The 56,173-nt window shown below is 45.0% G+C and carries 63 protein-coding genes; 37 read left to right on the forward strand and 26 right to left on the reverse strand.

The features are described 5' to 3' along the window. Positions 1-367: 367 nt before the first annotated feature. Complete coding sequence (gene bla, locus JOC54_RS01770; protein ID WP_204464006.1) at positions 368-1,258, reverse strand: class A beta-lactamase; 891 nt, start codon at positions 1,256-1,258, stop codon at positions 368-370. Between the two features lie 130 nt (positions 1,259-1,388). Here bla and JOC54_RS01775 point away from each other — a divergent pair, with 130 nt between their 5' ends. The 9 genes from JOC54_RS01775 (at position 1,389) to JOC54_RS01815 (ending at position 10,483) form a co-directional block, all read left to right on the forward strand. Further along, complete coding sequence (locus tag JOC54_RS01775) at positions 1,389-3,146, forward strand: BlaR1 family beta-lactam sensor/signal transducer (RefSeq protein WP_204464008.1); 1,758 nt, start codon at positions 1,389-1,391, stop codon at positions 3,144-3,146. After that, positions 3,139-3,516: a penicillinase repressor BlaI gene (gene blaI, locus JOC54_RS01780; RefSeq protein WP_204464009.1), complete on the forward strand. Its 378-nt coding sequence runs from the start codon at positions 3,139-3,141 to the stop codon at positions 3,514-3,516. The genes JOC54_RS01775 and blaI overlap by 8 nt, the downstream gene beginning before the upstream one ends. Before the next feature lie 444 nt (positions 3,517-3,960). Further along, on the forward strand, positions 3,961-6,027 hold the full coding sequence (locus JOC54_RS01785) for a BglG family transcription antiterminator (protein WP_204464011.1): 2,067 nt from the start codon (positions 3,961-3,963) through the stop codon (positions 6,025-6,027). Between the two features lie 19 nt (positions 6,028-6,046). Beyond that, a complete protein-coding gene (locus JOC54_RS01790; protein ID WP_204464012.1) occupies positions 6,047-6,505 on the forward strand; it encodes a PTS sugar transporter subunit IIA in 459 nt (152 codons plus the stop codon). A 19-nt stretch (positions 6,506-6,524) separates the two neighbouring features. Beyond that, positions 6,525-6,809, forward strand: coding sequence for a PTS sugar transporter subunit IIB (locus JOC54_RS01795; protein ID WP_204464013.1), 285 nt, complete (start codon positions 6,525-6,527; stop codon positions 6,807-6,809). A 66-nt stretch (positions 6,810-6,875) separates the two neighbouring features. Continuing rightward, a complete protein-coding gene (locus JOC54_RS01800; protein WP_204464015.1) occupies positions 6,876-8,135 on the forward strand; it encodes a galactitol-specific PTS transporter subunit IIC in 1,260 nt (419 codons plus the stop codon). Between the two features lie 26 nt (positions 8,136-8,161). Next, complete coding sequence (locus JOC54_RS01805) at positions 8,162-9,199, forward strand: zinc-binding dehydrogenase (protein ID WP_204464016.1); 1,038 nt, start codon at positions 8,162-8,164, stop codon at positions 9,197-9,199. A gap of 64 nt (positions 9,200-9,263) precedes the next feature. Continuing rightward, complete coding sequence (locus tag JOC54_RS01810; protein WP_204464017.1) at positions 9,264-9,422, forward strand: hypothetical protein; 159 nt, start codon at positions 9,264-9,266, stop codon at positions 9,420-9,422. Positions 9,423-9,433: 11 nt separating this feature from the next. Beyond that, complete coding sequence (locus JOC54_RS01815) at positions 9,434-10,483, forward strand: galactitol-1-phosphate 5-dehydrogenase (protein WP_204464018.1); 1,050 nt, start codon at positions 9,434-9,436, stop codon at positions 10,481-10,483. Between the two features lie 569 nt (positions 10,484-11,052). Here the strand turns inward: JOC54_RS01815 and JOC54_RS01820 are convergent. After that, positions 11,053-11,925, reverse strand: a complete 873-nt coding sequence (locus JOC54_RS01820; RefSeq protein WP_496197756.1) for a glycoside hydrolase family 16 protein — start codon at positions 11,923-11,925, stop codon at positions 11,053-11,055. Between the two features lie 231 nt (positions 11,926-12,156). Here JOC54_RS01820 and JOC54_RS01825 point away from each other — a divergent pair, with 231 nt between their 5' ends. After that, the gene (locus JOC54_RS01825) at positions 12,157-12,510 is read left to right on the forward strand and encodes a DUF3291 domain-containing protein (protein WP_035417538.1); all 354 of its coding nucleotides are present in this window, start codon (positions 12,157-12,159) and stop codon (positions 12,508-12,510) included. A 15-nt stretch (positions 12,511-12,525) separates the two neighbouring features. On the opposite strand, the gene JOC54_RS01830 is transcribed toward JOC54_RS01825, so the two are convergent. Then, positions 12,526-13,080 (reverse strand): hypothetical protein, encoded by a 555-nt coding sequence (locus tag JOC54_RS01830; protein WP_204464020.1) that lies wholly within the window; start codon positions 13,078-13,080, stop codon positions 12,526-12,528. A gap of 153 nt (positions 13,081-13,233) precedes the next feature. Between JOC54_RS01830 and JOC54_RS01835 the strand changes: the two genes are divergently transcribed. Both JOC54_RS01835 and JOC54_RS01840 read left to right on the forward strand, forming a co-directional pair. Further along, positions 13,234-14,646 carry a YcdB/YcdC domain-containing protein gene (locus tag JOC54_RS01835; protein ID WP_204464021.1) on the forward strand — a complete coding sequence of 471 codons (1,413 nt, stop codon included), beginning with the start codon at positions 13,234-13,236 and terminating at the stop codon, positions 14,644-14,646. A 127-nt stretch (positions 14,647-14,773) separates the two neighbouring features. Beyond that, a complete protein-coding gene (locus JOC54_RS01840; protein ID WP_204464022.1) occupies positions 14,774-15,553 on the forward strand; it encodes a sugar phosphate isomerase/epimerase family protein in 780 nt (259 codons plus the stop codon). 20 nt (positions 15,554-15,573) lie between these two features. Here the strand turns inward: JOC54_RS01840 and JOC54_RS01845 are convergent, their stop codons facing one another. The 4 genes from JOC54_RS01845 to JOC54_RS01860 all read right to left on the reverse strand — a co-directional run bounded on the left by JOC54_RS01845 (position 15,574) and on the right by JOC54_RS01860 (position 19,640). Next, positions 15,574-16,410 carry an AraC family transcriptional regulator gene (locus JOC54_RS01845; RefSeq protein ID WP_204464024.1) on the reverse strand — a complete coding sequence of 279 codons (837 nt, stop codon included), beginning with the start codon at positions 16,408-16,410 and terminating at the stop codon, positions 15,574-15,576. Then, positions 16,407-17,498, reverse strand: coding sequence for a Gfo/Idh/MocA family protein (locus tag JOC54_RS01850; RefSeq protein ID WP_204464025.1), 1,092 nt, complete (start codon positions 17,496-17,498; stop codon positions 16,407-16,409). Before JOC54_RS01850 ends, JOC54_RS01845 begins: the two co-directional genes overlap by 4 nt. A gap of 12 nt (positions 17,499-17,510) precedes the next feature. After that, positions 17,511-18,671 (reverse strand): Gfo/Idh/MocA family protein, encoded by a 1,161-nt coding sequence (locus tag JOC54_RS01855; protein ID WP_204464026.1) that lies wholly within the window; start codon positions 18,669-18,671, stop codon positions 17,511-17,513. 102 nt (positions 18,672-18,773) lie between these two features. Further along, entirely contained in the window at positions 18,774-19,640 is an 867-nt protein-coding gene (locus JOC54_RS01860) for an AraC family transcriptional regulator (RefSeq protein WP_204464027.1), read from the reverse strand. 120 nt (positions 19,641-19,760) lie between these two features. On the opposite strand from JOC54_RS01860, the gene JOC54_RS01865 reads away from it, so the two are divergent. The 8 genes from JOC54_RS01865 (at position 19,761) to JOC54_RS01895 (ending at position 26,988) form a co-directional block, all read left to right on the forward strand. After that, positions 19,761-20,870, forward strand: coding sequence for a glycoside hydrolase family 88 protein (locus JOC54_RS01865; protein ID WP_204464028.1), 1,110 nt, complete (start codon positions 19,761-19,763; stop codon positions 20,868-20,870). Between the two features lie 21 nt (positions 20,871-20,891). Further along, positions 20,892-21,803, forward strand: coding sequence for a carbohydrate ABC transporter permease (locus JOC54_RS01870; protein WP_204464029.1), 912 nt, complete (start codon positions 20,892-20,894; stop codon positions 21,801-21,803). 12 nt (positions 21,804-21,815) lie between these two features. Further along, positions 21,816-22,649 (forward strand): carbohydrate ABC transporter permease, encoded by an 834-nt coding sequence (locus JOC54_RS01875; protein ID WP_204464030.1) that lies wholly within the window; start codon positions 21,816-21,818, stop codon positions 22,647-22,649. 16 nt (positions 22,650-22,665) lie between these two features. Then, complete coding sequence (locus JOC54_RS01880) at positions 22,666-23,997, forward strand: ABC transporter substrate-binding protein (RefSeq protein WP_239586528.1); 1,332 nt, start codon at positions 22,666-22,668, stop codon at positions 23,995-23,997. A 461-nt stretch (positions 23,998-24,458) separates the two neighbouring features. Continuing rightward, positions 24,459-25,430, forward strand: coding sequence for a tRNA dihydrouridine synthase (locus JOC54_RS01885; protein WP_204464032.1), 972 nt, complete (start codon positions 24,459-24,461; stop codon positions 25,428-25,430). A gap of 125 nt (positions 25,431-25,555) precedes the next feature. Next, positions 25,556-25,687, forward strand: a complete 132-nt coding sequence (locus JOC54_RS23085) for a hypothetical protein (RefSeq protein ID WP_275582662.1) — start codon at positions 25,556-25,558, stop codon at positions 25,685-25,687. Further along, positions 25,684-25,938: a hypothetical protein gene (locus JOC54_RS01890; RefSeq protein ID WP_204464034.1), complete on the forward strand. Its 255-nt coding sequence runs from the start codon at positions 25,684-25,686 to the stop codon at positions 25,936-25,938. Before JOC54_RS23085 ends, JOC54_RS01890 begins: the two co-directional genes overlap by 4 nt. Before the next feature lie 129 nt (positions 25,939-26,067). Then, on the forward strand, positions 26,068-26,988 hold the full coding sequence (locus tag JOC54_RS01895) for a DMT family transporter (RefSeq protein ID WP_204464035.1): 921 nt from the start codon (positions 26,068-26,070) through the stop codon (positions 26,986-26,988). A 45-nt stretch (positions 26,989-27,033) separates the two neighbouring features. On the opposite strand, the gene JOC54_RS01900 is transcribed toward JOC54_RS01895, so the two are convergent. From JOC54_RS01900 to JOC54_RS01920, 5 genes are all read right to left on the reverse strand, one after another. Beyond that, positions 27,034-27,492 carry a FixH family protein gene (locus JOC54_RS01900; RefSeq protein WP_204464036.1) on the reverse strand — a complete coding sequence of 153 codons (459 nt, stop codon included), beginning with the start codon at positions 27,490-27,492 and terminating at the stop codon, positions 27,034-27,036. 11 nt (positions 27,493-27,503) lie between these two features. Further along, complete coding sequence (locus JOC54_RS01905) at positions 27,504-28,862, reverse strand: PepSY-associated TM helix domain-containing protein (protein WP_239586529.1); 1,359 nt, start codon at positions 28,860-28,862, stop codon at positions 27,504-27,506. 151 nt (positions 28,863-29,013) lie between these two features. After that, on the reverse strand, positions 29,014-29,217 hold the full coding sequence (locus tag JOC54_RS01910) for a hypothetical protein (protein ID WP_204464037.1): 204 nt from the start codon (positions 29,215-29,217) through the stop codon (positions 29,014-29,016). 23 nt (positions 29,218-29,240) lie between these two features. Beyond that, positions 29,241-29,432, reverse strand: coding sequence for a hypothetical protein (locus tag JOC54_RS01915; protein WP_204464038.1), 192 nt, complete (start codon positions 29,430-29,432; stop codon positions 29,241-29,243). A gap of 182 nt (positions 29,433-29,614) precedes the next feature. Then, positions 29,615-30,946 (reverse strand): DUF3221 domain-containing protein, encoded by a 1,332-nt coding sequence (locus JOC54_RS01920; protein WP_204464039.1) that lies wholly within the window; start codon positions 30,944-30,946, stop codon positions 29,615-29,617. A 143-nt stretch (positions 30,947-31,089) separates the two neighbouring features. Between JOC54_RS01920 and JOC54_RS01925 the strand changes: the two genes are divergently transcribed. Then, positions 31,090-31,512, forward strand: coding sequence for a MerR family transcriptional regulator (locus JOC54_RS01925; RefSeq protein ID WP_204464041.1), 423 nt, complete (start codon positions 31,090-31,092; stop codon positions 31,510-31,512). Between the two features lie 244 nt (positions 31,513-31,756). On the opposite strand, the gene JOC54_RS01930 is transcribed toward JOC54_RS01925, so the two are convergent. From JOC54_RS01930 to JOC54_RS01955, 7 genes are all read right to left on the reverse strand, one after another. Next, on the reverse strand, positions 31,757-32,716 hold the full coding sequence (locus JOC54_RS01930; protein WP_204464042.1) for a TraB/GumN family protein: 960 nt from the start codon (positions 32,714-32,716) through the stop codon (positions 31,757-31,759). Positions 32,717-32,732: 16 nt separating this feature from the next. Continuing rightward, positions 32,733-33,449, reverse strand: a complete 717-nt coding sequence (locus JOC54_RS01935; protein WP_204464043.1) for a DUF2812 domain-containing protein — start codon at positions 33,447-33,449, stop codon at positions 32,733-32,735. After that, positions 33,446-33,763 carry a PadR family transcriptional regulator gene (locus JOC54_RS01940; protein WP_204464046.1) on the reverse strand — a complete coding sequence of 106 codons (318 nt, stop codon included), beginning with the start codon at positions 33,761-33,763 and terminating at the stop codon, positions 33,446-33,448. Before JOC54_RS01940 ends, JOC54_RS01935 begins: the two co-directional genes overlap by 4 nt. A 136-nt stretch (positions 33,764-33,899) precedes the next feature. Then, entirely contained in the window at positions 33,900-34,067 is a 168-nt protein-coding gene (locus JOC54_RS01945) for a hypothetical protein (protein WP_204464048.1), read from the reverse strand. Between the two features lie 16 nt (positions 34,068-34,083). Beyond that, on the reverse strand, positions 34,084-34,893 hold the full coding sequence (locus JOC54_RS01950) for a hypothetical protein (protein ID WP_204464050.1): 810 nt from the start codon (positions 34,891-34,893) through the stop codon (positions 34,084-34,086). Between the two features lie 62 nt (positions 34,894-34,955). Continuing rightward, positions 34,956-35,081, reverse strand: coding sequence for a hypothetical protein (locus JOC54_RS23090; protein WP_275582663.1), 126 nt, complete (start codon positions 35,079-35,081; stop codon positions 34,956-34,958). Positions 35,082-35,170: 89 nt separating this feature from the next. Continuing rightward, positions 35,171-36,088: a phosphotransferase family protein gene (locus tag JOC54_RS01955; RefSeq protein WP_204464052.1), complete on the reverse strand. Its 918-nt coding sequence runs from the start codon at positions 36,086-36,088 to the stop codon at positions 35,171-35,173. A 65-nt stretch (positions 36,089-36,153) separates the two neighbouring features. Here JOC54_RS01955 and JOC54_RS01960 point away from each other — a divergent pair, with 65 nt between their 5' ends. Next, positions 36,154-37,023, forward strand: coding sequence for a GNAT family N-acetyltransferase (locus JOC54_RS01960; RefSeq protein WP_204464053.1), 870 nt, complete (start codon positions 36,154-36,156; stop codon positions 37,021-37,023). Positions 37,024-37,042: 19 nt separating this feature from the next. Then, complete coding sequence (locus JOC54_RS01965; protein WP_204464056.1) at positions 37,043-37,579, forward strand: GrpB family protein; 537 nt, start codon at positions 37,043-37,045, stop codon at positions 37,577-37,579. Positions 37,580-37,601: 22 nt separating this feature from the next. Here JOC54_RS01965 and JOC54_RS01970 read toward each other — a convergent pair whose 3' ends face one another. Next, entirely contained in the window at positions 37,602-37,829 is a 228-nt protein-coding gene (locus tag JOC54_RS01970) for a DUF2651 family protein (RefSeq protein ID WP_204464057.1), read from the reverse strand. Between the two features lie 282 nt (positions 37,830-38,111). On the opposite strand from JOC54_RS01970, the gene JOC54_RS01975 reads away from it, so the two are divergent. From JOC54_RS01975 to JOC54_RS01995, 5 genes are all read left to right on the forward strand, one after another. Further along, positions 38,112-38,750 carry a DUF2268 domain-containing putative Zn-dependent protease gene (locus JOC54_RS01975; protein WP_204464059.1) on the forward strand — a complete coding sequence of 213 codons (639 nt, stop codon included), beginning with the start codon at positions 38,112-38,114 and terminating at the stop codon, positions 38,748-38,750. Between the two features lie 16 nt (positions 38,751-38,766). Continuing rightward, the gene (locus JOC54_RS01980) at positions 38,767-39,666 is read left to right on the forward strand and encodes an aminoglycoside phosphotransferase family protein (RefSeq protein ID WP_204464060.1); all 900 of its coding nucleotides are present in this window, start codon (positions 38,767-38,769) and stop codon (positions 39,664-39,666) included. Positions 39,667-39,951: 285 nt separating this feature from the next. Next, on the forward strand, positions 39,952-40,866 hold the full coding sequence (locus JOC54_RS01985) for an oxidoreductase (protein ID WP_275582664.1): 915 nt from the start codon (positions 39,952-39,954) through the stop codon (positions 40,864-40,866). A 77-nt stretch (positions 40,867-40,943) separates the two neighbouring features. Next, positions 40,944-42,068 (forward strand): YibE/F family protein, encoded by a 1,125-nt coding sequence (locus tag JOC54_RS01990; RefSeq protein WP_204464063.1) that lies wholly within the window; start codon positions 40,944-40,946, stop codon positions 42,066-42,068. Further along, on the forward strand, positions 42,065-42,844 hold the full coding sequence (locus JOC54_RS01995; protein ID WP_204464064.1) for a YibE/F family protein: 780 nt from the start codon (positions 42,065-42,067) through the stop codon (positions 42,842-42,844). Before JOC54_RS01990 ends, JOC54_RS01995 begins: the two co-directional genes overlap by 4 nt. Positions 42,845-43,231: 387 nt before the next feature. On the opposite strand, the gene JOC54_RS02000 is transcribed toward JOC54_RS01995, so the two are convergent. Together JOC54_RS02000 and JOC54_RS02005 are read right to left on the reverse strand one after the other, a co-directional pair. Continuing rightward, positions 43,232-43,507: a GNAT family N-acetyltransferase gene (locus JOC54_RS02000; RefSeq protein WP_054792477.1), complete on the reverse strand. Its 276-nt coding sequence runs from the start codon at positions 43,505-43,507 to the stop codon at positions 43,232-43,234. A gap of 14 nt (positions 43,508-43,521) precedes the next feature. Continuing rightward, positions 43,522-44,082: an NADPH-dependent FMN reductase gene (locus tag JOC54_RS02005; protein WP_204464065.1), complete on the reverse strand. Its 561-nt coding sequence runs from the start codon at positions 44,080-44,082 to the stop codon at positions 43,522-43,524. Positions 44,083-44,189: 107 nt separating this feature from the next. Between JOC54_RS02005 and JOC54_RS02010 the strand changes: the two genes are divergently transcribed. Then, positions 44,190-44,423, forward strand: a complete 234-nt coding sequence (locus tag JOC54_RS02010) for a (4Fe-4S)-binding protein (RefSeq protein ID WP_204464066.1) — start codon at positions 44,190-44,192, stop codon at positions 44,421-44,423. A gap of 33 nt (positions 44,424-44,456) precedes the next feature. Here JOC54_RS02010 and JOC54_RS02015 read toward each other — a convergent pair whose 3' ends face one another. Then, positions 44,457-45,050: an alpha/beta hydrolase gene (locus JOC54_RS02015; protein ID WP_204464067.1), complete on the reverse strand. Its 594-nt coding sequence runs from the start codon at positions 45,048-45,050 to the stop codon at positions 44,457-44,459. 80 nt (positions 45,051-45,130) lie between these two features. Between JOC54_RS02015 and JOC54_RS02020 the strand changes: the two genes are divergently transcribed. The 8 genes from JOC54_RS02020 (at position 45,131) to JOC54_RS02055 (ending at position 54,833) form a co-directional block, all read left to right on the forward strand. Continuing rightward, positions 45,131-46,075: a ring-cleaving dioxygenase gene (locus JOC54_RS02020; RefSeq protein WP_204464068.1), complete on the forward strand. Its 945-nt coding sequence runs from the start codon at positions 45,131-45,133 to the stop codon at positions 46,073-46,075. Between the two features lie 44 nt (positions 46,076-46,119). Then, positions 46,120-47,103 (forward strand): LacI family DNA-binding transcriptional regulator, encoded by a 984-nt coding sequence (locus JOC54_RS02025; RefSeq protein ID WP_054792480.1) that lies wholly within the window; start codon positions 46,120-46,122, stop codon positions 47,101-47,103. A gap of 146 nt (positions 47,104-47,249) precedes the next feature. Then, positions 47,250-48,206: an ABC transporter permease gene (locus JOC54_RS02030; RefSeq protein ID WP_204464442.1), complete on the forward strand. Its 957-nt coding sequence runs from the start codon at positions 47,250-47,252 to the stop codon at positions 48,204-48,206. Positions 48,207-48,222: 16 nt separating this feature from the next. Continuing rightward, positions 48,223-49,113, forward strand: a complete 891-nt coding sequence (locus tag JOC54_RS02035) for a carbohydrate ABC transporter permease (protein ID WP_204464069.1) — start codon at positions 48,223-48,225, stop codon at positions 49,111-49,113. 19 nt (positions 49,114-49,132) lie between these two features. Next, positions 49,133-50,743 (forward strand): ABC transporter substrate-binding protein, encoded by a 1,611-nt coding sequence (locus JOC54_RS02040; protein ID WP_204464070.1) that lies wholly within the window; start codon positions 49,133-49,135, stop codon positions 50,741-50,743. Between the two features lie 14 nt (positions 50,744-50,757). Beyond that, complete coding sequence (locus JOC54_RS02045; RefSeq protein WP_239586532.1) at positions 50,758-52,584, forward strand: glycoside hydrolase family 32 protein; 1,827 nt, start codon at positions 50,758-50,760, stop codon at positions 52,582-52,584. A 13-nt stretch (positions 52,585-52,597) separates the two neighbouring features. Then, positions 52,598-54,091 carry a glycoside hydrolase family 32 protein gene (locus tag JOC54_RS02050; RefSeq protein WP_367617748.1) on the forward strand — a complete coding sequence of 498 codons (1,494 nt, stop codon included), beginning with the start codon at positions 52,598-52,600 and terminating at the stop codon, positions 54,089-54,091. A 73-nt stretch (positions 54,092-54,164) separates the two neighbouring features. Further along, positions 54,165-54,833, forward strand: coding sequence for a hypothetical protein (locus tag JOC54_RS02055; RefSeq protein WP_204464072.1), 669 nt, complete (start codon positions 54,165-54,167; stop codon positions 54,831-54,833). A gap of 10 nt (positions 54,834-54,843) precedes the next feature. Here the strand turns inward: JOC54_RS02055 and JOC54_RS23320 are convergent, their stop codons facing one another. The 3 genes from JOC54_RS23320 to JOC54_RS02070 all read right to left on the reverse strand — a co-directional run bounded on the left by JOC54_RS23320 (position 54,844) and on the right by JOC54_RS02070 (position 56,132). Beyond that, complete coding sequence (locus JOC54_RS23320; protein ID WP_367617760.1) at positions 54,844-55,071, reverse strand: GNAT family N-acetyltransferase; 228 nt, start codon at positions 55,069-55,071, stop codon at positions 54,844-54,846. Positions 55,072-55,464: 393 nt separating this feature from the next. Continuing rightward, positions 55,465-55,629 carry a hypothetical protein gene (locus JOC54_RS02065; protein WP_204464074.1) on the reverse strand — a complete coding sequence of 55 codons (165 nt, stop codon included), beginning with the start codon at positions 55,627-55,629 and terminating at the stop codon, positions 55,465-55,467. An 89-nt stretch (positions 55,630-55,718) separates the two neighbouring features. Then, complete coding sequence (locus tag JOC54_RS02070; RefSeq protein ID WP_204464078.1) at positions 55,719-56,132, reverse strand: VOC family protein; 414 nt, start codon at positions 56,130-56,132, stop codon at positions 55,719-55,721. Positions 56,133-56,173 lie beyond the last annotated feature (41 nt).

Raw genomic sequence — 56,173 nt, forward strand, 5'->3', positions numbered from 1 at the left:
GTTGTATCTTATGTATGTCTTGATTTTCCAAAAAAAGGACCATTTTAATAAACAATTACATCTATTATAACAAAAAAAGATGGAGGATAGAGTTTGGAAAGAAAAACAAACAGAGCCTGAAAGAAATTGTAGAATTTTAGTTTAAAAGGATACTTGAAATAGATTTGCTTCGAGGAACGTTTTGCTTTCCGCAGGCATGGCCTCAGCGCGATCAGCGAAAATCGGCTTTCGAGAGTGTTTAGACATATCCTGTAGCTCAGGAGCAATCCTGTGTGTTCTACTTACGCTAATTTAGAATAAAAACGAACAATCGAATTTGACTGTTCGTTTTTACTCTATTCCTCTCTATTGAACCAGCAATTGGTCCTTATTCAAAATCATCCATTAGCAAGCGCACTGCAGCTTCAGTCGCTTCGGCAATCAGTGCGTCATCGGACTCAGCGTCTGCTAGATCCTTGCTTGATAGCACGGCAATCACAATCGGGTCTTCATCTGGTGGCCAAAGAATGCCGATGTCGTTTCTTGTTCCGTGAGAGGCGGAGCCCGTTTTATCGCCAACAATCCAATTATCAGGAACACCGGCGCGGATGAGGGCGTCACCTGTAGTGTTATGGATTAACCAGTCGTTTAACAGCGTTTGTCGTTCTTCATCAAGGGCATCCCCAAGTGAAAACGCATAGAGGCTTTCGGCAAGAGCTTTTGCCGAACTTGTGTCGCGCGTTTCTCCAGGATTAACATCGTTTAGTTCCGTCTCCATTCGTTCTGGTTCCGTTATATCATCTCCAATTGCTCGGAGCGCCTCTTTAAATCCTGCTGGACCGCCAATTTCGTTAAAAACAAGGTTAGCGGCTGTATTGTCGCTATAGCGAATCGAGGCATCGCTTATTTCTCGTAAAGTCATGCCCGTATCCAGGTGCTGCTCGGTAATTGGGCTATATGTAACAAGGTCTGCTTCGGTAAACCGTATTTGACTATCTAACTCTTCAAGCGAGAGCTGTTGCAACATCACGCCAACCGCCAACGTCTTATGCGTTGAAGCGTAAGCAAAGCGATCGTCTTCATTGTACGCTACAGTCGTGCCATCACCAGTATCAAGTGCATACACGCCTAAGCGAGCACCGTATTTGTCTTCAAGCTCGGAAAAGGGCGCTGCGGTTTCCTCTTGTTCTGGTTGCTGTTTCTCGCCTTGTTCAGTTGGCTCAGGTGTTCCGCATGCTGCTAATACGATTATTGTAAAAATGGCTCCATATCTCTTCATCTTCCATCAACCTTTCATTGTTTGGATTACAACTGTAGTCAATATTACAATTGTAATCTAAATCTGTCAAACAGGATGTATTCGTGGTATGATGAACGAAAATCGAAGCAAATGGAGGAGCGAATAACGAATGCTTGTGTCACTGCTAGTGCTGACGCTGCTCATTAGCGTTCTCTTTCTTGTCCGTAAAGGCATGCAATTAGTACGGTTACCAGCCAAATGGCTCGATCGGTTCTGGTATCTTCTTTTCGTTGTGCTTATGCTCCCATTTCTACCGCTACAAGCCGTTTCTTATTTTGATGGAGAGACGGGGGGAGCTGAGCGCCTGCCTCCTGTTCCGGGAGAAGCGCAACGAACAGAAGCAACAAGCAATTTGATTTCAGACTTGAGCGTTTCTGTTACTAGGCTTGATTTGGGCTGGCTTGAGTCTGGTCTTTTTGGCGTTTGGCTTGGAGGAATGGTGATCTTTTCCTTTGTTGTTTTGTGGTCCCTTAGTGAACTACGAGCGATGGTTGCGAAGGCCGGTGCTGTTAAAAATGCTCGTTTACGAAAAGAATATCACGCCTGTGTCGAGGAGCTTGGGCTTAAAAAGCAGCCGCTGCTACTGGAGTCAGATTCAATCGTCTCACCTGTAACATGCGGAATTATTCGTCCCTATCTCCTTGTTCCGAAAGGATTGGATGATCGCTTTTCGACTGAGGAGATACGTTACATGTTCCTGCATGAACTTAAGCATCATCAGCTGCATCATCCGCGGATGAATGCGGCCGCGCTGCTGTTCCAGATCGTTTACTGGTTTCACCCGCTCGTCTGGCTCGCGCGTAAAAAGATGGTGATAGACAGAGAGCTTGCCTGTGATGCGGCTGTTATTGAAACAATCGGTCTAAGCAATCGTAAAGCCTATGGCATGACACTGCTGCAGTTCGTCGAGAAAAGACAAGCCCATTCGTCGCTTCAACTCGGAGTTGGCGGAACAAAAAAACAGATTGAGACACGCCTTAATTCTCTTATTCATTACCGTGAAAACGCTAAGATAGATGCGATAAAAGGCTGGATTATCTTTTTGCTAGTTGGGATGGTCATCTTCATGCAAGCACCGCTGCTCGCTTTAGGGACATCGGCAGAGGAAAGGAAGGTGTTTGAAGGGTCAAATGCCAATTATGAAGAGCTTGCTTCTTTCTTTGCTGAGCATGATGGAAGCTTTGTGCTATACAGCGCGAAAGAGGATCAGTATTTTATTCATAATCGAGCCGGGAGTGAACAGCGCTATTCCCCGAACTCAACGTTTAAAATTTACAGTGCGCTGATTGGGCTTGAAGAAGGTATTGTACAACCAGATACAGTCCTCGCTTGGGACGGGACGGCGTCCGACTATCCTGAATGGAACAAGCCGCACTCGCTTAATAGCGCGATGCAGCATTCGGTTAACTGGTACTTTGAAAAAATAGAAGCAGACATGTCACTAAACAAGATGCAGACCTATGTCAGTGAGTTGCATTATGGCAACGAATCAATCGAAGGGGCAACGCCATTTTGGCTTGAATCCTCGCTAACCATTTCACCGGTTGAGCAAGTTGATTTGCTTCATCAGTTGTATACAAACAAACTTCCTTTTCAAGCGGACTCAGTCGCAGCTGTTAAAGACGCGCTCCTGCTAGAGCAAACGGAAGAAACCGCATTATATGGCAAAACAGGGACTGGTGTTGTGAATGAACAGGCTGTTAACGGCTGGTTTGTTGGTTTTGTGGAAACGGTTGACGATACGCTGTTTTTTGCCACGCATCTAGCTGGTGATGAGGAGGCAACGGGACAAAGCGCGTCTGAAATAACCCGAGCCATTTTAGCAGATAAAGGAATTCTAACAGGAGGATTAGGAGTAAATGAGTAAAACCATGCCGAGCATTTCAGATGCAGAGTGGGAAGTAATGAAGATTCTCTGGAAAAATCCGCCAAAGAGTGCAAGTCAAGTCGTGACGGAACTTGAGGCGATTGTCGACTGGAAGCCTAAAACAATCCGCACCCATCTTGACCGTTTAACAAAAAAAGCGATTATTAAAGTGAATCGAGATGAGCGGATTTACACGTTCACGCCACTCTTTTCAGAAGATGAGTGCAAGCGGGCAGAGACCAATTCGTTTATTAAACGTGTTCATGACGGCACAACCAAGTCAATGATGGTACAATTCATTGAAGACGAAACGCTCACAAAAGAAGACCTGCAGGAGCTACGATCCTTGCTTGATGAAAAGCTAGATTAATTAAAGAGTTGAGGCTGGGACAAAAGTAGATAGACAGACCAAAATGACGAACATTCCTGAAAAATAGGAGCGTTCGTCATTTGTTTTAAATTAAAATTAGCGGAAGGAGAATCCGAGACTTCTGGAGTCCAGCACATGTCTGAAGACTCTGGAGTGGCGGTTTTCCACGGAAGAGGCTGAGGCCGTGCCCCCGGAAAGCGAGGAATTCTCCCGTAGCGGTGCTAATCAGCATATTTTAAATTATTTCTCTTCAAATACTACTTTTAGTTATGTCCCAGCCTCTTGTGTTTCACTAATAAAGGAGGAAGATTGAATGATGGATATAAATGGAATCGAACATGTAAAACATAATGATGTACATCTATAGTCCGAAAAGTTGGAATGAAAGCGCATACTTTTTGTGTGGCATCGATGCTACACTAAAACCAGAAAGGAGGGATTGCATTGGCATTGAATGATCGCAGCCAAAAAATACTCAATGAAATAGCAAGCAACCGTCAAATTACGAGCGGAACACTTGAACAGAAGTACAAGTTGACCCGCAGGCAGCTCGGCTACACAATCGAGAAGATAAATGACTGGCTCCAGGCGGAAGGACTTGCAGAAATTGAGCGAACGAGGCAAGGTCGATTCATTGTTGATCAGTCTGTTTTTTCAAAACTCGTACGAGAAGATGTTCCAGTGCAAAAAACGGAACAAGGATTTTTGACAGAAGAACAACGGGTTCACCTTATTTTGTTCATGCTGTTGACGAGCGAGGAAGAGCTATCGCTTTTGCATTTTCATTCCGAGTTAGGCTATAGCAAAAATACAGTTTTAAATGATTTAAAGCAGGTGCAGGTTTTTGTTGACGCATTTGAGTTAACGGTTAGGTATTCACGGCGTTCTGGTTATCTGCTCGAAGGAAAGGAATTACAGATCCGTAAACTACTAATTTATTTAGTTGAATCAGCTTTACAAATGCAGGATGGGCAAGCGCATATTGAGAAAATAGCTACTGTTGTTGCAAGTGAAGTACAGGATTTTCAGAAGCGGATTGAGCGTGTCGAGGAGAAACTAGGCATTCAGTTTACCGATGAAAAGCTTGCGGCAATGCCCTACATCTTCATGCTCATTCTCAAACGGATTGAACGCAGCCATGTACTTGACCCGTTTCCAATTGAATACGAGGAACTGTCTGATACAAAAGAGTATCAGGCGACAGAGTACATTTTTCATCACATTGTCGATGTTCCAAAACAGGAGCGCTTTTTCATTGCGCTACATTTACTGGCAGCAAATGTTCATTGGTCGCTTTTCATGTCAGAGGATGAGGCGCTACCTGATTTAATGCCAACCTTGTCAACGATGGTCCAATTATTTGAGCGCAGTGCCTGCATCTATTTTCAGGAACGAGAGCTCTTATTAAAAAAGCTTGTCCAGCATATTAAACCTGCCTATTACCGGATTAAGTATCAACTGACGGCGATTGAACCGGTGGAGACACCGTTCAGCATGGAGTACCGAGAACTACACCACTTAGTCAAACGAAGCTTAGGTCCGCTGGAGACTTTGTTTGGAAAAACGATCCCAGAAGCGGAAGCAATGTATGTAACGATGTTGATTGGCTCATGGATGACGAGACAGGGGGAAAGCATCGATAAGAAAGTCAAAGCGATTGTCGTCTGCCCCCAAGGCGTATCTGTCTCTCGCTTAATGTTAAAAGAGCTAACCGAGCTCTTCCCGGAATTCATCTTTCTTGATTCGTTATCGGTGCGTCAATTCCAAACATACGATCTGTCTTACGACCTAGTGTTTTCTCAGACGCCGTTAGAAACATCGAAATCGCTTTACATTACGAAAGCGATTCTTGGAAAGGAAGAGAAGTACCGTTTAAAACAGCAGGTGATGCAAGATGTCCATGGCTACAAACCGAAGGATATAAACCTTGATCATCTCATTGACATGGTCAAGCGACATGCCACACTTGCTAATGAAAGCGGACTGCGTGATGAGCTGTATCACTACTTTTTCCCAGATTCCGATCACAATCGCCATTCGCATCATTCCGCTGAGGGGCACAGCTTACACAGTTTTCTTTATCCGGAAATGATCACAAGGGTGTCATCAACGCCAACATGGGAAACGGCACTTGAGCACGCGGCCGAGCCGCTAGTTGCTCAGGGAATGATTGAACAACGGTATGTCGATGCGTTGAAACGGGATAAGGAACGTGATCCATATATCATTATTGGACCACATCTCGCGATTCCTCATGCGGCCCCGGAAGAAGGGGTGCTGAAGACTGGCATGAGCCTGCTTCAGCTCGAGGAACCAGTCCAATTTTCCGATGATGAATGGATTCATTTAATTATTGTCATTGCTGCAAAAGACAAGCATCAACATATTCGTGCCTTGAGACAGTTAATTAAGCTGGCTGGATCAGGGAATGACCGAGTGAAACTGCAGCGTGCACAATCAAAAACAGAGATGATGGAAATCATTGATTTCTATTCAATGGATGAGGAGTAAGAAGGAGACGAGGTGGACCATGCACATAAATGAAGCAACGATTTTATTAAACGTAGAAGCAAACAGCAAAGAAGATGTGCTCGAGCAAATGGGGCAAAACCTCGTTGAGCTAGGGCGCGTGAAAGAAAGCTTTATCTCAGCAATCACCGCTCGGGAGGATGAATATCCGACGGGCTTGCCAACAGCTGGAGTCGCAGTCGCGATTCCTCATACGGACGTCGAGCATGTGCGTGAAAAAACGATTAGCATTGCCACCTTAAAAAAGCCCGTTTCGTTTGGCGTAATGGGCGGCGACAGCTCCGAACAGGTTGATGTAAAAGTGGTGTTTATGCTGGCAATGGAAGAGGCGCACTCGCAGCTTACCCTACTGCAGCAGTTAATGCAGCTGTTTCAAGACGAATCAAAACTGATGAGGCTTGCACATGCAACAGAAAAAAAAGCAGTGATGGAGCTCGTTTCGACAAATCTAGATTTATAAACCCAAGGAGGAAATGATTATGAAAAAGAAAAAAGTATTAGTTGCCTGTGGAGCTGGAATTGCAACCTCAACGGTTGTAAATAATGCAATTGAAGAAATGGCAAAAGAAAACGGCTTAAAAGTAGATTTGGTTCAAATTAAGATTTCTGAGGTCGGTGCTCACCGTGATACAGCTGACCTGCTCGTCACAACGGCCATGACAAAAACAGAGTACCCATTCCCGGTCATTAATGCTCGCTCGTTCTTAACGGGCATTGGCACCGATCAAACAAAGAAAGAAATTCTTGCAGCGCTTCAAGCGTAAAAAAGCAAATACCGGTGCCAATGAATAGCTGGCACCGGTATTTATTAAAACAGAGGAGGATCAGAGATGGATGGATTTGTGAATTTCATTCAAGGATTCTTAGACTTAGGTGCAACGGTTATCTTACCAGTTGCCATCTTCTTACTAGGATTATTATTCGGTCAAAAACCCGGAAAAGCGTTTCGCTCCGGTTTAACAATAGGAATTGCCTTCGTAGGGATTTTCTTAGTCGTTGACCTGCTCGTCAATAACTTAGGCCCGGCGGCACAAGGCATGGTTGATCGCCTTGGGGTTGAATTAAACGTCATTGATGTTGGTTGGCCCGCTTCCTCTTCGATTGCTTGGGCATCGATCGTGGCAGCCTTTATTATCCCGCTTGGACTAGCGGTTAACGTCATCATGCTTTTGACAAAAACAACGAAAACCATGAACGTCGATATTTGGAACTTCTGGCATTATACCTTTACAGCAGCAATGGTTTACGTCATTACAAACAACATTGCTCTTTCATTACTAGCGGCAGTTATTTTCCAAGTTGTATGTTTGAAAATTGCTGACTGGACGGCACCAATGGTTAGTGAATTTTATGATTTACCAGGCGTATCAATTGCCACAGGAAGCACGATCTCCTATGCACCCGGAATTTTTCTTGTAAAAGGTTTGCAAAAAATCCCTGGCGTGAAAAACTGGAACGCTGATCCAGAAACGATCGAAAAGCGCTTCGGCATCCTCGGAGAATCGATGTTTATCGGACTTGTTCTCGGCGCAACAATTGGTTTCTTAGCAGGCTACAGCGTCGGCGACGTCATTGAAATTGGAATTGCGATGGCCGCTGTTATGGTCTTGATGCCACGTATGGTAAAGATCTTAATGGAAGGACTATTACCCGTCTCAGAATCAGCACGTGAGTGGCTCAACAAACGTTTCGGTGATCGCGAAATTTACATCGGACTTGATGCGGCAGTTGCGCTCGGTCATCCATCCGTTATCTCAACAGCATTAATTTTAGTACCGATTACGGTTTTACTTGCCGTTGTGCTACCAGGAAATGCCTTGCTCCCATTTGGAGACTTAGCAACGATTCCCTTTATCGTCGCCTTTATCGTTGGTGCGGCGCGTGGAAACATCGTTCATTCCGTCATTGTTGGTACGGTGATGATTGCCATTTCGCTTTATGTGGCAACCGATATGGCTCCTATTTTCACACAAATGGCGCAAGAAGCAAACTTTAATATGCCACAGGATTCAGCGATGATCTCAAGTATTGACCAAGGAGGAAACATCATCAACTGGATCATAGTCCGATTCTTCGGTATATTCAGTTAAAAAAGGAAGGAAATGGAGGAACAGACATGAAGGCACTCGTTAAAACAGCGCATGGTTTTGGCAATCTAGAAATACAACAAAAGCCAGAACCTGTTCCAGCAGCGAATCAAGTAAAAATTAAAGTCCGCTACGCAGGCGTTTGCGGTTCAGATATTCATACGTATGAGGGGCATTACAAGGTCGGCGTTCCAGTAACGCTTGGACACGAATTCGCGGGTGACGTCGTCGAAGTAGGTCCAGACGTGCGCACGGTAAAAGTGGGCGACCGAGTCACTTCTGAGACAACGTTTTATGTCTGTGGGGAATGCCAATACTGCCAGTCGAAAGATTACAATCTTTGCAATCATCGCAAAGGGCTAGGTACCCAGCAGGACGGCGGCTTTACAAACTATTTAATAGCCCGTGAAGAAAGCGTCCACGTCTTACCCGAGCATGTCGATTACCGCTCGGCGGCGATGACCGAACCACTCGCCTGTACGCACCATGCGGTAGACAAAACAACGGTGAATAAAGGAGATTTGGCGATTGTCATTGGTCCAGGGCCAATCGGATTGTTAACGGCTCAAGTCGCCAAAAGTCGAGGCGCAACCGTTTTAATTACCGGATTGACGAACGATCAAGTTCGACTTGATAAAGCAAAAGAGCTCGGTATTGACTACGTCGTTAATTCTCAAGTTGAAGATTTGAAGCAAATTGTTAGTGAGTTGACGGACGGCTACGGAGCCGACATTGTCTACGAATGTTCAGGTGCGGTACCAGCGGCAAAACAAGCGCTTGATTTACTGAAGAAAAAAGGCCAGTACAGTCAAGTTGGTTTATTTGCCACAGCGGACATTCCGTTTGATCTCGAAAAAATTATCCAAAAAGAAATTCGAGTTGTTGGCAGCAGAAGCCAAAAGCCAGCTGATTGGGAACCCTCGCTTGCTTTAATGAATGAAGGAAAAGTGAATGCACAAGCTCTCGTCACTCATGAATTTGATGTAACGGAGTGGGAGAAAGCGTATCAGGCAATCAAAAGCGGGGAAGCGATCAAGGTGCTTTTAACCCCGGTTGCAGAAAACTAGCAGCGCCAGCAAGGGAGTCATGCTCCTTTGTTGGGCATGGCTCTACTAAATGGAGGTGCAAGGAATGACCGATGTATTTTTAGACTTTATGCTCGGACCGATGCGTGGAATAGGAACGTTTTATTACGAACATCAGATGATTTTTAACTCCATTGTTGTTGGAGTCGCGGCTGTCGCACTCTTTTTAAAGAGGAAAGCCAAACAACAGAAAGAGCAAGCATAGGAGGCGTTTACGTGGAAGCACTGAAGCTATACGACATCCAGGATCTTCGCCACGAACAGGTGCCTGTCCCTGAGCTGAAAAACGCGGGTGATGTCCTAATTACGGTCAAGGCGGCAGGCATATGCGGCTCTGATCTATCCCGCTTTAAGAAACTCGGACCGTACGAAAGCGGAATGACATTCGGGCATGAATTTTCCGGTGTTGTCGCAGCCGTCGGTTCAGACGTGAAGGATCTAAAGCCAGGGATGCGCGTGGCTGCCTGCCCGACCTTTCATTGTGGAACTTGCTCCTACTGTGAAACGGGTGAGCCATCTCGCTGCACCTCACTTCATGTGATCGGAGCAAGGCGGGACGGCGCTTTTGCCACGCAAGTTCTATTACCTGCAAAACAAGTCATGGCACTTCCAGACGCCGTCGATTTTGACACAGCTGCTTTAATTGAGCCCTCTGCTGTCGTTGCCCATGGCTTTTACCGTACATCGATTCAGCCCGGCGCCACAGTTGCAATTATGGGCTGCGGCAGTATTGGCTTGCTAGCAATCCAGTGGGCGCGAATTTTCGGCGCAAAAACCATTTATGCCATTGATATTGATGACGGCAAGCTAGGAATTGCACAGAAGATGGGCGCAGACCATGTAATCAATCCACTCACAGCACCCGCGCATGAACAGCTCTCCCTACTGACAGATGGAGTTGGCGTCGATTTGGCCATAGAATCTGCAGGCTCACCGATAACGTCAGCACAAGTTCTCGCACTGCCTAAAAAAGGCGGCGAAGTTGTTTATATGGGCATCCCTTACGGTGACGTGCCAATTGAGCGGTTTTACTTTGAAAAGATCGTCCGCAATGAGCTAACGGTCTACGGATCGTGGAATGCCCTGTCCGCTCCTTTTCCCGGTAAAGAATGGGAGGCGACCATTTTTTATATGGAAAAAGGCTTAATCAATGTCAAACCGATGATTAGCCATCACCTGCCCTTAAAGGAAGGACCGCAAGCATTTCAGAAAATGATCAGTGGTCAGCCTGGCTACGTGAAGGTGCTGTTGTATCCAGAGGAGTAGGAGCAGGTGAGCCCAAGACAATTCGTTAAGTACTACTTAAAACACGAAAACTGATACAAATCCGCTCCAGGAGAATCCCTCGCTTTCCATGGGCACGGCCTCAGCCTTTGTCGTGGAAATACCACCACGACAAAGGCTTCAGAATCGTGCTGTCCCATAGGAGTCTCGGGTTCTCCATACGCTAATTAAGATGAGAAACGAAAAGACGAACAATCCCAAATTGGATCTTTCGTCTTTTCATTATGTTCATATACCTTGTTCGCTTCCTCTTCTTTATTGCTGGTGGACCAAAACTAGTTTGAACAATGTGCAGTTTGGAAAACCGATTCGTTTAAAGCACTCGTTTCTCCGATTGAAACGGGTTTTCACAAAGACGTAAGGAAAAAATGAAAAGAGAGACTCGCACAGTAAATAGACGACTAATTTATTGAAATCAGTCGTCTATTTTATGTTTATCCCCGTAATGAGCGAAGGGTTCTCCTGTAGCGAAATTGTATAAAAATTTGTGTTCTAGCAGAAGCTTAACGTTTGCTCCCAGTCTCTCTCATTGTGGAACTGAGCTTACTAGATTACCGCTCGTACACGCGAACATAGTCAACGGCCATTGTTGAAGGAAATGGCGTTGATCCGTCTGGATTGCCGCCGTACCAGCCACCAACCGCTAGATTAAGAATTAAGTGGAAATCTTGATCAAAAGGTGCTGGGTACGCCCCGCCAGTTGAATACCAGTCGTTAATTGTTTGATAGAGGTTTCCGTCTACATACCAACGTATTTCTCCTGGCTCCCACTCAACCGCATATTCGTGGTAGTCCGTCGCATCTGTCCCAGCAGGGAAGTAATAATCTCCCGCCTGGAATTGGTTTTCCGGCCAAGGTCCACCATAATGAATGGCTCCACCAATTTTGTTTGGCGTAGCGCCAGCATTTTCCATGATGTCAATCTCGCCCGATGCTGCCCAGCCCCCGTATTGATCGTCTTCAGGCATCATCCAAAATGCTGGCCAAAACCCTTGTCCGGCTGGCAGCCGCATTCTTGCTTCGAATCGTCCATATGTCTGGCTGAATCGACCTTCTGTTAACACTTTTCCAGACGTGTAGCCATACGTACCAAACTCATCAGAAACGGACTCTTGATGAGCTTCAATAATCAGCTCGCCATTCTCGACGCGCACATTCTTCGGATCATCGCTATAATATTGAAGTTCTTCATTGCCCCAGCCAGGCAAATTCGGCTGGCCATTTCCAATATCATGGCGCCACTTCGACGAATCAAGGGAATTCCCATCAAATTCGTCTTGCCAAACAAGGTTCCAATCATTTTGCTTTACAACACTGTTTTCTTCTGTCTCCACAGCATGAGTAGATGATGCTCCAATTAACGTGGCACATGCAGCGAGAGAGAGTGCTCCAATAATTTTCTTCATCTCGATCTCCTCCTTAATTTTTTGCTGTCTGTTTTTGTTAGAAGGGGTCTGTTCTTAGTATAAAATGCCAGAGCTACACATACAGTTGGGAAAATAAGAACAAGGTTGGGAAAGTTTGACGAAGCAGAGCTGTTCTTGTAAAAAAAATGCTCTCCATCAATCTTCTACAGACATTATGACTGAGGTCACTAAACGGAAGATGCTTTTTGTGCTAGTGTTACCTTAACTTGGAAGGAGAGGAGCAGAAGAATGATTGTATCAATTACTAGACTTCACCTGCGGAGCGTTCGCAGTCTACCTGCTTTTACAAGGCTAACGCTGCAATCGCATCGACAAATTCATAAAACATCGGGTTTACTCCGCACCTCTTATCGCAAGGAAGGCTTGCTGACGTACTGGACGATGTCTATTTGGGAGAGTGAGGAACAGCTAAGAACGTTTCGTAATAATGGAGCGCATTTAGAAGCGATGAAGCGCTCGAGACAGTTAGCCGATGAGCTGCAATACATCCGCTTTTCCACAGAGACGGTCAAGCTGGACTGGCGTATGTGCAAGGAGAAGCTGCATCAAAAATATAGGGTCACAAATAACAAATGCTCGTAAAGCTTTTGGTGAACATTAGAAATCCTCACCAATCACCTCAAAAGAATGCATCTCAGGAATCTCTGCACTTTCATCCGTTCGATAAAAATCAAAGCGGTAATCTGAGTTTAGTTGATAATCCATCTCACTAAAATTTCTCATACTTTCATTGGCAATGTCCAAATGATAGGTGAAGTTTTCAACGCTTTCGTAGACGAATTCAACACCTGGCATATCATAATAGGCACCGAGAATGTCTAAGCGAAGCCCTTCTGACGTTTCAGTCACTTCGATTGGACGAATGCCCGTATGACTGAACTGAGCTCCGACCTTCTTTTCCTCATTCTCAGTCACTATCAGCAGGGTAAAGTCATAGTTCTCCATTAAGTGTTCTTTTAGCTGTTCCGCGCTTTCTAGCATGAGACTAGGTATCTCATCGTCTTCCTCCGCACAGCCAGCTAGCAGGAATGAACTGAGGACAACGAATAGGAGGGGGCTTTTCGCAGACTTGCTAATCGAGCTCGCTCTCTGGCTTCTTTGGTTCAAAAAAACTTCGATAGGGCCTGCTTTCTGGATACATGTGCCATTCATAGAATTCTCCTTTATTTAATTGAATTTACTGATTTATTTCCTAGTTCACAGTTTCTGAAACTTATTTTCAGCATTTGCCGGACCATTCTTTCTAGGCAAGTGTGCCCTTTAGCAGTATGATAAGCATATTGACACAGCTGTAATAGAAGGGGGATGCGGACAATCGAACCGATCGTAACAAAGCTGCAGCCATTTTTTGCAGTCCCAATTAAAGCATCGCGTGGTGAAGAGGAAGAAGAGACATATGAAATACGAAATGGCCAAACTGGTGTTGGTTATGTTTTAGTGAATCGCGATGGAGACCTAGAATCGTTTCATAGTTCGGTAGAGAAGCAAACGGAGCCTCGGTTAAAAAGAGCAGATATTGAGCAGCAAGCAGAAGCTTTCTTAGATGCATTTTATCCAAACAGACAGGGAATTGAACTCTACGCTTTCACAGAATTAAACAATGCTTATTTGCTTTCGTATAAATTGAGAGAAGCAAAGCACGGTCTTTTTCTTCCTAACTCTGGGTATTCACTTGAGCTATCTCTTGAAGGAGAGATACGTTCTTTTAACCGAAATGCTCATACATACAAAATCAATTATACGGATCAGCTAATTGATTCAGAAACTGCACTCCAGCAGTTTTTGGATGCTCTTTCTTTTGAATTAACAGTCTTAAAAGTTGATCAAACCGCGTTTCAACTAGTCTACCAAGTAAACGAGCAGCTGCTTGACATTCCAATTGATGGAACGTTTTCTGCTAGTTTACATGAGTCTTCTTTAATAGAAGAGAGAGTGCTAGATGTCCCCAAAAGCGAGTTAACGCTCTATGAACAAATCGGCATCACATCTGCTTACCAACTCCTCGACAAGCAAGTCATGGATGGTAGAAGGGTTGAATTATGGTCCAGATTGGAGATTCAATCAGGAGGCTATTCATTTGAGCTGGAAGCGGTCGATGCTGGAATCATTAAGCTCGCTTTTGATCAAGAAACAGGCACACTGCTGCAGGTATCGAATTGGGAAACGAGCCCGATGAATCGCAGAAAAATTGGGCTTGATCAAGCTAGGGAAAAGGCGATTGCCTTGTTGCAGCACGTCTATCCGCAAACAAAAGAATCGATGCGGATTGAGGCAGTAGACAAATCCATATTTGAAGACGATGATGAACAGCTGACTGAGCCAACCGTGACGTTCTACTTTCATTATTTCCATAACGGTGTACGAGTCGATCAAGCTGTATCCTATTGTGAAGTCAGTCTCAGCACAGGCAACATCATTTATTTTCTGTTTGATAACCCTCCTATCGATCAGCTTAATAAGGTTCAAGCGATACCATCTATGAATGAAGAAGAAGCGAAGGCTATTTACACCCAACAGCTAGAGATGGAACTCCGCTTTGTTGGAGAATGGAATCAAGATGGCGTCTACACCTATTCACTGTCTTATATTCCTGCCTACTCAGAACAAGCTCAGAATGCTGATGGGGTTGATGCTCATTCGGGCAGATTTGTCTATGTGGAAAACGAGATGAGTGATGGAGACGTGCTGTTCGTAAGTGATGTAAGTGATATGGAGTAACGCTAGGTAAAAAAACGGCCCTTTTCAGCAACCCCGTGCTAATCAACTCCACGCTATGCCAACCAGAAAAAAGCGCTCATCAAGCCGTTTCTTTATAGTAAAAGGAAAGAGGAGAGGGGCTTAGAGTATGAAAAACAAGTTCGCAGCAACGTTATACACCGTTCGAGATGAGTTAAAAACAGCGGGTATTGGACCTGTGTTCAAGGAAGTAGCGGAAATGGGGTATGCGGGGCTTCAGTTATCGGGACTGCCAGCCGGCTATGATCCGGATGAAGTGGCGTTTCATTTACAGAAGAATAACGTCGCCTGCGCGGGCATGCACATTCCATTTGATCGGTTGGCAAATGAGCTAGACCTTGTTCGACAAGAGGCACAGCGATACGGGACAACTGATTTGTTTTGTCCGTATTTACCAGAATCGCTGCAAACTGAAGCGGGTTACCGCGAAGTGAAGCGCGTGTTAAACGACGCTGCCCGCTTTGCTCCGGATATGCGAATTGGCTACCACAATCATGCGTTTGAGTTTGAGACAGAGGTTGATGGGCAGGATGCGTTGGCGTTTTTACTGGAACCTAGTAAAGACAATCGTATTCTAGCGGAAATTGATGTGTACTGGGTCGCAAAGGGTGGGCAAGATCCGCTTACTTATCTTCAGCCGTATTCAGGCAGAATGCCGATCATTCATCTGAAAGATATGACAACGGATGAGGAGCAGACGTTTGCGGAGGTCGGGGAAGGTTCGCTTGATTTTCTCCCTATTTTAAGATGGGGCGAACAGCACGGGATTGAGTGGTATGTGGTTGAGCAAGATGTTTGTAAAGGACCACCAATGCAAAGCCTTCAGCTCAGCCTTACAAATCTTCAGCGCTATGCAGATGAGCTAGCGCAAGAAAAAGCAAATAAGTAAGCCGGTTTTCGTTCGCCAGCTTACTCCGCTGCGGCTTGGCGCCTGTATTGTTCAGGCGTCAAGCCTGTTAGTTGTTTAAAGACCTTGGTGAAATGAGACGGGTAATTAAACCCAACTTGGTAACAAATATCCGTTACGCTTGCTTGGCTTACGAGAAATGCGATTTTTGCTTGATTGATTCGGCGCTGGTACAAATACTTAAAAATCGTAACGCCGGTCATCTCTTTAAAGACTTTGGCAAGATGGTACTTGCTCATATGAAGCGCTTCTTCAATCGCTTCAAGGCGAAGGTCTTCGTGATAATGAGCCTCAATGAATGAAACGATTGCCTGCACCGTTTTTTCCTTCTGGCTCGTTAATTCAGGTGCTTCTTCTCGCTCGTCGCCCCAATAGGAGGAGAGCAGCGCTAGTAAATCCATAAATGCCAATTGAAACCGAGCGGAATCACCGTCCCGGCTCTCATGGAGCTGAGCCAACTTCTGTTCCACTTCCTCTTTCGCTGAGCCACGGAAGGAGAGGCGCAGTGGTTTTACTTGGGCAAATGGGCTGAGCATATGGGGGTGGCCCATGGTGGTGAAAATTCGTTGAAATGATGCCTGATCAAAATGCAGTGTTGAGCGAACGTAAGGATGAGCTTGAAACAGCTTCGGGCAGTGGAGCGTCAGTCCGTTCATTAAAATCAAATCGCCGGGCGCAAGTTGGAGAATTTGATCTCCGATTAAATACGTACACTTACCGTGGTGAAAATAATAAATTTCCGCTTGTTCATGCGAATGAAACGTGAGGCTCTGCTCGTCTTTATGATCCTCCATATAGTTAAAGTTAAACATAGGTGTAAGAGAGAGGGGTCCGCTCATCGGACCCGCTCCTGTGGAAAGATGTGCTCAGCTTGTAGCTGGGCGAGTAGGCACAGTTCTGCCGCTTTAAAGGCATGGTCCTGCGTCATCGCCTGTTCCGTGCGGTTTAGGCAATCCAAGATTAGTTCGCCGAAGAACGGAAAGCCGACCTTGCCAGCAAGTGAGAAATGTTGTTCACCATCCTCGTTTACTAGATAAAGATGATCTCCGCTCTTTTCCCGCGCTAGGTCAACGTATTTTCGCAGCTCGATCGTTCCTTTTGTACCGGTAATAAATGTCCGCCCATCGCCCCATGTACTTAATCCGTCCGGCGTATGCCAGTCTACGCGAAAATACTGAGTCGCACCGGTATTGCCGAGCAGCGTAGCGTCCCCATAATCTTCAAGCTCAGGGTAGTCAGGGTTCGTATAGTTCGCCACTTTGCTGTGGAGAACGCGGGCATCGGTGCAGCCGCTAAAGAACAAAAACTGTTCAATTTGATGGCTGCCGATATCGCAAAGAATGCCGCCGTATTGCTCTTTCTTAAAAAACCAAGCCGGTCTGTTTGGCGCATTCAGGCGGTGCGGTCCAAAGCCAGTTACTTGCAGCACATCACCAATCGCGCCCTGCTGGATCAATTGCCCTGCATAAACGGCGGACTCAACGTGAAGCCGTTCGCTGTAATAAACCATGTATTTCTTTCCTGTACGTTCGACAGTGATTTTTGCTTGCTCAAGCTGTTCAAGACTGGTAAAGGGCGTTTTATCCGTGAAATAGTCTTTGCCTGCTTCCATTACGCGGATGCCAAGAGCGGCGCGCTCCGACGGAATGGCTGCCCCAGCAATGAGCTGCACGTCAGGGTCAGACAGGATTTCCTGCTCAGACGATGAAACCTGTACATGAGGGTACGTCTCTTTAAACTGCTTCAATTTCACTGGATCAGGATCGTAGACGGATTTCAGCACGGCCCCCGCTTCCATTAAGCCGTTACACATTCCATAAATATGCCCGTGATCCAGAGCAATAGCGGCAAACGTAAAGTCGCCTTCTTCGACCACTCGACTTGGTTTGCCTTTTGGCGCATAGGTCATTCCATCCTGGTTTGTCATTTCATTTCCTCCTTAATGGCTGTCAGACACATCGAGCGTTGTCTCGGCGGCAATTTTCTTTCCAGTTGACGCATGAATGCGTTTTTTTAGCTGTTGTTCATACGCTTGCTCATCGATCGGAAGATGAACCCACGAATCGGTCCACGTCGACAGCTGCATCGCGTTTGATAAGGTTAAGCCGTAAATGCCTTCTTGACCTGGAGCAATCAAAGGCGCACCATGTAAAATCGCATCAACAAAATTTTGCGTAATGCCTTTATGATCGTTTCCGTCTTGGTCGATCGATACATCGATTTGAGTATGCTTTGGCGCTCCAAACCCGCCTGTATACGTCTGGTTAAATTCTGGTTCGGACGTTTCTAGCTGCCAATAGGAGAGTTCTTCGTGCTCAATCACAACTTTTCCTTTCGTGCCTGTTACTTCTAGCCTGTTCGTCCCTGGTGCTTCTCCAGTTGTGGTAATAAATACACCTGTTGCACCATCGTCATACTCCAAGTAAGCCGTAACCTCATCCTCAACCTCGATGTCACGGTATTTGCCGAAGGAGCAAAACGAACGGATGCGTGCAGGTTCCTTGCCGATCAGCCAGCCCCATAAGTCGAGCTGGTGAGGGCATTGATTAATGAGAACGCCACCGCCTTCTCCTGCCCAGGTTGCCCGCCAGCTGCTGGAGTCGTAGTAGCTTTGTGAGCGGTACCAGTCTGTAATAATCCAGTTCATTCGTCTAATTTTGCCGAGCTTATCGGCTTGAATCAGTTCCCGTAGCTTTTGATAAATCGGCTTCGTTCGCTGGTTATACATAAGTGAAAAAACGAGACCGCTCTCAGCCGCCGCCTCATTCATCTCCCGCACTTCGCTCGTAAAGACGCCAGCCGGTTTTTCGCACAGTACATGGAGGCCTGCAGCGAACGCTTTTTTTGCTAAGCGGGGATGGCTGTAGTGGGGAGTCGCTATTAAAACAGCGTCAATTAACCCAGATTGAAAGAAAGCGTCTTCATTTTCAAAAATAGGAACCGTATCGCCATAATGTTGCTTTAATTCTGCCACGCGGGCTGGGCGTTCTTCAAGCAAAGCACCAATTCGAGCACCTGTAATGTCACCTTTATGAATATAAGATGCATGGGACGTGCCCATATTTCCTAGTCCAATCACACCAATCCGAACGAAGTCCATTGTATCGTCTCCTTTTATCTGTGGTACCCATAGTGTAGAGGGGATCGCTCTTAGCGGCTGTTTCTTTATTGGGGAATTCCACCGTCCATTTATACGTGGTTGTCATTGGTAACGGTGTTCAAGCCGGTACTGATGCGGCGTAATATTCGTCTCCCGTTTAAACATTTGGATGAAATAAGACACGTTCGACAGGCCAATTCGGGTGCAGATGGCATCAAGCGCTAAATCACTTGTCTGTAAAAGGTGACAGGCTTCCTTCACTCGTCTAGCCGTCAAATAATCGGTAATGCTGCTGCCTGTTTCTTTACGGAACAGTTTCGAAATGTAGGATTTAGATAAATACAGATCATCAGCCAATTCGTCAAGTTGAAACGTTTCCGAAAGATGCGCTTCAATCCAACGCATAATTCGCTCCGCATAATGGACCGTTCGCGTCGAGAGGTTTGGTGAATGCTGCTTGAATCGATGCTGCACATAGCTTAATAGCTGAATAAGCAGAAGGTTTTCGCGGTCGTTTTGTTCTTTGACGGAACAATGTTTTATCGCTTTGTCGTATGTATTGCAAAGATGCTTGATGTAGGTGGAGTCATCTGCGAAGTCAATGAACTGATGCAGGAATGTGTCATGTTGGATGTGATGAAAGAAAGGAACCATTGAGGGATACATCTGCAAAATCTTCTCCGTGTGAATCGGGTCGAAATGCAGGGTTGCACGCTCGTAGGTCGTGTCGATTAATGGTGCAACGTGGTGCAATTGAAACGGTTGAAAAAAGAACAAGCGGTTGCTCGTAATCGGGGTCATGCGCTGATTTAACACAACATTTCCGGTACCTTTAAAGATGATTAACAGTTCAAATCCTTGATGCCAATGATAGTAGCCGTTGTAATCCTCCGGAAAAAATAACTTATTATTATGCCAGTCGATTGTTTGTTTATGCTCGGGAATTAGTTGGAATAACGGTTTTTTCATGCAACGTCGCACTCCTTCACTTGAACAACAAAACAACATTTTTCATCATTGTATCATTACTTTTCTCTTTCTGAAAGCGCTATCATAAAAGAAATTCAGATCTGCTTAAGGAGGAAGAATATGATATCAACAAAAACAAGCATGACGTTGGAACAACTGAACGAGAGAACGATGAAGATGATGCAGCAAATTGGTGGGAAATCTCCTCACGCAACAGGAACGGATGGGCGCTATGATGATCTTGAGGTTGACTGGTGGACGTCTGGTTTTTACCCGGGCTTGCTTTGGCTCATGCATGACATGACAGGTGAAGTTGCTTACCGTGAAGAAGCAGAAGGCTGGGGCAGAAGAATTGAGGCGGCTTTTGAAGCCCATCCAATTGTACTGCATCATGATGTGGGTTTTCAATTTCTGCTTACGGCTGTAATGGATTACGAACAGACGGGGAGCGAGGACGGGCTGAGAATTGGACTAAAGGCTGCCAATTATTTAGCGGGACGCTTTAATCCAGCAGGCAGCTTTATTAAAGCTTGGAACGGTTCCGAGAAAAAAGGCTGGGCGATTATTGACTGCATGATGAACATCTCGTTGCTTTACTGGGCGAGTAAGGTCACTGGTGATCCAAGCTATGGCCAGATTGCCAGCCTCCATGCCGATACAACGCTGAAATACGGTGTGAGGGAAGACGGGAGCACGAGCCATATCCTTTCCTTTGATCCATATGACGGCTCGTTTATTGAATCAATTGGTGGACAGGGCGAAGCAAGCGACTCAGCCTGGAGCAGAGGAAACGCGTGGGCCTTGTATGGTTTTGCCAATGCGTATCGCCATACTGGCACGGAAGCGTACTTATCAGCCGCAAAAAAGATTGCGCACCACTTCATTGCTGCTTTGCCAGCTGATTTCATTCCTCTATGGGATTTTCGCTGCGTCGATCGGAAAAACCCACCGAAAGACAGCTCTGCCGCGGCGATTGCAGCCTCTGGCTTACTTGAGTTAGAAGACCATGTTTCGGTTCATGAAAAACATCTGTACGGCGAGGCAGCAAGATCGATTTTAAAAGGCTTAACGACGCATGCACTTACTCCGGCAGGCTCGGAAGCGATTTTGACAGATGCGACGGGCAACTTTCCAATCGGTCGTGATGTGAATGTTTCACTCATCTACGGCGATTACTATTTTGCGGAAGCACTCGCCAAAGTAAATGGCTGGAAGCGAAGAATCTTTTAATCTGAGAAACGGGGGTAAAAGATGAAAACAGAAATGCAGGTCCCTGCCAATGTTCAAACGAGACGAAACAAATCGATTAAATCAACGCTAACCTGGTATCTCTTTTTGTTACCGACGTTCCTTGGAATTGCTTGTTTTATTTTGTACCCGGTATTTGAATCGTTCCGTTTGAGTTTTTATAACTCAAACGGAACGATTGAAACTTGGGTCGGTCTCAGTAATTATGAACGAGTTCTCAGCCAGAACGCTTTTTGGAATGCGGTCTACAATACGTTTTATATTGCCTTTTTCCAATTGTTATTAGCAATACCAATTGGTTTTGTACTGGCAAGCATGATTAACCGAATTAACCGCTTTAAAAGCTTATTCAAAGTGCTGTTTTTCCTGCCGAACGTCACATCGATTGTCGCGGCGGCTATGATCTTTATGTTTGTGCTCCAGCCTGAAGTTGGCTTGATAAATCATGTGCTCCAATCAATTGGCTTGCCTCCATCACCATGGTTATCAGACCCAGCAACGTCAAAATGGGGCGTCATTTTACTTACGATTTGGCACTGGATAGGCTTTGTCATTATCATCTGTCTAGCAAACTTGCAGGCAATATCGCCAGAATTATATGAAGCGTCTGAGATCGACGGAGCAACACCATTACAGCAGTGGCTTTTTATCACGATTCCAAATATGAAGGGTACATTTGCCTTTCTATTAATTATGGGCTGGATTTCTGGTTTGCAGCGGTTTCAAGAGATTTTTGTTCTTGGCGGAGCGGGAGGTAGCCCAAGCCGTTCACTGCAAACGATGGTTGCCCTTATTTATGAACGAGGCTTTGGCGGCTTTGAGTTTGGGATTGCATCGGCGATTACGGTGCTGCTGTTCCTTATTATTTTGCTGTTTACGATGCTCAATTTAAAATTAACGCGGTTAAAACTATAGGAGGTGGACTGGATGAAAAAACAGCAAAAGCTTGCGCAGGTCGTTTTGTTTGTCGTTTTACTCTTTATTGCGATTATTGTCGTTGCGCCATTTGTGTGGATGGTCAGCATTAGCTTTGACCGTATGGCTAATATCCAAGTACCCTTTCCGCCGACGTTTATTCCTGATCTTTTTTCCGTATTTAATTATGAGCTTGTGTTTGAGAACGGACGAATTATTCGTGCATACCTTAACTCCGGATTCGTCACATTTTGTTCGGTTGCCCTGCAAGTATCAGCGGCACTTCTTGGCGGTTATGCCTTTTCGAAAGGGCGGTTTAAAGGAAAGAAGCTATTGTTTATCCTCGTTCTAGCAACAATGATGATTCCAATAGAAGCTCGCCTGATCCCGCTTTACTCGATGTTCAATGCGGCGGGGCTACTGAACACGTTTTGGCCGGTAATTTTACCATCAATCTTGTATGGCTTTGGTGTTTTTCTAGCAAAGCAGTTTTTTGATCAAATCCCTGATAGTTTACGAGAGGCGGCGCAAATCGATGGAGCGAGTGAATTCAGAACATTCTTTCAGGTGTACGCCCCCCTCGCTGGTCCCATTACAGCAACGCTAGTCATTTTATCGTTTATGGGCAACTGGAATGAGTTTGTCTGGCCGCTTGTTGTTTTAAATGCTGAACGACTGCATACGATTCCGCTCTTTTTAGCGAGCTTTTCCTTAGAAAACGGAACATCGCTTGCTGGAATGACGATGGCGCTTGCCACAATGAGCGTATTGCCAATCATTATCGTGTTTGTCTTTTTGCAGCGTTACATCATTCAAAGCATTGCTTTAAGCGGATTAAAAGAATAGGAGGGAGGACCGTCCGATGAAAAAAATCCGTAGACCTGCTTTTTTAGCTGCTGTAAGTTCACTCATACTGGTGTCTGGTTGTCTGCCTGAAGAAGAAACAGATGCTGAATTAACGGAAGAGAGCGATCTGACGATTGCGTTGATTGGCGAGTTTAAAAACCAAGATACAACCGACCCGATTACCGCCGAGAAATCAACTGGTTTACATGCTGCTAAAGCAGAGTTCGAGCGGTTGCATCCCGGCGTGACGATTAATTTTGTCATTATGCCATGGAGCAATTATGTTCCTAATACGCAAGCGATGATTGCCGGAAGTCAAGCGGATGTCTACCAAATGCCGGGGGTTAATGACTTTGCCGCCCAAGGGCTGCTCGAACCACTGCAGCCGTTTATTGAAGAAGATGACTTTGATCTAAGCGTCTATCACGACAATCTTGTGGAAGGCTGGATGACGTTCGGACCAGATGACGAGGAACTAGAGATCTACTCCTTGCCGGTACTCGGAGATGGGCGTTTTATTCAATACGACAATGAACTGTTTGAACAGTGGGGCGTTGAACCCCTATCTGACTATCCAACCGTTGAAGAGGTGCTGGAAAAAGCTAAGCAAATGACGGGCGAAAACCCGGTTACTGGCGAACAAAACTACGGCATTTACTTCACGGGAACGCATGATACTGCGCTGACCCTGTCCAACTTTATGGAGGGGTTTGGCGGCGAATGGGGCAGCGGGCAACGCTGGGAAGAGATTGAACTGAACTTTAATTCAACTGAAATGAACCAGGCGCTTGAAGCGATGATTGAGCTGTCCGAATACATGCCAAAAAGCTTTATAAATGGTCAAGGAAACGAACGCTGGTTAACTCCAAGTAACAACATCGCCATCGGCGTTAACCAAGGAAACGGCAATATGAAAACCGTCTATGCCCAAGGACTTGAAGACCGCTTCCCCGTTGTGCAAAGCTTTAAAAACAATGACGGCGTCGGCAGCATGTTTTCCGGCAGCCCGTTAGCAATCGGAGAAACAAGTCAAAACAAAGAGCTCGCTTGGGAGTTTATTAAGTTCAGCTCCAGCGAATACTTTCAGCGTTTTCTGTGGGAAGAGTGGGGCAGTACCCCTGTCATAAAAGAAGCGACCGAATGGGACAGCATTCAAGAGATGGAGCTAATGATTCCCGTGCTTGAAGCAATGACAAATGCCGTCACGCCGCGCTATCCGTGGGCATCTTCGCAGCCACGCTACATCCTTCAAGCGAAGGCGGAAGGAGCCCTAACCGGAACGATGACCGTTGAGCAAGCACTACGAGAAGCGCAAGAGGAGAGTACGGAGTGGATTGAGTCGAGGTAGGAGAAGGGTAGACCGCCGCGGTTTTAAATTCTTAATTGATCTCTTCTCTCTATGATAAACCTACTCATCACTCTTTTCCCTTTTAGAACTCGCTTTAGATACTAAGAAAAAAAGCGAAGCAAACAGGAGTAACTGTGACACTTTATATACGATGGATAAGACCTCATTCGCGTGAGCAAACCCTGTAAAGATATGAACCAAAGCCATGATTAAACCGATCGCTAAAAGGATTACCGCCAGCAAGTACATCGTCATCCATCCTGTCTCAACATTTGTTTTATTATACCATTTGGAGCTTTTTCACAATATAGAAAGAAAATAAACTTGCGGTAATGCCCCTGGTTTCGGTAAAATCGAATTCGGGGTCTTTTTTTGTCTCCGGAAGAAGCTTGAAAAGCAGAGTAGTAGTTATTGCTATCTATTAATAGAAGCACTAAATGAAAAAAGGTAGGAATGTAGCAATGAGTGAAAATTTCTGGCGTGATTTGCCACGACCATTTTTTATATTAGCACCAATGGAAGACGTAACCGACGTTGTGTTCCGACATGTCGTTAGCTCGGCTGCGAGCCCTGACGTGTTTTTCACGGAGTTCACAAACTCGGAAAGCTACTGTCATCCTGATGGGAAGCAGAGCGTTCGCGGACGCTTAACGTTTACCGAGGATGAGCAGCCGATTGTTGCCCATATATGGGGGGATAAGCCCGACCTATACAGACAGATGAGTATCGGCATGGCAGAAGAAGGTTTTAAAGGGATTGACTTGAATATGGGATGCCCGGTGCAAAACGTCGCGGGTAATGGAAAAGGCAGTGGCTTGATTCGCCGTCCGGAAGTTGCAGCTGAACTGATTCAGGCGGCAAAAGCGGGTGGCCTACCGGTTAGCGTTAAGACTAGGCTTGGCTATACGTACGTAGAAGAGTGGCGCGATTGGTTAACGCATATTTTAAAGCAGGATATTGCCAACCTATCGATTCACTTACGGACGAAAAAAGAGATGAGCAAGGTTGACGCTCATTGGGAATTGATTCCAGAAATTAAGAAGCTCCGTGACGAGATTGCCCCTGAGACGCTTTTAACGATTAATGGCGATATTCCCAACCGTCAAGTCGGTCTCGAGCTTGTGGAGAAGTACGGTGTGGACGGCGTGATGATTGGCCGCGGCATCTTTACGAATCCATTTGCGTTTGAAAAAGAAGCAAGAGAGCATAGCAGCGAAGAGTTGCTAAATCTGTTGCGTCTACAGCTTGACCTTCACGACAAATACCACCAGATTGAATCGCGCGCCTTTAAGCCGCTGCATCGCTTCTTTAAAATTTATGTTCGGGATTTCCGTGGTGCCAGTGATTTACGCAACCAGTTGATGAATGCCAAATCAACAGACGAAGTTCGCGCGCTGCTTGATGCTTTTCAAGTTGAGGAGCAAACCGTCTAAAAATTGTAAAACAGCTTCCAGTTGGAAGCTGTTTTTTTCAGCGTATATGGTATACTAAACACAACATAATTGTGCGGGTACGTATATCTATACCTAGGTCTATTCGTAAATAAGGGGGCGATGAAGTGGACAAAGAGTTAAGGGACATCTTGATGGGCATCAGCGATGATATTAAGAGTTTGCGTAGCGAGTTTAAAGCGGGTATCGCGGAGTTGAAAGGTGAGATTAGAGAGTTAAAGCGGATATTGCGGAGTTGAAAGAAGATGTTGCAGAATTGAAGCTCGAGGTTAGCATGTTAAAACGTGAAATAATTAGTATCAACAATCGACTGGACAAGCTTGAGCAACGATTTGGTGTTCACGAACAGGAACTCAAAGCTATCCGACAAGAGATTGCCGGGGTTGAAAAAATCAAAAGTGGTCAAGTTGTCATCAATTTGAGGCTTGGAAAGTGGAGATTGAACAGCGACTTGATAAGCTTGAGGCGCAAAATAGCTAATGATTTGTAAAAAAGCAGAGTTGCTACAACCTGCTTTTTTACACTGTTTTACTCCAAGCTAGAAGTCGTGCCGGTTTCATACATATGGAATGTAATGATTAAGGGTGTGGGAATGTCTAAATAGAAAGAGGACAGGTCAATGGAGAAACGATTTGCTTATCTGATGATTGTGATTGCCGCCGTGCTCTGGGGAATCATCGGCGTTTTCGTTACTTACTTATATGAGGTTGGGTTTACGCCCGTTCAGGTCGTTACGTTGCGCGCGGGATCAGCATTGCTTTTTTTATTTGTGTATTTGACGTTGATTAAAACCAATCGGTCATTTCTGAAAATTAATTGGCGAGACAGCTACTTATTTGTCGGGACAGGCATCGTTAGCTTCGTCTTTTTTAATTTATGTTTGTTTTATGCGATGCAGCAAACGTCTATATCAATCGCGACAATTCTGCTCTACACGGCGCCAGCGTTTGTGACGGTCTTTTCACGAATTTTATTTAAAGAAGCGTTAACGCAGAGAAAAGCGATAGCCCTGTTTATGACGCTGCTCGGCTGTGCATTTGTCGTTGGTGTCTTACCTAGTCTGGACGGGTCAGTCTCACTCTTAGGCATCATTCTTGGACTGGGATCAGGCTTGTTTTATGCGGTGTACAGCATTTTTGGCAAGTTTGCCTTGGCAAAGTACAAGCCATTTACGGTTACGTTTTACACATTTGTGTTCGCGACCCTTGCGATCACCCCGTTCAGTGGTATTTGGACGATGGCTGAGCATTTTGTTGAGTGGCGCATATTGCTTCTCGTGATTGGGCTTGGCTTTTTCTCAACGATGCTGGCCTTTATCTTTTATACGACAGGGTTACAGTATGTCGAGTCGAGCCGGGCATCCATTATCGCGACGGTCGAGCCGGTTGTGGCGGCGATCATGGGGTTTTTATTGTTTTCCGATCAGCTTGGCATCTGGCAGTATCTTGGAATGGTCTTCGTGCTGTTGGCCGTCGTTATCGTGCAGGAATCAAGGAAGAAGCGCTCATTTGGTTCGGAAAAGGAGCAACGAATAAGCTAAAAAGAGCGAGCTCGACAGCGGCTCGCTCTTTTTTTATGCGTTTTGTTAATGATGGGAGTGATCGTTTGCATAGGGCTGCTGGTTGCCGTTAATTAACTGATCGGCTTCTTCAGGCGTGAGTTTGCCGACAGCAAATCGTTTTGTTGGCATTGCGTATAAATCACCGACTTGAGTGAGCGCTTTGGCAAAATAAAGGCCTTCTTCGGTGAAATCGACCTCGGTAGCATACATGCCGTTTCCTTCATTTGTCGTCCCCAGCCATTCATGCTGCTCGTGGGTTGAAGACCAGACTTCAAACCGAACAAGTTCAGCGTCAATAATGTCCTCCCCGTCTTGGGAAACATGGGCGTAAATCGTCTGGATTCCACCATCGGTTACTGTGTCTGGCAAATAGACGCGGACTTCAATTGGCTTAAAATCCGAGTACGCCTCGGGGGTGCTGCTCGTGAAGGAACAAGCAGAAGTAAAGAGTGTAAAAAATAAGATGGTGGCTAGTAACCGCATGAACCTTCCTCCTATGCGCGAAAAAAAGCTTTAAAGCGCTTATTTTTACGAACAACCAACCAATCAAGCAAAAACACGACAATAAGAGAAAGCGCCACAAGTGGAAAGAGAAGCGCAAACCCAGCAAGCAGTACAATTAGAACACGGCTCTTGCGAACAGATAATGCTTTTGGCGCTCCTATATGACTGTTTGGTTTGCGGCGAAGCCAGAGAATAAACCCAGAAACGATAATGCAAATTAGTCCAAGACAGATTAGAAGGCCTAGCAATTGATTGAGTAGCCCAAATTCAAGCCCTTTATGAATCGTTATACCCGTTGCCATCCATTTTCCGAGCGTTCCATAATCATCGTAACGGTAATCAGCGAGTACAGCTCCGGTATATTGATCAATATACATGGTGGCTTCATCTTTCGCTTGCTCAGGAAAGGCGGAGAGCGTAAACGAACCTGATGCACTAGTTGGAAAATAAACGGTGTAGCTTGGATGAAGTTCGCGGTGAAGTCCGGTTGTGACAACGTCATCAATCGAAATCTGCTCGTAGCCCTGAGCATCCATTGAAAGGGGAACAGGCAGTTTCTGCGCCGCCCACGATGATTCCGCAACGTCTTCGGTCAGTGAGCCCGGCGCATCGCCAATCCAAATCGACGGCGGATACCCATGGCCGGTGCTTGTCGCCAGATGCTGAACGCCATTGCCCCAAAACCCAGTCCAGAGCATGCCCGTTAGTACAAAAAAAGCAATCCCAAGTGAGAGCCATGCTGCAGGGACGGCATGGAGATCGCGCACAAGCACTTTTTTTCCTTTACGAAAACGCGGCAGCCAGACACCATGCAGCTTTGGTTTCGGGCGTCTCGGCCACCATAAATAGAGCCCACTCGCAAGTAGAATAATCGTCCAGGAAGCGGCAAGTTCAACAACCCGATCTCCAAATGTGCCAAGCATCAGCTCACTGTGAAGCTCGATTAACCGTTCCATTACGCGGTCTTGATCGAGCAAAACACCTAAGCCCTCACCGCTATAGGGGTTCATAAAAATCGTGCCGGTGCTGCCGTCAACAAAGGTTGCGCCAAGTTCAACCGATTTTGTCGGCTCCTCGCTAGGAGAGTAAGAGCGAATGGTCTCGACCTCTTCGTATGTAAGCAACGCGCTCCCAATTAACTCGCTCGGCGCAAGCGTAATGCCGCTAGCATCAGGTGTAACGTCGCGATACTCGCTGTACATGGACGCCTCGATATTTCCTTTAAACAAATAAAGCCCACCGGTTATAGCTAATAGTAGCAAGATCGGGGCAATCAAAAGTCCAGCATAAAAATGCCAGCGCCAAACCATCTGATAGCGCAGTAATGAACGAGGCTTGTTCGTTGTCAAAGGCCACTCCTCATTTCGCTTAGAATACGTGCATCTATTGATCTCACTATATACTAAACGAGTGAGGTAGATGTGAAGTGATTCGGTTTTTTGAGTTGGGAAAATTTCGCTGAAAATGAGGGACAGAGGTCGTAGGAGGTTTATTAGTGAATTATCGCTTCTTTTTTCTCCATTTAATAAAAGCGGGTATAATAATGAATCCAATTGTTAAACCAGTAGCCATGGCGAGATGATTACCCCATTTGTCGGAGAAAGGGTAGTCTCCACCAGCTATCAAGAAACGTAAGAAGTAGGTAAAGAAAAAACAAAAAGTAAAGACGAGTAGTCCATCCAACCACCGATTTTTAACAAGCATAAAGTAACCTCCCAAACTAGTGATCATTTCTTTTTTCGTTCATTCGGAATGGTGATAAAGGTAAACATCAAAGCAACAATAATTGAAAAAACGAGATGAACAGGCCAGATGGCTTTAGCGTTCAAATCATCTTGCAGGATCATGCGTGTAAGTAAACCAAAGACAAAGGTTGCTAGAAAAAAAGCCAAGAACAGAAACCAATCTTTGCGATTCATAAAGACCCCTACAATAAAAACGTGCCGATTAGCGTACCGATTAAACTGCCTAAAAACCATAACATCACCGTTTTCCTATCACGAAAAGCGGTTTTTTGCCTTGCTTGCTCATAGCGAAACCTCCAAGATATGGGATCTAAATCCATAACCTTTGGAGGCCCAATTCAAACGTCTATCTTGAATTACTCTATTTCATATCGCTCATCTTCAATCGTAATTTCCCAGACATCATCACTCTCTCGATAGGACGTAAAGGTAATGATAGGTGGAAAATCGGTTTTTGGATCGTGCTCACGGTACCGAGCAATCGCAGTTTGTATCGCTTCTTTTTCTGAAAGAGACGCACCTTCTGGTTTTGGTGGTGTTATGATCTTTGAGAAATGGGCATCTGAACTGGCTGGATAGCTTTCACGAACAAGGAAATAAACGACATCAATTCGATCGCCAATTTCAATTGAATGATTTAATCCACTAAAGCTAATCAAGCCGTTTATGCCGTCGCTGATAAGCTGGTTTTCAGTAACAAAGCCAGTAAAGCATGTTGGCGCAAAGTCCGTCAGTGGATGCGTTTCGCAGTCACGATTTGCTCGTTTGTCCTGTCCTTCACTGTTAATCAGTAAGTAATGGGCCTCATCTGTGTAGAAGTCGGATAAAGAGATTCCCCAGCTATCTTCCCAATCGAGATAATTCGCAGCGGTTATGTAGAGGAGTGGGTTTTCAGAGCCTGATTGATTTTGGGCTATTTCTAGTGCCGCTTGAATCGCTTCTTTTTCTGAAAGAGACGCACCATCCACCGTTTCTGCGGGTACAAGCTTTGCGTTGCTGCCGTTTGCTTGTGGCGGAAGAGATCTTGTCGTTGCATCATAATCGACGTGAATGCGATCGCCAATAGCTGCTTCAATCGTTAGGTTTGTAAATTGGACTAAGCCGTCTCTTTCTGTAAAAATGGAGGCAAAATGCTCATCTTTCGCTGAAAGGTAGCCCCAGTCTGTCTCCATCTCTTCATCTCCTCCAATTTGAAAGACCCGTTCATCCTCTTCTCCAAATATGTGCAAGCTAATTTCCCACACATCATTTTCTGCCAAATAGTTTGTAAATGTAGTGTAGCGATAATCGAGAAATTCGTCTCCAGGTGGGAATTCTTCCGCTTGTTTCAACGCCTGTTGAATCGCTTCTTTCTCCGAATAGCTCGCTCCTTCAGGTGCTGGTGGAGAGACAATTTCACTGCGCGTGCCGTCTGCTTGAGCGGGGAAGGATTCAGCAATATCGCCATTAAAGGAAATACGGACTCGGTCGCCGACTTCAATCTCGCTAGGCATATTGGAAAAATCAATCAAGCCATGATCAATGTTTATGAGCGCAGATGATTCATACACATCGCTGACAAACCCACTAAACGGCTCGTATTCATACGTCGTAAAGGCATCGCCACCGGTGTTTTCATTTAGCCCAAAGGGGACAGACTGACAGCTTCCGAGAAACAGGAGGGACATGAGGAAGAGCCATTTTTTCATTGAAATCACTCCTTTTTGACCTTATTCGACATAGGCGAAAAAAATCCTTGTGAAACTGTTTGTAAAAGCATCTTGATGTAGAATGCCCGTTGACTTAGAGCGAACTCGAACAATTATAATGAGAGTAGAATGGAGTTGAGACAATGACCTATGGGATCAGTGAAGTGGCAGAAAAAGTAGACTTATCTCCTTATATATTACGTTTCTATGAAAAAGAAGGCTTATTGCCTTTTCTGGAGCGTGACTCGAACGGACGGCGCATGTTTACGGAGAGAGATTTGGAGTGGATCGTGCTGATCGGCTGCTTAAAGGCGACCGGGATGCCATTAAAAGAAATTAAGCTGTTTATCGATTGGTATGTGGAAGGAGACGAAACGTTGACATTGCGTCAGAATATGTTTTATGAACGAAAACGAGCTGTGGAAGAAAAAATGGCGATGCTGCAAAAAACAATGGACATGGTTACCTACAAATGTTGGTTTTACGATGTCGCGGTGGAGGCAGGCACAGCAGATGCGCCGAAAGCAATCGCAACAGAAGATCTTCCAGACGAGATAAGAGCCTAAAGGAGAATATCGGGATTTGAAAAACTGTGCTTCTCTGCCCTGTTAAAGAACTAGATCTACCCGTGACTAGAATAAAGATCGACTACCCATGGCCCATGCAGTTAAAGATCAATTTGTAGCGATTTCCCGGTTCTGTAATGACGGCTCAATAAAGCAGTTCCTGGTTTAAACAAGTGATTGACGAAAATGGATTGAAGTAAAGCAAGAAGACCAATGGGCGCATCACGCTCATTGGTCTTTATTCTTAGTAGATAAAATCAACCGTGTAGCCTTTTTCCTCTAAAATAGAGACAATGCTTGGTTCAGCAACTAAGTGCATCGAGCCGACAAAAACGAAATACGTTTGTCCGCTGTTCTCCTGTAGAATCTCGTCAATCGTTTCGGACATGTCAAGGTTGCGAGCATCGTTTAATTCGTAAGTATATTCTTCATCCACATCTGAATCAAGCAGCTCTTGCCATATCGCTTCCATTGCCTCAATGTCACCTTCAAGCCATGATTCACCCATTGCGTCAAGTTCGTCAGCTGCCTCTTCAAACGTATCAATGGCGCTTTCAAGCAGCTGCACCTGCGTATCAATCGAAAACCCTGACATCATCTCAAACTGCCCTTCAATTGTCTCTAGCTCGCGAATTTCTTTCCCATCTTCCACAGCGCGGGATAGGAAGTATTCTTCAACGCCATGTGTGTCTTGAAGATCGCTAGATTGTATGCCAATGGCGAGCAATAAGTTCTCTAGAAACCACGGCTCAAACGATTCAAACATTTCCATTGGAATGCCATTGGCGCTAAGTATCTCTTCCAGTTCCGCATAGTGATCAGCAGAAATATAGTCAGCAATCGTTTCGTCATCAGGTAAGGTAGAAGGAGTCATCATTTCTGCTAGCTCTGTTTCATCGGCATTCACAATATCAACTTCTGGCAAAACAACATCCGCTTGCTCGTAAGCCGCTTCAGTCTGAGGGTTTAATGGATAGAAATCCTCACGTCCAACGTGAATTGTTCCTTGTAAATAAGCGATTGTATCTTCATGCTCTATTTTCCAAAGAAACCCACCGTTTCCTTCTTCAACCTCGTCTGTTCCTGTAGTGGTTTCGTTATCGGGCTCTGCGTCACCGTCAGTCTCGTCTTCTGCGTTGTTACAGGCTGCTAGACCTGCTAGTAGTACGAGAGATAATCCTGCATAATGCCATTTTTTTGTCATAGTTCTGTACTCCAATCTAACCGTTTTTTTGTTTATACTTGTCAAAAAGCGATAGAGAAAAAGAAAATATAAGGGCGAAGGCGGCTCCACAAACCAGCATCGAAGCTCCCATGCGTATAGCGCTTGCCATGTTGTCCGTTAAAAGGACGATAAGTGCTAAGAAAAGGGCGAAGGGCAGCATCAATGTCGTAAACTGATACAGCGATTTTCCTTTTGCCTTTGCTGTGTTTCCCGCTAAAGTTAGAACGGTCCAAGCTAGTGGAAGAGCGAGCGGTGTTAGCGCTAAAGCTCCATAGAACAAACCAGTTTGTAACGCTCCTTCAGCAAAAAGCCAACCAAGCCAAAGTGCTATTGTTAAAAGGATAACTGGATAAGCTAACGCACGCATAAACCGGCTAATTGACTCGTGTTTTTCGACCGTTGATTCTTGGTCACTGTGAATCGGTTTTGTCCCCGGGAGCGCTTGGAATAAATGGATGCCTGCTTCTGACGCAATAGGAGTCCAGCCAGAGCTAGTAAACAGCTCAAGATACTCATCTTGTTCATTCGTAGCTAGGAGCCGATAGTCATAGGCATATATGTAATCTGTGCTTTCTCCTTTCTGGAGAGAATAGCCGCCTGGACGAAAACCCTGAACATGCCAACCTTTTAATGAGTGTTGCCGCAGCTTTTTCAAGTCTTTTTCCTCCGAAAATGCGAGACCACTTGACATCATATACTTTGTTTGGCTCATATAAGCCCCTCCTGTAATCCCTTTTCCGCTAAGGCAAGAAGTTGTTTTCGGAGTGTCACTTCGCTACGCAAAACGTCTTTTCCTTTTCCTGTTAATCTATACGTTTTACGTCTTGAATTCGTTTCATCTGATGGACAAATCCAGTCTTGCTTTAGCAGTTTTTTTATAATCGTGTACATGGAAGCTGGTCCGATGCTGACGGCACCGCTTGTTGTTTCTTCAATAATTTGCATGATGGCATAGCCGTGCCGAGGTTCGGTTAGCGCTGCCATTATGTAAAACATCGAGTCTGTTACATGCTCCGATTGCTTCACCGATATCCCTTCCATCTGTTTAAACTTATATCATAAAGTGATATATCATTAAATGAACTATATCACTTTGTGATATAAGTGTCTAGTCCTTTAAAACAAAAAAAAAGCGCCGCAAAGGGCGCTTGTGTCTGATGTGTTAGTTACTTGCTGGAATGCCTTTTTCGGAGTCGCTTTCAATCACTATGTTTGAAGGCTTGTCCAATAAAGAAACGCGCGCAAATCCTTTTGTGTTGCTGGCAGACACGGCTTTTTTAACTTGAAAGCTCTTCTCAGCTTGATGTTCTTTTTTGCTAAAACCAAACATGTGGATGACCTCCTTTTTAAGACTCGACTTTAATTTGTATTTCCCCGAATAGTTCATCATTTAAACCGAGTAAAGCAATATCAGATGTTAAGTTAATCATATTCTCTTCAACCGAGCTCGTCAATAGATTTGGTTTATATAAACAGATGGCTAAACCTAGCTTCACGTTTCCATAGTTTCGAATAAGGAGGAAATCATGAATGGCTGATTCAGGTTTTTTGATCTGAATCGAATCCTGCACACGATTTTGCTTAAAGCGGATGGAGGAGGCAATTAGTTCGTCAACAAGGTCTTTTTCTTTCTGCACATTCCTGAGCACTTTTAAGTAGCCGCCAGTATCTGTATAAAACCAGTGAGTGGAAAAATCTTTGGGCTTCACATTAAGAACTTTCGCAAGCTCGACTGACAGCCCATCAAAGTAATGCTGTAAGTTTTGTTGGATGACGCTAATATGCTTGTTTTCTTCAATCGAATGAATCAGTTCCGACAGCCGTTCTTCAATCACAACCCGACTTGAATAGCCGAAGTCCGGTGCTGCTGCCTGTCGTCTTATGAAGAAGCGAACAAGTGTATAGATGCCTACAGCGAGGCTGGCGTAGAGCACAGAAAGCAGGATAAACTGTAGCATCTGAACCAAATCGTGCTGTGAGTCTGAATAGCGCAAAAAAGAAACGTGGAACGGTTGTCCCATTAATCGGTGGAGCTGAGCAAGCAGTCTATCTGCATTGTCAGATACAGAGCGCAATACGAGCGCGAGTAAAAGAAAGGCGACAAAAGCGACAAACCCATATTTTTTTCCATTTTCAATAATTGAATTGAGATTCATGCGTCACATCCTTAGAACGAACTCGTTCTTCAATTATAACAAGAACAGCAGAGGCTGTGGAATTATTTGTTAGCATTTGTTTTAAACGATGAGGTAAACAGCTTCTTGCCGTTTTTGGTTTTTGTGACGGTCGTCGTTTTATTCGTAATCGATACATTTTTGCTGAAAAGATCAACCTTTTTAAACATGAATGTGCAGCTCCTAGCTTTTTTTACAAGTCTTTCTTATTTGTGAGCGGCTCATACATGAAACTAGCATTCCGCACAGCGCGGAATGCTTAGAGATTGAGAAGCAGCTCGTTTAGCTTCGTTTTCATCAGTTCGTAACCACCGGGATGGTCTTGTCTTGCGTAAAAGCGGAGTCCATCGGTTGCTTTAAAGAGTAGACCTGCATAAAGTCGTTCTTTAAAGTAGGGGATCGTCTTATCTTGCTCCTGCCAAATGACCTTCATTTTATCAGGAAACTGCAAATGAGGCGACCAGAAATGGAGCCCGGCTAGATCAAACATAAAGTCGCCCTGCATCGCCATCTCCCAATCAACAATTGCCGTGATGCGGTCGCCAGCCGCGATGAAATTACCTGTATGGAAATCGCCGTGTACCAAATAGGGTTGTTTTGGCGCATAAGCGGCAAGCTCCATCATTTTCTTATAGCCTTGCTCAAAAACGTCTTTTTCTAACATACTGTTTGTGAATAACGTTTTCCAGCGTCCGTAAAAACTGTCTTCTTCTTCGATAAAGAAACGCTCTAGCGTAGCCAGCCAAGATGAGTCGCTTGGCTGCTTGCCTGGCTCAATGATTCCGAATGCTGCGCTCGTTTTCGTTTCATTAATTTGGGAATAAACGTCAGCTAAATGAGTTGATATTTGAGACTGTTTTTCTTCTGTTAAAGCACTAACGGGAGCGCCGTCTGCTTTTTGACTGATTAAATAATGCACCCCGTTTTTTGTCCCGCGCTGAAGCGTACGGGGGATAGGCAACAATGAACCGAACTGCTCATAGATTGCTTCTGCTTTTAGCAAGCTTTCCTCCTTTAGTCGAAAATGGACAACATAGGCGTTATCATCTGTTCGAAACTGATAGACTTTGCTTAACTCGCCCATATCGATTGAAGAGATTTGCTCGGCTTCCTTATAATGAGTGCGAATTAACTCGGTAGCGTCACTGTCTGAAAGGCTTAATTTAAACGATTTCATCGGTTCACCTCTAGTTCTGACGTGTTAAAATGAAACTACCATAACAGATTATGGAGGAACGAGCAATGAATGACTACCAATTGGTGTCTAACTATCGCAAGAATGAAAGATTGAGAGAAAGCTTTAATAAACTGGCTATTGCGACGTTTGGACTTGATTTTAAAGCGTGGTACAAACGAGGCTATTGGGACGAGCGCTACATTCCTTATTCGTTCTTGTACGAAGGGGAAGTCGTGGCAAACGCCTCTATCTTTAAAATGACGCTTATTCTAAATGGGAAACTATACAACGCCATTCAAGTTGGCACCGTCATGACCGCCGCAGCTCATCAAAAGCGTGGACTGGCGGGGCGATTGATGAAGCATCTATTACGCGTTTACGCTGGTGAAATGATTTACTTGTATGCGAACAAAGCGGTGCTCGACTTTTATCCCCGCTATGGCTTTAAGAGGGTGCATGAATCGCTTTATACGATTGATGTGAAGGAGGCGGACCTAAGCGTAGAGCAGGGACACGCCGTTCAACAGGTATCACTGGACCACGATCGTGAATTGCTAGAATTCTACGCGAAACACCGCGTCAGTCAATCAAATCAAGTGGATGTGGCTAACAATGATGCGCTCTTACTCTTTTATTTTGCAATTCCGTTTGCTGAAATGATCTATTATATAGCAGAGCTGGACGTAATCGTGTTAATGGAACATGAGGAAGACACGCTGCAGCTGTATGATGTGATTTCTCTACAAGAGCCGAAAATAGACAAAGTGTTAGCATCATGCATGAAGCCAACAACAGAAAAGATCGTTTGTCATTTCACGCCTGGTTTTGAGCTGAAAGGAATGCAGGTTGAAACGGTCTCAGATGATGACGATGCTTTGTTTGTATTAGGGGAGTTGGTCTCTCCAATAAAATTTCCAGTAACATCCCATTGTTAAAAATGAGAGGAGAAGATCAATGAAGCAAGTTGTCACGATCGAGCCTTACAAGGAGGAATGGAGGCAGATTTTCCTTCGATTGAGCAAGACGATCCAACAAGAAGTGGGTGATTACCTCGAAGCAGTTGAGCACGTGGGTAGTACATCAATTGTCGGCCTGAGCGCCAAGCCAATCATTGACCTCGATCTCATATTAAAGGAAGAAGCCCAATTCCCACTGGTGGCAGAGCGGTTAACCAAGCTTGGCTATATTCATGAAGGGAATAAAGGGATTGAGGGCAGAGAAGCGTTTGCTAGAGAGAATCAATTTGTTCCATTCAGTCAGGGATCAACCGTTTGGATGACACATCACCTCTATGTTTGCCCGAAAAATAGCCCAGCTTTAAGCGAGCATCTAGCTTTTCGCGACTATTTACGCAAGCATCCTGAGGAAGTGAAAATCTATGAGCAAATCAAGCGTGAGTTAGCTAAAACGGCCGGCAGTCGTGAAGAATATACAGACGGGAAGACGGAATTCGTGCAGGGGATTTTGCGAAAAGCGTGGCATTCAAGCTAAGAGAGGTTGGGCGTAAATGCCGCTACCTCTCCTTTAACAAGCTGAACAGCCAGCCGCTAAGTAAAGCAAGAATGGAATAAACAAATACATAGACTAGAAAAGAAGAATTAAAAAGGGTGAAGCTTGCAATCGTTGTCCCAATCGCAACAATGAGCGGGGCAATGAATAACGTTTTTGTCAGTAAGTAACCAGTGATCCCGAGTATAACCGCAAGTGTTGGTCCAACGAGAAGCGCAACAACAAACTCCATTTTAATAGCCTCCGTTTATGAAATTTTCTTACTTCTAACTACTATTCTAGTAAATGCTGTTCGTGAACACAATCTGAATGTCGATGAAAGTTAGAAAAGAGGGGACGAGCAATTGATCATCAATGGTTACAATGATTTTATGCAGGAACTTGAGCGGTCAGCTTCCTATTTAAACGCTTGGGAGTCGCTGTATAAGCAGCACAAAAAGTTTATCAATCCCTGTTTCATACGTTGTATCACTTACCGAAAGAGACGGTTTTAGCCTCTATAAGAAACGACGAAATGAACGAATACATTAGTCAGCTTCAGCAAATCGACCAAGATGATACGTTACAGCTTATAAGGGAAACGTTACAAACGTGCGACCAATTCTATTGCCAAGAGCAGTTGTATGATACCTATCTACTCGTTGGTTTCGGTCATATTGACGGTACCGCACAATGGAGCGATCAAATGGTCCGACCTTTTCTCTTTTTCGGCTGGGAGAGGATTAACAAGAATTCGTTCGCAGAGCTCGTTATGCATGAGTACAATCATCTCATCCGCTTCCATGCTTTAAACCTGACGCAAACGGAAATGACCGTCGGTGATCTTGTTATTGCTGAAGGCTTAGCGACTTTAGCTCCTTTACTAATGAAGAATAGACCACTTACTGAAGAACAGATTCAACAGGTGCTAGCGATCTCTGAAGATGACTACTTGAAGCTGAAGGAAAATGAGGCCGAGATTGAAGCAGATATTCGCGCCGATTTTTGCGAGAAGCTAAGTAGAGAGCGGATGAAAGCCTATTTTATGGCGAATGAGGATGGAAAGTATAAGAAGAGCGGTTACTACTTCGGAGTAAATTTGATCGTAGAAAAAATGAAGCAAGGCTATTCACTCAAGACATTAACAAGAGCAGAGGTAAATTTGTTTCTTTAAGAATAAAGGAGAATCCATGGAAAATAAAATGAACCAGATTCAAGCATTACAACAGCAGCTTTCGCACTGTTTAAAAAGCGAATATGACATTGGCGGCGAACTGCGTTTCTTCAGCGAAGGCGTCGATAATGCCGTATTCCGACTAAAGGATGCCCGCTTAGGACAGCTTGTCATCCGCACACCGTGGCGAGCAGATGAAGAATTAGAGACACGGTCATTAGAAAAAGAAGCGCAGCTTACTGCTTATTGCAGTGTTCACGGCATTCCGGTCCCAACCGTGCATCACCTCTATTTAGGAGCAGAGATTCGCTTTTTAGTATCTGAATTAATTGAAAGTGATCAAGCTCTAATTGATGCAGAGAAAATGGGACGAATGATTGGAGCGGTTCATCAAATGCCAGTCAATAATCTGAAGCTGGTTGACCAAGAAGACGATCCGTTTGAAGCAATTGTCGCCAAACGCATTGCTTCACGCATAGTAGAAGTGAACCAGCTAACGGGTAGGAAGCTGCCAATTCTTCCGACTACATTTTTACAAACGATCTTGCAAAGCGTGAAGGAGAAACGAGTGCTGCTTCATCTTGATGTTAGGCGACCGAATTTTCTCGGGCAACATGGAAACATAAAAGCACTGATAGATTGGGATAACGCCTATGTTGGCTCCCCGGTTGCGGAACTGATGCGAATCTCAGAATCTGCAGAAATTGATGAAGCTGCTTTTTTGCAAGGCTATCCAGAAAGCGAACGATTGCTTCAAACAAAGCCAATCATTCAAACAATTTACCGACTGGATACAGCGCTAATGCTCGTGATTTTGTTTACCCTGCATGAGAAGGATGCAGGTAAAGCAGCCCATTATTTAGAGCGGGTTGAGCAGTATTGTGCAGAGGTGAAGGAGAGTATAAATAGGAGATAGAGAGTGTCTATACATACTTCATGCACAGCAGTTAAAATTTTATTTATGTTCATATCTTTTTATAGAATTCTATTATCTTATGAGTATTTGTGTTTAAATCGTATAAATGAATTACCTCAAACGCGATCTTTCCTAATAGTAAACTCATTCATCAGAAAGTCCCTTTACTGTCTGTCACCTTGTACATGACTTTATTTGCTTAGCGAAGGGCTTTCTTTTTTGTGCATTTAGTCATCTCCACGTTAAAATAGAGGATCTACTAAAAATGAAGATGCAGAAAATACGTTGTTAATACAACATGATAGAGTAGGAGATCAAGCTATGAAAAAGAAAGTTGTTATTGTTACAGGCGCGAATAGTGGACTTGGTCTAGAAACGGCTAAACACTTTGCAGGTGCAGGAGACCGTGTCATTTTGGCCGTGAGAAACATGGAAAAAGGCATGAAAGCGGAAAAAGAGCTTTTGCATCTCCATCCGAAAGCAGATGTGCAATGCGCTGAATTAGATCTTTCAAGACTTGATAGTGTGCATGAGTTTGCTAAGGCGCTATCAATGAAAGAAGACGTTGTGGACATTCTGATTAATAATGCTGGCGTGATGATGCCACCTTTTTCAATGACGGAGGACGGGTTCGAGTTGCAAATGGGTAGCAACCATTTTGGCCATTTTGCGTTAACGGGTTTACTTCTGCCACTGTTAGAAAAAGGAGAAGCTTCGCGAGTGGTTACGTTGACGTCAATCGCCTATCGCTATGGAGCGATCGATTTTAATAATCTAGATGGCATCAATGGCTATAAGAGCTCTACTTTTTATGGTCAAAGTAAATTGGCGAACTTGTTGTTTGCGAGAGAGCTAAATGATCGCTTAACGAGTAATCAAAACAAAACGATTAGCATTGCTGCACACCCAGGTCTTTCTTCTACGAATTTGTTTACATTAGGCAAAAAAGAAACGCCGTGGTATGTTAAGCCTTTTTTGAAGCTATTTAGCCAACCGGCAGATCAGGGCGCACTGCCCATTATTATGGCTGCGTCTGATGAACGCTTAGTTGGGGGAGAGTTAATTGGACCTGATGGTGCTGGAGGTCGAAAAGGAAAGCCAACAATCGAAGCCCCAAAAGCAAATGTGTTCGAGCAGGCGCGAATGAAAAAGCTGTGGGACGTGTCAGAGGAACTGACAAATATAACCTATCGATTCTAAAAAGTAAATGAAGATTGACCGCCAGTCCCCAAACTTGCTATTCTGTTAGAACGGAATGTCAGAAAGAGGGAATCGGAATGGGTATTGGATTGTTTTTACAAAAGCGAGCCTTGTTTATTAGTGTTCTTGTTGTGCTTTGTCTCGCTTCTTTATTGTTTGTGTGGAACAATCATTCCTTCTATGAGCGGTCGATCGCCAAGGTCGTCGAAACAGAGCTAATCAGTGAGGAAGAGGTTGTTGATACCTTTCAAAACGAGGACGTGCTTTACGAGCAGCGGCTTCTTGGTGAAATTTTGAATGGAGACTATGAAGGCAGACAGATTGAATTGACAAACTCGTTCTCTGCTTCGGGTGGTTTTGACCTTGAATTTCGCGAAGGAAATGAGCTGTTTGTATCTGTCTATGCCGATTCGGTCGAGGAGGATGTGCTGAACGGGACGATAAATGATGTAAAGCGGGATCATTATTTAGTTGCCGTCGGATGGCTTTTTTTGTTTGTACTTGTAGCAGTAGGAAACCGGCAGGGGCTATATTCGGCTCTGTCCTTAGGTGTGAACGGTCTCATTTTGTTTTTTGCGCTTGATGTGTATATGCAGACATCGAACAGCTGGTTGTTGCCGATTGCTGGCGTAAGTGCAGTTCTGTTCACGATCGTGACGCTGCTGCTAGTAAATGGGGCCAATCGAAAAACGTATACGGCGATTCTAGTGACGCTAATTGTGACGGCAATTACGATGCTGCTTGCTTTTCTTGTTATCCGAGCCTTTGATGGAGAAGGTCTTCGGTTTGAAGAAATGCAGTTTTTGACGCGTCCATATGAGTTGGTTTTTCTTGCCGGGTTGCTGATTGGCTCGCTTGGAGCGGTGATGGACGTGGCAATCACGATGTCGGCGTCGGTTTTTGGGATGTTTGAGGAAGATAAGAAGATTGATATGAAGACGCTGAAGCAGTCTGGATTAGAGATTGGACGAGATGTGATGGGGACGATGACGAACATCATGTTCTTCGCCTACGTCAGTGGCTCGATTCCTGCACTCCTGCTGTATTTCCGCAACCATTCGCCGCTTGATTTCATGCTTTCAATGAATTTGTCACTGGAGATTGCTCGGGCATTAGTTGGTGGGATCGGCATCGTGCTAGCGATTCCGATTGGATTGTATGTGTCGCTCTTCTTTGTTAAAAGAAAGAAGGTGACCGAATGAATGTTATCACGGCCTTGCTGCTTGTACTATTCATTTTAATGATTGGAGTCGGTGGAAAAAAAGGTGCCCGCTCGTTCGCGGTGCTGTTTTTAAACTTCGGGATTTTATTTGTAGCCATTGTGTTTATGACAAATCCTGGCTTCCACCCAATGATTATTACGTTTATTGCGTGTACGCTGATTGCCGCGGCGACGTTATTTATTATCAACGAATGGAGCAGTAAAGCAATTACAGCGTTTGTGGCAACGATGCTGACGATTGTCGGCTCACTAGCGTTTATTTGGCTCATTACCGATTTAGCGCTCATCCAAGGTTTTGGTGAGGAAGAAATTGAAGAGCTCGCCTCGTTTTCGATGTACATTGGGCTCGACTTTACTCAGCTCGCTGCCTCGGTCATCGTAATGAGTACCATCGGGGCAGTTGCAGATACGGCAATTTCGATTGCTTCGCCGATGCAGGAACTTCAGCGCCAGCAAAAAGACTATAGCGTCAAGCAGCTGTTTGTATTTGGAATGAAGATTGGACGAGACATTCTTGGCACAAACGCGAATACATTGTTTTTTGCTTTTTTTGGTGGTCAGCTTGCTTTGTTGATCTGGTTCAAAGACTTGTCCTACTCGATTGGCGCAATGGTCAATTCAAAAGTGTTTGCGAGTGAGATGATTACGATTTTCTGTGCGGGTATTGGTGTTGCTCTTATCATTCCGGTCACAGCGATATTAACGGCGCTTCATCTAGTATGGTCGGAAAAACGTAAGTCAAAGATCGAGCAGTAGCATAAAGTGGTAACGGCCGAAGAGTTTTATTAAAACGATTCCGCCTTTTTTTATTTTTGTTTCTAACCAGCTATTGTTCGGCAAATTCTTCATAATAAGGTCACGATTTCGAGACAGTCAAGATCAGCGTTGACCTTTTTGAGATCTGGAATCAAATTCTGAAAGACTCAGTTTGTTTTTTTTTATTAAAAAAACCAAAGGATGAAGATGCTAATTTTTGTTGTTAATTGGAAAGAAAGGCGGTGACGCCAGCGGAAAAAGGGGCGTATGAGACTTAGCAGAACGAAGACTGCTAAGGCTCAGCCGTTCCTCCGCGGCAAGCTTCCCCCTGGAGTGGAAATTACCTACTCTATGCGGAAGCTTTTTCACCGAATCCAATCTAAAAAATTATTTTTCGCTATAAACATCTTGATAATCAGCGTTGCGTTCAAACTCTTTTTTGGCGAACGGGCAGAGCGGGACAATCTTCTTGCCTTCTTTACGCATCCGCTCCACGACCGAATAAACGAGGTCCTCGGCTATACCTTCGCCGCGGTGATCGGAATGAACATGGGTATGGTCGATGATGATCTTCTTAGAGCCAACTGGCTTAAACGTAATTTCGCCAGCTACTTCATCGCCATTTTTATAATAAACATGCTTGTGATCTTCATGAATTAACATAGGGCGAGTCTCCTTTAGTTAAAGTGATTGATCCATGCGTCGAAGCTAGTCACAAATTTCTCGACTCGACGAACCGTTCCTTCATCGTTTAGCGCTGTCTGCTCATCGTTTAGTTTTTGGTGCACAGCGCTCACTAATAGCTTCGGACCGGGCATGGTGTAGGCATCTAGCGTGAGCAATGTTTGTCGGACTTGATTTTGTGAATGAGCGCTTCCAGCTCCACCTGGACTAGCGCCTGCAATCGCAAAAGGTTTTTGCTTTAATACCGTCGTTTTCACCGGACGAGAGGCCCAGTCTAAAGCATTTTTTAACACGGCAGGCGTGCCCGAATTGTACTCAGGGGTGACAACAATCACTCCATCTGCGTGTCCAATGGCTTCTTTTAACATGTGGACGCTTTCTGGATCACCCTCTGCCTCAATGTCCGCATTGTAGAAAGGAAGCGTCTCAATCTGAATCTCGGATACAGTCCAATGGTCAGGTGCTTTTTCACTGATGAGGTTCATTAACTTACGGTTGTAGGAGTCTTTTCGCAAACTCCCACAAATGATGGCAATCGATCGGTTCGTGTTCATTTGTTCAGCTCCTTCTTATTCGTCAATCTATCTTATAAGTCTATCATAACTGAAAAGGAGTGCTGGTTGTGCTATGATTCTATTAATAGATAAGGAGGTTTTTTTGGATGAATGAACAGGATCTTCTAGAAGCTAGATACAAGCGCTATCATGGTGAAACGATTGATGTTTTCTTTCATAAAGACCTTTGTGAACACGCTGCCAAATGTGTAGGGACAGCCCCAGAAGTATTTGATACGAAGAAAAGGCCCTGGATTGAGCCTGACAAAGCGGACGCGGAAAAAGTTGAAGCGACCGTAAAGCTTTGTCCAAGTGGTGCATTGAAGTACCAATACAAGTAGAAAAAAAGGAGAACAGGGAGGCCTGTCTCCTTTTTATTTGTTCCACCAGTTTCTGGCGGCTTCAATTGCCTGAGTGGTTAACTCGTGGCCATGATCGGTTAATTTTAAGGTCACTTCGGCGCCGTACTCGGTGAGCTGTTCCTTTAGAGCAACAGCTTCTCCAGGGAGCGTAATCGTGTCTCGCGCCCCAGACGAGATGAAAATGGGTTTACTTCGTAAGTCACGTGTTTCCGTGTCTTTAAATAAATGGCTCGGGTGCAGCAGCATAGCCGACTCAAACATTGCTGGATACGTGTACAATAAGCTTGTAGCCATGTTTGCTCCGTTTGAATAACCAACAAGATGCAGACAACTTTTTGTGAGTCCATGTTTCGTTTGCTCATCAGCAATAAAGGAAGCAAGTTTGTGGGTGTTCTTCTCAATTTCCGCAAAATCAAATTGCCCATGCACAGGGCGATTAAAATAGCGAAAGCCTTTTCCTGCGACCTGACCGCGAATGCCGAGAACAGACAGATTAGGGTCCACTTCGCCAACAACATCTAATAGGTCGGTTTCTCTGCCGCCGCTCCCGTGTAGTACAATAAAGACATCTTGATGATTCGAACTTTTATGGATAAAGGATTGCATGAGGTCCTCCTATTCGTCTACTTATTTTTAATTTATAATGAAACCATTGAATAATCAAATGAAATGAGGGCTACAAAAAGATGGAACTAAACGGGATACATCATGTATCATCCATTATCGCAAATGCCAAAGTCAACCTTGCCTTTTACCGAAACATCCTCGGCTTGAACCTTGTGAAAAAAACGGTCAACCAAGATAGTCCTGATCTCTATCATTTGTTTTATGGCGATCAACAAGGTTCGCCTGGTACGGAACTAACGTTTTTTGAAATCCCAACTAGCGAAGAAAAAGTCGCTGGAACAAATCGAATTTCGACTGTTTCTTTAGTCGTCCCATCCGATGAAGCGCTTCGCTTTTGGCAGGAACGCTTTACGCGCTTTCAAGTGAATCATCAAGATATTGAAGTGATAGACGGCAAGCGAGCGCTCCCTTTTCAAGATCCTGAAGGGCATGAACTGAGTCTAATCTCTGCTTCAAACAGTGAAAGAACTGGGATTGAGACAAGAGAGATTCCAGCCGAACATGCCATTATTGGACTTGGGCCGGCGACGCTAACCGTTCGTTACCTTGAAGCTAGTGCGCTCGTTTTAACCGATGTGCTAGGCTTTACAAAAGTCAGTTCCTATCAAAAATCAGGAAGCGAGTATACGGTATTTGAAACAGCGAATGCCGGACTTGACGGACAAGTGCACCTTACGCAAAACAAGCAATTACCATTAGCAAAAGAAGGCAAAGGCAGCGTCCATCATCTTGCTTTTCGCGTGACGGATGCAGAAGAGTTAAAGAAGTGGGTTGAGCTGCTAGAAAAAGAAGGTTTCCAAACGTCAGGGTTTGTTGATCGCTATTACTTTCAATCGCTTTATTTTCGAGAGCCGAACGGCATCCTCTATGAACTTGCGACCGATGGACCAGGATTTGCGATTGACGAGAACAGCGACAAGCTAGGAAAAAAACTCTCGCTGCCGCCGTTCCTTGAACAACAGCGCAAAGAAATCGAAGCAAGGCTCAAACCGTTGCGCACATAAGATGATGGCGACTGTAACTTAGTAGAAGAAATGAGGTGAACGCAATGAAGCCAAAAATTAGCGATGTTGCCAAAGCGGCGGGTGTGTCGCCAACGACCGTTTCTAGAGTTTTAAATGATAGGGGCTACATAAGCGAGGAAACACGAACAAATGTCTATCAGGCGATGGAAAAACTAAATTACTTGCCCAATGACTTAGCAAGATCGCTCTTCAGCAAGCGTTCCAACCTGATTGGCCTAATTGTGCCAACGACCTCCAACCCGTTTTACGGTGAGCTGACAGCGAGAATTGAACACCACTGTGCCGAAGCAGGGTTGAAAATTTTGCTGTGCAACAGCTTGTATAACGTGGAGAAGGAAGAGAAGTATTGGGAGATGCTGCGGCGCAATCAAGTTGACGGTGTCATCGTCTGTACATACAATCGTGGTCTAATTGATTATGATACGCACCATCTGCCAACCGTTGCGTTTGACCACTATCTCTCTAGCAACATTCCTGTTGTTTCCTCTGATAATTTCAAGGGTGGCGAACTTGCAACAAGGCATTTAATAGCAGAAGGCTGTAAAACCATTGTCCATATTAACGGACCAGGTAATCTAGAAACACCGGCAAATCTGCGCCGAAATGCTTACGAAACCGTCATGGCAGAAGCAGGTTTACCAGCCTTCACCTGTGAGATAGAGCCAATTTTAAAGCAAGAATCAACAGCAGTTGCGGTAGCGGCGTTATTTGACGAAAAGCCGGGAATAGACGGCGTGTTCGCCAGTGATGATAGCATTGCCATGACCGTCATCCGCGAAGCTCGCAAACGAAATAAAACCGTTCCTACCGATGTAAAGGTAGTTGGTTACGATGGAACTGAATTTATGACGCTGCTCGCACCGGAGCTCACAACGATTGAGCAGCCAATTGATGCAATGGCGCAAACCGCCGTTGCTACGCTTATCGCTCAAATTGAGCATCCAACTAAAAGCATTGAGACGGACTTAATTCATGATGTGCGCATGAAGAAAGGGACGAGTGCATAGGTGAAAAAGATCTTTGGCTGTTTGCCGAGATCTTTTTTTTGTTATGAAATTTTCTGCAACCGGTTGACATATGAAACCGGTTGACATAAAATCAATCATGAAAACGCTTTACATATTGCTGTGAAGGTGGGTATGCGGTGGCGACAATTGAACAACACACAAGAAAGGGTCCGGCATTAAAGACAGGAAGAGGAAGAAAACGCAAGTGGGGTACGCAGTTGGCACGAAGCTGGCAGCTATACGTTTTGTTGGCTCCAACGCTGCTTTATTTTCTTATTTTTAAATATTATCCGATGTACGGTTTGCAAATTGCCTTTCGTGATTATTTACCGGGTCTCGGTATTTGGGGTAGTGAATGGGTTGGTTGGCATCACTTTGTACGTTTTTTTCAGTCGTATCAATTCTGGGAGATCATGGAGAACACGCTAGTATTAAGCATTTATGAGCTGGCGGTAGGCTTCCCGCTGCCAATTGTGCTTGCGCTTATGTTGAATATGCTTATCAGTCACAAGTATAAGCGGTTTATTCAAACCGTTGTCTATGCACCACACTTTATTTCGGTCGTCGTTATGGTCGGTATATTGTTTGTCTTTCTCTCGCCGTCAAGTGGCTTGATTAATCACTTCATTGTTTTATTTGGGGGAAGTCCAATCAACTTTATGGCAAGTCCTGAGTGGTTTAAAACGCTTTACGTCTTCTCTGGCGTCTGGCAAGGTACCGGCTTTGCGGCAATTATCTATCTGGCTGCGTTAGCCGGGGTTGATCCGTCCTTGCATGAAGCGGCCGTTATGGACGGGGCGAGCAAGTTTAAGCGCGTGCTTCATATTGACATCCCAGCAATTTTACCTGTGTCGGTCATCATGCTCATTCTCGCGCTTGGAAACTTGATGAATATGGGCTTTGAAAAGGCCTTACTTATGCAGACACCGCTGAATAAAGAGTCGTCAAACATTATTGCGACGTACGTGTACGAAGTTGGTATTCAGCAAGCGCAGTATAGCTTCGGAACGGCAGTCGGCTTATTTAACTCGATCATCAATTTAATCTTACTCGTAACCGTTAATCAAATTGCTCGGAGAGTATCCGACAACAGTCTCTGGTAAAGGAGGTTTATCAATCGTGAATCAAATCAAACGAACAAAAGGTGATAAAGCCTTTGATGCGGTTAATCTATTCTTTTTAACGCTTGGTTGTTTAATCGTGCTGTATCCGCTTTACTTTATCGTCATTGCGTCGATTAGTGACCCGAACCGAATTTTTGCAGGAGACGTGTTGTTTCTGCCAAAAGGCGTAACCTTTGATGGTTACGGGCGAATTTTTTCCGATCCGGGCATTTGGAACGGATTCAAAAATACGTTTATTTATTCCTCGCTTGGGACAGCGATAAGCGTCACGCTGACGGTTACAGCCGGGTACGCGCTCTCGCGCAAAGATTTAGCAGGACGTCATCTCATTATGGCTTTTCTGCTCATTACGCTGTTCTTCCACGGTGGCATGATTCCAACTTATTTAGTTGTTCGTGATCTTGGCATGGTTAACACGATTTGGGCGATGGTTATTCCAAATGCGGTTGGCTTGTGGAACGTTATTATCTGTCGGACTTTTTTTCAGACGTCGATTCCAAAAGACATGCTTGAAGCAGCTCAGATTGACGGTTGTAACGACTTTCGCTTCTTTTCAAAGATTGTTGTGCCGTTGTCAAAGCCAATTATTGCGGTGATGGTGCTGTTTCATGTGGTAACTCATTGGAACTCCTTTTTTGACGCGTTAATTTACTTAAACAATGACTCCTTGTACCCACTACAGCTGATTTTACGAAACTTGTTAATTCAGAGTGAAGTGTCGAGCCAGATGATTGGCGATGTGGAGTCTAGCCAAGCACAGCTTGCCGTGGCGGAACAAATCAAGTATGGGGTTATCATTGTTTCCTCAATTCCGCTGCTAATCTTATATCCGTTTTTGCAGAAGTACTTTGTGAAAGGCGTCATGATTGGTTCGATCAAAGGATAAAAACAAGGGGGAAGCAAAGATGAAAAGACGAATTGGAACAGTGCTTGTTGCGGTAGTAGCATTAGTGGGGTGCAGTGATTCAGGCGCAGGCGGCAATGAGAATAGCAATGCTGAGCGCGTTGATTTTAATGCGGAAGGGTTGCCGCTCGTAAACGACGATGTAGATGTATCGCTTACGTTTGTTTCGCCGAAATCATCGCTTGCACCGGATTTTGATGAAATGGTCATTTTTGAACGGTTGGAAGAAGAAACGAATGTCTCGATTAACTGGAACAACATTCCTGGAGATGGTTACGTGGAGCGCCGCAATTTAATGCTTGCTGGAAACGATTTGCCTGATGCGTTTTACAATGCTGGCTTGAGTGACTATGACCTTGTCCGCTACGGACGGGATGGGGCAATCATTCCACTGGAAGGGTTAATTGAAGAGCATGCGCCAAATTTGCAGCGTATTTTAGAAGAACGACCAGAGCTGCTGGCGGTACTCACGGCACCAGACGGACATATTTACTCATTGCCACGGGTGGAAGAAATGGGGCTTGTCCCATTCGCCAATTTCACCGCGATTAATCAGGCATGGCTTGACGAAGTGGGGTTAGATCACCCTGATACGCTTGATGAGCTAAAAGAAGCGCTGATTGCCTTTCAAGCTGCCGATGTTAATGGAAGCGGCTCCCCTGATGAAGTGTTGAGCTTAACGCCAAACGATGGTTTTCAAGGTTATTTTGGGGACCTCTTTGCTGCATTTGGGCTACCGGATAACCCGAATAAATTTGTTGTAAGAGACAGCGAAGTCATCTTCACTGCCGTTGAAGACGAGTACAAAGAGGCAATTGCTTATTTTCATGAATGGTTCGCAGAAGGCTTAATTGATGCAGAGGCATTTACTCATGACACGGGTCAGTTTTTAGCGAAGGGCAAGCAAGACCCGAATCCATTAGGGGCATTTATTTTCTGGGAAATTGAATCGGTTGTTGGTCAAGACCGCGCAGATGATTACGCGCTGCTCGGACCGCTTGAAGGTCCAAACGGACATCGGATGTACGGACGGTCAAATCATCAGGAGCACCACCGCAGTGCGTTTGTCATTACATCGGCGAATGAAAATCCTGAACTGACGATGCGTTGGGTTGATCAGCTCTATGATCCGAAATTGTCTGCTCAAATTAATTGGGGACCGATTGGTGATATCTACGAAGAAGATGAAAACGGGATGCTCGTAAACGTCGAACTTCCTGAAGGAACGACGATGGGGGAGTTCCGCGAACGCGTCGCACCAATGGGACCATCGGTTGTACTTGAAGAGCATTTTGGTACGGTTGTGGACATGGAGCCTCGGGCCAAGCAGCGATTAGAAGACATTGAAACCTATTATGCCGACTACATTTGGAAAGAAAATTACCCGAATGTGTTTATGACCGAAGAAGAGCTTGATCGCTTAAACTACATTGAAACGGACATTATGGATTTAGTAAACCGAAACTACGCTCGCTGGTTAATGAATGGCGGAGTCGAGGACGAGTGGGATGGTTACGTTGATCAGCTTAATGAAATGGGGCTTGATGAAGTAATGGAAATTCGTCAAGGTGCCTATGATCGCTTCCACCAACAAGTAAGCGAGGCAGAATGACAGGAGGCTTGCTGATGTGGAAAAAAGCATGTAGCCTTGTTGGCATTGCGCTGTTACTTGGATGTCAGACAGCATCGGAAGGAGAGAAACAAATGCAAAAAGAGTTCGCATTAAGCGAGGACCCGAATTACTACACAGAACAGTACCGTCCTCAGTTTCACTTTTCTACACCAGTTGGCAATTTAGCGGATCCAAATGGGCTTGTTTATTACGAAGGAGAATACCACTTATTTCATCAAAAAAACGGAACGTGGGCTCATGCGGTCAGTCCTGATTTGTTGCACTGGGAGCACTTACCGATTGCCCTGGAACATGACGAGCTTGGGCAGGCTTTATCCGGTAGCGTCGTCGTTGATGAAGACGATACATCAGGCTTGTTTAATGGAGAAGCAGGACTTGTTGCGATTTATACAAATACTGAAGGTGGAGAAGCTCAATCAATCGCCTACAGCAGCGACAATGGTCGCTCGTGGCAACGGTATGAACACAACCCTGTTATTGAAAACCCTGGCATAAAAGATTTCCGCGATCCGAAAGTCTTTTGGCATGACGAAAGCAGCCAGTGGGTTATGGTTGTTTCTACCGATAAGTCAGTGACGTTCTATCAATCGGATAATTTAATTGATTGGACCTATGCGAGTCGTTTCGGGGATGGGCAAGGGTCTCATGTGGCTGTATGGGAATGTCCTGATTTATTTCGCTTGCCTGTTGATGGGGACGCTGATAATAAAAAATGGGTTTTGCACGTTAGCGTTGGCGATAACGATGAAACAAACGGCTCTACTGCCCAGTATTTTATTGGAGAATTTGACGGGACCACGTTCGTCAATGAAAACGATCCAGATGATGTCTTGATTACCGACTACGGCCAGGATTTTTATGCAGCGCAAAGCTTTTCCAATGTAACCGACCGTGTTGTTTGGCTTGGCTGGATGGCGAACTGGCGCTACCCGTATCAATCGCCGACCGAGCCGTGGATGGGCTCACTGTCGATTCCAAGAGAACTGGCGCTGAGAACGAATCAAGGAGGAACGGTTCAGCTCGTTCAAACTCCGATTCCTGAACTAGAACAGCTGAGTAAACAGACCGACACATTCGAGTCTTTCAAAGTAGACAGCGATGTCCATACGCTTCCGTTTACCGGCACAAACTACATTTTGAACGCGACCGTCTCTTGGGACCAATTAACCGAGTTCGGTTTGCGCCTGCGCCACGGTGACGGCGTCGAAAGCTTAGTTGGCTTCGATGCGGCATACAACAAGGTCTTTCTTGACCGGACAAACGCAGGATTGGCATCGATTATTGATCGGAATGGCGAGAATTTCCCATTCGGACAGCGCTATGAATCGGAGTATGACGCAGGTCGGGGTGAGATGATGCTCACTGCTGTGGTTGATGAGTCATCGATTGAGCTCTTCATTAATGACGGTGAGCTCGTTTTTACATCGCTTATCTACACCGATCCAACGAATGACGGGATTGAATGGTACGCAGAAGGCGGTGAAATTCATGTGAAAGATTTGGAAATCACTCATTTAGCCAATACATGGCGTGTACAAACAGAGCCGGGTACTTTCGAACGTCTTGTCACAAACGTTGAGCAAGCTCGCTTGCCTGTTGGTGAAACAATGGAATTGCGTGCGCAACACAAGCCTGACTACGAAGATGCCAGTGGGGAATCACTTAGTTGGGACAGCGACAACACAGACATTGTTCAGTTGAAAAAAGAAGCAGGCAATGTTATCGAGATTGAAGCCATCAGTGAAGGGGCCGCAACGATTACAGTCACAAACGAGGCACAGGGCTTAACGAAAGACATTCGCATTTACACAACGAAGTAGGAGGACATCTTAAGTGGAACATGTAACGGAAAAGCAGGATCATCAGACCCGAGTCAAACAAGCAACGGAAGCCGGTAAGGCCAAACAAAATCCGGATGCGGCCTTCCGTCTAGGTTATCATCTAATGGCCCCATCAGGCTGGATCAATGACCCGAACGGTCTCGTCTTTTACAAGGAACAGTATCATGTGTTTTACCAGCACCATCCTTATGATGAAACATGGGGACCGATGCACTGGGGGCATGCGGTAAGTGATGATCTGGTTCACTGGCGTCATCTGCCTGTTGCTCTTGCACCAGGCGATGCGTTTGATCAAAGCGGTTGTTTCTCAGGTAGTGCCGTAGATGATGATGGCGTACTGACGCTCATTTATACAGGACATAATGTAGTCAATCAAGAAACCGATGAGCTGTATCAAAATCAAAACATTGCGCGTAGCGTTGACGGAGTTACATTTGAGAAGTCTGAAGCAAACCCCGTTATTCCCGCTCAGCCAGTCGGGATGCAGCGTGATTTCCGTGACCCAAAGGTATGGAAGGAAGACGGCAGCTGGAAAATGGTCGTCGGCTCAACTGAAGCAGGAAAGGGGCAGGTATTGCTCTATCAATCAAGCGATCTCGAAAACTGGGAATACCAAGGCATCCTAGCCAAACATAACGGTGGGAACGAAGGGTATATGTGGGAATGCCCTGATTTCTTTAAGCTTGACGGAAAACACGTTCTGCTCCTCTCACCACAGGGAATCGAACCGGAGGGTAATCGCTTTCATAATTTGTATCAAACGGGCTCATTGATCGGTGAGATGCGAGATGGAGAGTTTGTACGCGGTGCATTTACGGAGCTTGATTATGGCCATGATTTTTACGCTGTACAGACGTTTCTTGACGGGAAAGGCCGCCGCATCGCGATTGGCTGGATGGACATGTGGGAATCACCGATGCCCTCTCAACAAGAAGGCTGGTCTGGCGCACTGACGCTGCCGCGGGAACTGAACCTCTCGCCAGCTGGAAAACTACGAATGAAGCCAGTTGAAGAATTACAGCTTCTACGCGTGACAGAAGAACAGCTAAAGCAGAACGAGATTAGCGGCACGTTTTTAATAGATGGGCAAAGCAATCAGCTTGAACTAGAATTTGATATTGATCTAACCATTAGTGCTGCGAATATCTTTGGTGTAAACGTCTGCTGTTCTTCGGATGGAAGCGAAAGATCAACGATTCAAATAAATCGAAGCAAGGGGACGATTACGCTTGATCGTTCGTACTCCGGTATTGGAGTCAGCGGTGCACGAACAGCACCAATTGAGATTGGGGAGTCCCTGCACGTACGTCTATTCATCGACCGCTCCTCGATTGAAATCTTTATAAATGAAGGAGAAACGGTGATGACGAGCCGCATTTATCCAAAAGAAAGCAGTACGGGCATCGAGTTTTTTACAGAAGAAGGAACGATGAAGCTACGCTCAGCTCACCTCTATCAATTGAAAAACAGTTGGCTAACCGATTAAGAATCTCCATTGCGGAGGTTCTTTTTTTGGGCTAGACTAGAAATATAGTAATTTTTGTAAGGAGGATGATGAGATGTCTAAGCGAAAAACGTTTGTCATCGCTAGCCTATGCTTTCTAATCGGCGCAATTATTGGGCTGGTTCTCGTTCAAACGAATGATGATGCAGAGGAACAATCTAGCCCAACAGAAATGCTTGAGAGCATTGATTTTGCAAATATGAAAGAGCAGTTCGCACCCTCACTTGAACGAGCAAGCGCGTTATATGATGGACAGGAAGTGCCGACATACAGCTCATTTACGTCCGCAGCTGATCTTGAAAAATGGCTCTTTCGCATTGATGCTCAAGAACAACTTAACGGAGTAACATCCAGCGATGCCGAATTGCTTGAAAAAGCAGAGCAGGCGCTAATGAAACGGGATTTGGAGCTTTACTTTGCAGAAGAAGAATATGATGTAGATTTTGACAGTGAATCGGTCAGCGAAATGATCGAAACAGAGCTTGAGCAAATACGTCAAGCCGGTCAATATGAAACCGTTATTGGCGGCGTGTTAGAAGGACTTGGGTTAACCGAAGAAGAGCTTGCCTATGAATGGGACTATGATCACTTTCTAGCAAACTACGCTTGGAGAGAAATGGAGCCTCAGCTAGCAGACAAATACGCCGACAGTGAGTTGCCATTGCGAGAAGAGTATGAAAGAGAGCTTGAAGAGTTTGCGGAAGCGAGAGGGATTGAGAGTTGATAACCAATAATTAAACCCCAATCACCAACCACTCACAAACCTCCGTCATGCCAATCTGCTCATACACGCTTTTGGCAGCAGGGTTATTGTAAAACAGGTATGGTGTTTTTTGTTCGGCAAGCAGCTGCGTAAATAGGGAAATAAGTAGCTCTGTTCCAAAGCCTTGTTTGCGGTAGGAAGGGCAGTGACAACGCCAATTACAATAGCGCTGTTCTTGTCTTCGGAAACGGTAGCGCAGGCAGAGATTATTTGGGTCTTCTTTTTTAGATAAAGAATTCGATTATTGCCTGTCTGTAACTGCTGCCATGCGTCTTCAACATAGGCCGCTTTTGTCTGAGGTAGTCCCCCGCTATATTCTGTGGTTGATTGAAACAGGTCATAGTGCAGTTTTACTTCTTTTTTGTCGTAATCATATGCACCTGTTCCTGCAATTGCTGTTGTTTGACGACCCGCTTCACGATACCAAGATAAGACCGATCGCTCCACTGAGGCTTAATAAGAGGAATGAAAGCTTCAACCAAATTGCTTGGTCCGCTCATTTTTTGGTAGCTTAATTGAGGAAGTATGCTTCGATATATTTGAACACCTCGTTTCTGTTGGGCGTAATAACTCAGATTTGAATCATTGTTTATTAAAATGGACATAAGTTTTTTTCTTCATATTCTCCGTAAACAATAACGTCTTTGTATGCTTTGCTCATAAGTCGATCAAGTAGAAAAGCATAGTTTGATTGCTCTAGTCCAAATAACGCCAGTACGTCATCATGGTCTTCAACGTTTAACTGTCTCACACACATTACAATCACTCCTTCACGCTTATCATAAAACGAGAAGGAGTAGGACGATACCGTAAGTTTGATTCATAGTTAATTTAGCGGCAATTAGCTTAAAGCGAGGGTGTCTCCCAGTAAGTAGACGCCTTTTTCGCACCGCTTTTATTCGTAAGTTGTCCAAGCTCAATCCGGTGTCCGTCGGGATCAGTGAAAACAGCAATCGTCCCCCAATCAAACTTAAGCCGCTTGTTTAGAAAAGAAAATCCTGCCGCTTCCAGCTCCGCGACAGCATCCTCTACATTTTCCACATCAAAGCGAATCACAGTCGGGTTTTGATGTCTTCGTTTCTCATCCGCATTGGCGTACGTGCCGCCTTTTTCAACCATTAAATAGCCGTGTGGCAAATCAAACGTTGTTAAGTCTGCTTGTACGTGGCGAACGGGCAGCTTCAAGACATCCCGATAAAATTGAATGCTTTCCTTGTAATGAACAACAAATAAAATGAAGCCAAACTCCTTATAGTTCATCTCAATCCTCCTGTTAGCTTTAAGCTGTAGTAAGCATAACA

Source organism: Shouchella xiaoxiensis (assembly GCF_016907895.1).
GTDB lineage: Bacteria > Bacillota > Bacilli > Bacillales > Bacillaceae_D > Shouchella > Shouchella xiaoxiensis.

What these genes read in the sequence shown, in the direction of transcription:
- JOC54_RS01830 (WP_204464020.1), bottom strand. Translation starts at nt 13,080, where the DNA reads ATGAATGGCACATGTATCCAGAAAGCAGGCCCTATCGAAGTTTTTTTG.
- JOC54_RS02055 (WP_204464072.1), top strand. Translation starts at nt 54,165, where the DNA reads ATGTCTAAGCGAAAAACGTTTGTCATCGCTAGCCTATGCTTTCTAATC.
- JOC54_RS02020 (WP_204464068.1), top strand. Translation starts at nt 45,131, where the DNA reads ATGGAACTAAACGGGATACATCATGTATCATCCATTATCGCAAATGCC.
- JOC54_RS01965 (WP_204464056.1), top strand. Translation starts at nt 37,043, where the DNA reads ATGAAGCAAGTTGTCACGATCGAGCCTTACAAGGAGGAATGGAGGCAG.
- JOC54_RS02005 (WP_204464065.1), bottom strand. Translation starts at nt 44,082, where the DNA reads ATGAACACGAACCGATCGATTGCCATCATTTGTGGGAGTTTGCGAAAA.
- JOC54_RS02010 (WP_204464066.1), top strand. Translation starts at nt 44,190, where the DNA reads ATGAATGAACAGGATCTTCTAGAAGCTAGATACAAGCGCTATCATGGT.
- JOC54_RS02025 (WP_054792480.1), top strand. Translation starts at nt 46,120, where the DNA reads ATGAAGCCAAAAATTAGCGATGTTGCCAAAGCGGCGGGTGTGTCGCCA.
- JOC54_RS01910 (WP_204464037.1), bottom strand. Translation starts at nt 29,217, where the DNA reads ATGCTTGTTAAAAATCGGTGGTTGGATGGACTACTCGTCTTTACTTTT.
- JOC54_RS01925 (WP_204464041.1), top strand. Translation starts at nt 31,090, where the DNA reads ATGACCTATGGGATCAGTGAAGTGGCAGAAAAAGTAGACTTATCTCCT.
- JOC54_RS01920 (WP_204464039.1), bottom strand. Translation starts at nt 30,946, where the DNA reads ATGAAAAAATGGCTCTTCCTCATGTCCCTCCTGTTTCTCGGAAGCTGT.
- JOC54_RS01975 (WP_204464059.1), top strand. Translation starts at nt 38,112, where the DNA reads ATGAACGAATACATTAGTCAGCTTCAGCAAATCGACCAAGATGATACG.
- JOC54_RS01930 (WP_204464042.1), bottom strand. Translation starts at nt 32,716, where the DNA reads ATGACAAAAAAATGGCATTATGCAGGATTATCTCTCGTACTACTAGCA.
- JOC54_RS01840 (WP_204464022.1), top strand. Translation starts at nt 14,774, where the DNA reads ATGAAAAACAAGTTCGCAGCAACGTTATACACCGTTCGAGATGAGTTA.
- JOC54_RS01825 (WP_035417538.1), top strand. Translation starts at nt 12,157, where the DNA reads ATGATTGTATCAATTACTAGACTTCACCTGCGGAGCGTTCGCAGTCTA.
- JOC54_RS01870 (WP_204464029.1), top strand. Translation starts at nt 20,892, where the DNA reads ATGAAAACAGAAATGCAGGTCCCTGCCAATGTTCAAACGAGACGAAAC.
- bla (WP_204464006.1), bottom strand. Translation starts at nt 1,258, where the DNA reads ATGAAGAGATATGGAGCCATTTTTACAATAATCGTATTAGCAGCATGC.
- JOC54_RS02065 (WP_204464074.1), bottom strand. Translation starts at nt 55,629, where the DNA reads ATGTGTGTGAGACAGTTAAACGTTGAAGACCATGATGACGTACTGGCG.
- JOC54_RS02070 (WP_204464078.1), bottom strand. Translation starts at nt 56,132, where the DNA reads ATGAACTATAAGGAGTTTGGCTTCATTTTATTTGTTGTTCATTACAAG.
- JOC54_RS01970 (WP_204464057.1), bottom strand. Translation starts at nt 37,829, where the DNA reads ATGGAGTTTGTTGTTGCGCTTCTCGTTGGACCAACACTTGCGGTTATA.
- JOC54_RS01945 (WP_204464048.1), bottom strand. Translation starts at nt 34,067, where the DNA reads ATGTTTGGTTTTAGCAAAAAAGAACATCAAGCTGAGAAGAGCTTTCAA.
- JOC54_RS01880 (WP_239586528.1), top strand. Translation starts at nt 22,666, where the DNA reads ATGAAAAAAATCCGTAGACCTGCTTTTTTAGCTGCTGTAAGTTCACTC.
- JOC54_RS02040 (WP_204464070.1), top strand. Translation starts at nt 49,133, where the DNA reads ATGAAAAGACGAATTGGAACAGTGCTTGTTGCGGTAGTAGCATTAGTG.
- JOC54_RS02045 (WP_239586532.1), top strand. Translation starts at nt 50,758, where the DNA reads ATGTGGAAAAAAGCATGTAGCCTTGTTGGCATTGCGCTGTTACTTGGA.
- JOC54_RS01950 (WP_204464050.1), bottom strand. Translation starts at nt 34,893, where the DNA reads ATGAATCTCAATTCAATTATTGAAAATGGAAAAAAATATGGGTTTGTC.
- JOC54_RS02000 (WP_054792477.1), bottom strand. Translation starts at nt 43,507, where the DNA reads ATGTTAATTCATGAAGATCACAAGCATGTTTATTATAAAAATGGCGAT.
- JOC54_RS01835 (WP_204464021.1), top strand. Translation starts at nt 13,234, where the DNA reads ATGCGGACAATCGAACCGATCGTAACAAAGCTGCAGCCATTTTTTGCA.
- JOC54_RS01805 (WP_204464016.1), top strand. Translation starts at nt 8,162, where the DNA reads ATGAAGGCACTCGTTAAAACAGCGCATGGTTTTGGCAATCTAGAAATA.
- JOC54_RS01865 (WP_204464028.1), top strand. Translation starts at nt 19,761, where the DNA reads ATGATATCAACAAAAACAAGCATGACGTTGGAACAACTGAACGAGAGA.
- JOC54_RS01855 (WP_204464026.1), bottom strand. Translation starts at nt 18,671, where the DNA reads ATGGACTTCGTTCGGATTGGTGTGATTGGACTAGGAAATATGGGCACG.
- JOC54_RS01935 (WP_204464043.1), bottom strand. Translation starts at nt 33,449, where the DNA reads ATGAGCCAAACAAAGTATATGATGTCAAGTGGTCTCGCATTTTCGGAG.
- JOC54_RS01900 (WP_204464036.1), bottom strand. Translation starts at nt 27,492, where the DNA reads ATGCGGTTACTAGCCACCATCTTATTTTTTACACTCTTTACTTCTGCT.
- JOC54_RS01860 (WP_204464027.1), bottom strand. Translation starts at nt 19,640, where the DNA reads ATGAAAAAACCGTTATTCCAACTAATTCCCGAGCATAAACAAACAATC.
- JOC54_RS01850 (WP_204464025.1), bottom strand. Translation starts at nt 17,498, where the DNA reads ATGACAAACCAGGATGGAATGACCTATGCGCCAAAAGGCAAACCAAGT.
- JOC54_RS01895 (WP_204464035.1), top strand. Translation starts at nt 26,068, where the DNA reads ATGGAGAAACGATTTGCTTATCTGATGATTGTGATTGCCGCCGTGCTC.
- JOC54_RS01995 (WP_204464064.1), top strand. Translation starts at nt 42,065, where the DNA reads ATGAATGTTATCACGGCCTTGCTGCTTGTACTATTCATTTTAATGATT.
- JOC54_RS01810 (WP_204464017.1), top strand. Translation starts at nt 9,264, where the DNA reads ATGACCGATGTATTTTTAGACTTTATGCTCGGACCGATGCGTGGAATA.
- JOC54_RS01790 (WP_204464012.1), top strand. Translation starts at nt 6,047, where the DNA reads ATGCACATAAATGAAGCAACGATTTTATTAAACGTAGAAGCAAACAGC.
- JOC54_RS01990 (WP_204464063.1), top strand. Translation starts at nt 40,944, where the DNA reads ATGGGTATTGGATTGTTTTTACAAAAGCGAGCCTTGTTTATTAGTGTT.
- JOC54_RS01960 (WP_204464053.1), top strand. Translation starts at nt 36,154, where the DNA reads ATGAATGACTACCAATTGGTGTCTAACTATCGCAAGAATGAAAGATTG.
- JOC54_RS01845 (WP_204464024.1), bottom strand. Translation starts at nt 16,410, where the DNA reads ATGAGCGGACCCCTCTCTCTTACACCTATGTTTAACTTTAACTATATG.
- blaI (WP_204464009.1), top strand. Translation starts at nt 3,139, where the DNA reads ATGAGTAAAACCATGCCGAGCATTTCAGATGCAGAGTGGGAAGTAATG.
- JOC54_RS02015 (WP_204464067.1), bottom strand. Translation starts at nt 45,050, where the DNA reads ATGCAATCCTTTATCCATAAAAGTTCGAATCATCAAGATGTCTTTATT.
- JOC54_RS01915 (WP_204464038.1), bottom strand. Translation starts at nt 29,432, where the DNA reads ATGAATCGCAAAGATTGGTTTCTGTTCTTGGCTTTTTTTCTAGCAACC.
- JOC54_RS01980 (WP_204464060.1), top strand. Translation starts at nt 38,767, where the DNA reads ATGGAAAATAAAATGAACCAGATTCAAGCATTACAACAGCAGCTTTCG.
- JOC54_RS01875 (WP_204464030.1), top strand. Translation starts at nt 21,816, where the DNA reads ATGAAAAAACAGCAAAAGCTTGCGCAGGTCGTTTTGTTTGTCGTTTTA.
- JOC54_RS01795 (WP_204464013.1), top strand. Translation starts at nt 6,525, where the DNA reads ATGAAAAAGAAAAAAGTATTAGTTGCCTGTGGAGCTGGAATTGCAACC.
- JOC54_RS01800 (WP_204464015.1), top strand. Translation starts at nt 6,876, where the DNA reads ATGGATGGATTTGTGAATTTCATTCAAGGATTCTTAGACTTAGGTGCA.
- JOC54_RS01955 (WP_204464052.1), bottom strand. Translation starts at nt 36,088, where the DNA reads ATGAAATCGTTTAAATTAAGCCTTTCAGACAGTGACGCTACCGAGTTA.
- JOC54_RS01775 (WP_204464008.1), top strand. Translation starts at nt 1,389, where the DNA reads ATGCTTGTGTCACTGCTAGTGCTGACGCTGCTCATTAGCGTTCTCTTT.
- JOC54_RS01885 (WP_204464032.1), top strand. Translation starts at nt 24,459, where the DNA reads ATGAGTGAAAATTTCTGGCGTGATTTGCCACGACCATTTTTTATATTA.
- JOC54_RS23090 (WP_275582663.1), bottom strand. Translation starts at nt 35,081, where the DNA reads ATGTTTAAAAAGGTTGATCTTTTCAGCAAAAATGTATCGATTACGAAT.